The organism is Pseudomonas sp. CBS, from assembly GCF_024734645.1.
Lineage (GTDB): Bacteria > Pseudomonadota > Gammaproteobacteria > Pseudomonadales > Pseudomonadaceae > Aquipseudomonas.
In genome coordinates, this window is record NZ_CP102929.1 from 3,665,027 (window position 1) to 3,722,697 (window position 57,671).

47 protein-coding genes, 6 tRNA genes and 3 rRNA genes (2 of these 56 running past the window's edge) are annotated in these 57,671 nt (G+C 58.3%); 13 read left to right on the top strand and 43 right to left on the bottom strand.

The features are described 5' to 3' along the window. The 23 genes from rpsG to tyrS all read right to left on the bottom strand — a co-directional run. Positions 1–124: the beginning of a 30S ribosomal protein S7 gene (rpsG, locus tag NVB75_RS16790; protein ID WP_002555493.1), read on the bottom strand. Its footprint begins 347 nt before the window's first position; the window shows 124 of its 471 coding nt (coding positions 1–124); its start codon is at positions 122–124; its stop codon lies off the left edge, out of view. Between the two features lie 118 nt (positions 125–242). After that, positions 243–614 (bottom strand): 30S ribosomal protein S12, encoded by a 372-nt coding sequence (rpsL, locus tag NVB75_RS16795; protein ID WP_002555494.1) that lies wholly within the window; start codon positions 612–614, stop codon positions 243–245. Between the two features lie 216 nt (positions 615–830). Beyond that, entirely contained in the window at positions 831–5,030 is a 4,200-nt protein-coding gene (gene rpoC / locus NVB75_RS16800) for a DNA-directed RNA polymerase subunit beta' (RefSeq protein WP_003210090.1), read from the bottom strand. 64 nt (positions 5,031–5,094) lie between these two features. After that, positions 5,095–9,168 carry a DNA-directed RNA polymerase subunit beta gene (rpoB, locus tag NVB75_RS16805; RefSeq protein WP_017476319.1) on the bottom strand — a complete coding sequence of 1,358 codons (4,074 nt, stop codon included), beginning with the start codon at positions 9,166–9,168 and terminating at the stop codon, positions 5,095–5,097. Between the two features lie 220 nt (positions 9,169–9,388). Further along, positions 9,389–9,754 (bottom strand): 50S ribosomal protein L7/L12, encoded by a 366-nt coding sequence (gene rplL / locus NVB75_RS16810; RefSeq protein ID WP_003210093.1) that lies wholly within the window; start codon positions 9,752–9,754, stop codon positions 9,389–9,391. A 78-nt stretch (positions 9,755–9,832) separates the two neighbouring features. Further along, positions 9,833–10,333, bottom strand: a complete 501-nt coding sequence (gene rplJ, locus NVB75_RS16815; RefSeq protein WP_003210095.1) for a 50S ribosomal protein L10 — start codon at positions 10,331–10,333, stop codon at positions 9,833–9,835. A 198-nt stretch (positions 10,334–10,531) separates the two neighbouring features. Continuing rightward, on the bottom strand, positions 10,532–11,227 hold the full coding sequence (rplA, locus tag NVB75_RS16820; RefSeq protein WP_003176434.1) for a 50S ribosomal protein L1: 696 nt from the start codon (positions 11,225–11,227) through the stop codon (positions 10,532–10,534). Then, positions 11,227–11,658: a 50S ribosomal protein L11 gene (gene rplK / locus NVB75_RS16825; protein ID WP_003210097.1), complete on the bottom strand. Its 432-nt coding sequence runs from the start codon at positions 11,656–11,658 to the stop codon at positions 11,227–11,229. Before rplK ends, rplA begins: the two co-directional genes overlap by 1 nt. Before the next feature lie 117 nt (positions 11,659–11,775). Then, the gene (nusG, locus tag NVB75_RS16830) at positions 11,776–12,309 is read right to left on the bottom strand and encodes a transcription termination/antitermination protein NusG (protein ID WP_003176436.1); all 534 of its coding nucleotides are present in this window, start codon (positions 12,307–12,309) and stop codon (positions 11,776–11,778) included. Positions 12,310–12,318: 9 nt separating this feature from the next. Further along, positions 12,319–12,687 (bottom strand): preprotein translocase subunit SecE, encoded by a 369-nt coding sequence (gene secE, locus NVB75_RS16835; protein ID WP_003210099.1) that lies wholly within the window; start codon positions 12,685–12,687, stop codon positions 12,319–12,321. A 45-nt stretch (positions 12,688–12,732) separates the two neighbouring features. Then, positions 12,733–12,808: transfer RNA gene (locus NVB75_RS16840), tRNA-Trp, on the bottom strand. 164 nt (positions 12,809–12,972) lie between these two features. Further along, positions 12,973–13,048 (bottom strand) — tRNA-Thr (locus NVB75_RS16845). Between the two features lie 26 nt (positions 13,049–13,074). Then, positions 13,075–13,148, bottom strand: a tRNA-Gly gene (locus NVB75_RS16850). Between the two features lie 23 nt (positions 13,149–13,171). After that, a tRNA-Tyr gene (locus NVB75_RS16855) sits at positions 13,172–13,256 on the bottom strand. A gap of 143 nt (positions 13,257–13,399) precedes the next feature. Further along, a complete protein-coding gene (locus NVB75_RS16860) occupies positions 13,400–13,846 on the bottom strand; it encodes a hypothetical protein (RefSeq protein WP_258342429.1) in 447 nt (148 codons plus the stop codon). A gap of 7 nt (positions 13,847–13,853) precedes the next feature. Then, positions 13,854–14,603 carry a pantothenate kinase gene (locus tag NVB75_RS16865; RefSeq protein WP_258342431.1) on the bottom strand — a complete coding sequence of 250 codons (750 nt, stop codon included), beginning with the start codon at positions 14,601–14,603 and terminating at the stop codon, positions 13,854–13,856. Next, positions 14,593–15,552: a bifunctional biotin--[acetyl-CoA-carboxylase] ligase/biotin operon repressor BirA gene (birA, locus tag NVB75_RS16870; RefSeq protein ID WP_258342433.1), complete on the bottom strand. Its 960-nt coding sequence runs from the start codon at positions 15,550–15,552 to the stop codon at positions 14,593–14,595. Before birA ends, NVB75_RS16865 begins: the two co-directional genes overlap by 11 nt. Positions 15,553–15,721: 169 nt before the next feature. Continuing rightward, positions 15,722–15,837, bottom strand: a 5S ribosomal RNA gene (rrf, locus tag NVB75_RS16875). 171 nt (positions 15,838–16,008) lie between these two features. Then, positions 16,009–18,902, bottom strand: a 23S ribosomal RNA gene (locus NVB75_RS16880). A gap of 234 nt (positions 18,903–19,136) precedes the next feature. After that, positions 19,137–19,212, bottom strand: a tRNA-Ala gene (locus NVB75_RS16885). Positions 19,213–19,242: 30 nt separating this feature from the next. Next, positions 19,243–19,319 (bottom strand) — tRNA-Ile (locus NVB75_RS16890). An 82-nt stretch (positions 19,320–19,401) separates the two neighbouring features. Next, positions 19,402–20,938, bottom strand: a 16S ribosomal RNA gene (locus NVB75_RS16895). Together the 16S, 23S and 5S rRNA genes with 2 tRNA genes alongside form the textbook arrangement of a ribosomal RNA operon. 552 nt (positions 20,939–21,490) lie before the next feature. After that, complete coding sequence (gene tyrS / locus NVB75_RS16900; protein WP_063026809.1) at positions 21,491–22,690, bottom strand: tyrosine--tRNA ligase; 1,200 nt, start codon at positions 22,688–22,690, stop codon at positions 21,491–21,493. Between the two features lie 211 nt (positions 22,691–22,901). Here tyrS and NVB75_RS16905 point away from each other — a divergent pair, with 211 nt between their 5' ends. Next, positions 22,902–24,314 carry a peptidoglycan DD-metalloendopeptidase family protein gene (locus NVB75_RS16905; RefSeq protein WP_258342435.1) on the top strand — a complete coding sequence of 471 codons (1,413 nt, stop codon included), beginning with the start codon at positions 22,902–22,904 and terminating at the stop codon, positions 24,312–24,314. 3 nt (positions 24,315–24,317) lie between these two features. Continuing rightward, complete coding sequence (locus NVB75_RS16910; protein WP_258342436.1) at positions 24,318–25,409, top strand: anhydro-N-acetylmuramic acid kinase; 1,092 nt, start codon at positions 24,318–24,320, stop codon at positions 25,407–25,409. A gap of 68 nt (positions 25,410–25,477) precedes the next feature. Here the strand turns inward: NVB75_RS16910 and erpA are convergent, their stop codons facing one another. Together erpA and argC are read right to left on the bottom strand one after the other, a co-directional pair. Then, complete coding sequence (gene erpA, locus NVB75_RS16915) at positions 25,478–25,828, bottom strand: iron-sulfur cluster insertion protein ErpA (protein WP_003176443.1); 351 nt, start codon at positions 25,826–25,828, stop codon at positions 25,478–25,480. A gap of 162 nt (positions 25,829–25,990) precedes the next feature. After that, the gene (gene argC / locus NVB75_RS16920) at positions 25,991–27,025 is read right to left on the bottom strand and encodes an N-acetyl-gamma-glutamyl-phosphate reductase (RefSeq protein WP_027605886.1); all 1,035 of its coding nucleotides are present in this window, start codon (positions 27,023–27,025) and stop codon (positions 25,991–25,993) included. Positions 27,026–27,161: 136 nt separating this feature from the next. On the opposite strand from argC, the gene hemJ reads away from it, so the two are divergent. The 6 genes from hemJ (at position 27,162) to coq7 (ending at position 31,674) form a co-directional block, all read left to right on the top strand. Further along, positions 27,162–27,590, top strand: coding sequence for a protoporphyrinogen oxidase HemJ (gene hemJ / locus NVB75_RS16925; protein WP_258342437.1), 429 nt, complete (start codon positions 27,162–27,164; stop codon positions 27,588–27,590). A gap of 24 nt (positions 27,591–27,614) precedes the next feature. Further along, positions 27,615–28,583 carry a nitronate monooxygenase family protein gene (locus tag NVB75_RS16930; RefSeq protein ID WP_076017917.1) on the top strand — a complete coding sequence of 323 codons (969 nt, stop codon included), beginning with the start codon at positions 27,615–27,617 and terminating at the stop codon, positions 28,581–28,583. A gap of 63 nt (positions 28,584–28,646) precedes the next feature. Then, positions 28,647–29,612: a DUF805 domain-containing protein gene (locus tag NVB75_RS16935; RefSeq protein WP_017476330.1), complete on the top strand. Its 966-nt coding sequence runs from the start codon at positions 28,647–28,649 to the stop codon at positions 29,610–29,612. 62 nt (positions 29,613–29,674) lie between these two features. After that, positions 29,675–30,463, top strand: coding sequence for an SDR family oxidoreductase (locus NVB75_RS16940; protein ID WP_010167219.1), 789 nt, complete (start codon positions 29,675–29,677; stop codon positions 30,461–30,463). A gap of 46 nt (positions 30,464–30,509) precedes the next feature. Continuing rightward, positions 30,510–30,848 carry a histidine triad nucleotide-binding protein gene (locus tag NVB75_RS16945; protein ID WP_003210943.1) on the top strand — a complete coding sequence of 113 codons (339 nt, stop codon included), beginning with the start codon at positions 30,510–30,512 and terminating at the stop codon, positions 30,846–30,848. Positions 30,849–31,026: 178 nt separating this feature from the next. After that, positions 31,027–31,674 (top strand): 2-polyprenyl-3-methyl-6-methoxy-1,4-benzoquinone monooxygenase, encoded by a 648-nt coding sequence (coq7, locus tag NVB75_RS16950; RefSeq protein WP_076017915.1) that lies wholly within the window; start codon positions 31,027–31,029, stop codon positions 31,672–31,674. 65 nt (positions 31,675–31,739) lie between these two features. On the opposite strand, the gene NVB75_RS16955 is transcribed toward coq7, so the two are convergent. Further along, positions 31,740–32,162, bottom strand: coding sequence for an OsmC family protein (locus NVB75_RS16955; RefSeq protein WP_005792019.1), 423 nt, complete (start codon positions 32,160–32,162; stop codon positions 31,740–31,742). A gap of 250 nt (positions 32,163–32,412) precedes the next feature. On the opposite strand from NVB75_RS16955, the gene crp reads away from it, so the two are divergent. Further along, a complete protein-coding gene (crp, locus tag NVB75_RS16960) occupies positions 32,413–33,057 on the top strand; it encodes a cAMP-activated global transcriptional regulator CRP (protein ID WP_017476332.1) in 645 nt (214 codons plus the stop codon). Here crp and NVB75_RS16965 read toward each other — a convergent pair. Genes NVB75_RS16965 through NVB75_RS16980 form a run of 4 tightly spaced genes read right to left on the bottom strand, consistent with a single transcriptional unit; the run spans position 33,054 to position 36,237 of the window. Further along, positions 33,054–33,749, bottom strand: coding sequence for a lipoate--protein ligase family protein (locus NVB75_RS16965; RefSeq protein WP_258342440.1), 696 nt, complete (start codon positions 33,747–33,749; stop codon positions 33,054–33,056). The genes crp and NVB75_RS16965 overlap by 4 nt on opposite strands. A gap of 2 nt (positions 33,750–33,751) precedes the next feature. Next, positions 33,752–34,588: an indole-3-glycerol phosphate synthase TrpC gene (trpC, locus tag NVB75_RS16970; RefSeq protein WP_063026793.1), complete on the bottom strand. Its 837-nt coding sequence runs from the start codon at positions 34,586–34,588 to the stop codon at positions 33,752–33,754. Further along, the gene (gene trpD, locus NVB75_RS16975) at positions 34,585–35,634 is read right to left on the bottom strand and encodes an anthranilate phosphoribosyltransferase (RefSeq protein ID WP_017476335.1); all 1,050 of its coding nucleotides are present in this window, start codon (positions 35,632–35,634) and stop codon (positions 34,585–34,587) included. The genes trpC and trpD overlap by 4 nt, the downstream gene beginning before the upstream one ends. 9 nt (positions 35,635–35,643) lie before the next feature. Next, entirely contained in the window at positions 35,644–36,237 is a 594-nt protein-coding gene (locus NVB75_RS16980) for an aminodeoxychorismate/anthranilate synthase component II (protein WP_258342441.1), read from the bottom strand. A 412-nt stretch (positions 36,238–36,649) separates the two neighbouring features. Between NVB75_RS16980 and estP the strand changes: the two genes are divergently transcribed. Next, positions 36,650–38,572 (top strand): esterase EstP, encoded by a 1,923-nt coding sequence (gene estP / locus NVB75_RS16985; RefSeq protein WP_258342442.1) that lies wholly within the window; start codon positions 36,650–36,652, stop codon positions 38,570–38,572. 139 nt (positions 38,573–38,711) lie between these two features. Here estP and trpE read toward each other — a convergent pair whose 3' ends face one another. The 10 genes from trpE to NVB75_RS17035 form a co-directional block, all read right to left on the bottom strand. Further along, positions 38,712–40,193: an anthranilate synthase component I gene (trpE, locus tag NVB75_RS16990; RefSeq protein WP_093204481.1), complete on the bottom strand. Its 1,482-nt coding sequence runs from the start codon at positions 40,191–40,193 to the stop codon at positions 38,712–38,714. 68 nt (positions 40,194–40,261) lie between these two features. Continuing rightward, positions 40,262–41,080, bottom strand: coding sequence for a phosphoglycolate phosphatase (locus NVB75_RS16995; protein WP_258342445.1), 819 nt, complete (start codon positions 41,078–41,080; stop codon positions 40,262–40,264). Continuing rightward, positions 41,077–41,751: a ribulose-phosphate 3-epimerase gene (gene rpe, locus NVB75_RS17000; RefSeq protein ID WP_008434441.1), complete on the bottom strand. Its 675-nt coding sequence runs from the start codon at positions 41,749–41,751 to the stop codon at positions 41,077–41,079. Before rpe ends, NVB75_RS16995 begins: the two co-directional genes overlap by 4 nt. Before the next feature lie 83 nt (positions 41,752–41,834). Further along, positions 41,835–42,983, bottom strand: coding sequence for an iron-containing alcohol dehydrogenase (locus NVB75_RS17005; protein WP_258342448.1), 1,149 nt, complete (start codon positions 42,981–42,983; stop codon positions 41,835–41,837). Between the two features lie 202 nt (positions 42,984–43,185). Further along, positions 43,186–44,010, bottom strand: a complete 825-nt coding sequence (locus NVB75_RS17010; protein WP_010167249.1) for an ABC transporter permease — start codon at positions 44,008–44,010, stop codon at positions 43,186–43,188. Positions 44,011–44,023: 13 nt separating this feature from the next. Next, positions 44,024–45,256, bottom strand: coding sequence for an ABC transporter permease (locus NVB75_RS17015; protein WP_258342450.1), 1,233 nt, complete (start codon positions 45,254–45,256; stop codon positions 44,024–44,026). Between the two features lie 173 nt (positions 45,257–45,429). Beyond that, positions 45,430–46,470, bottom strand: coding sequence for an ABC transporter substrate-binding protein (locus NVB75_RS17020; protein WP_258342451.1), 1,041 nt, complete (start codon positions 46,468–46,470; stop codon positions 45,430–45,432). A gap of 43 nt (positions 46,471–46,513) precedes the next feature. Beyond that, positions 46,514–47,626 carry an ABC transporter ATP-binding protein gene (locus NVB75_RS17025; RefSeq protein WP_003210974.1) on the bottom strand — a complete coding sequence of 371 codons (1,113 nt, stop codon included), beginning with the start codon at positions 47,624–47,626 and terminating at the stop codon, positions 46,514–46,516. A gap of 214 nt (positions 47,627–47,840) precedes the next feature. Continuing rightward, on the bottom strand, positions 47,841–48,470 hold the full coding sequence (locus NVB75_RS17030; RefSeq protein ID WP_060541622.1) for a response regulator transcription factor: 630 nt from the start codon (positions 48,468–48,470) through the stop codon (positions 47,841–47,843). Positions 48,471–48,495: 25 nt separating this feature from the next. Further along, positions 48,496–50,883, bottom strand: coding sequence for a PAS domain S-box protein (locus NVB75_RS17035; RefSeq protein WP_258342453.1), 2,388 nt, complete (start codon positions 50,881–50,883; stop codon positions 48,496–48,498). 77 nt (positions 50,884–50,960) lie between these two features. Here NVB75_RS17035 and NVB75_RS17040 point away from each other — a divergent pair, with 77 nt between their 5' ends. Next, positions 50,961–51,935 (top strand): alpha/beta hydrolase family protein, encoded by a 975-nt coding sequence (locus NVB75_RS17040; RefSeq protein WP_258342454.1) that lies wholly within the window; start codon positions 50,961–50,963, stop codon positions 51,933–51,935. Positions 51,936–52,115: 180 nt separating this feature from the next. On the opposite strand, the gene NVB75_RS17045 is transcribed toward NVB75_RS17040, so the two are convergent. From NVB75_RS17045 to NVB75_RS17055, 3 genes are read right to left on the bottom strand one after another with little or no spacing between them, the layout of a single operon-like run. Further along, positions 52,116–52,883, bottom strand: a complete 768-nt coding sequence (locus tag NVB75_RS17045; RefSeq protein ID WP_258342455.1) for a TerB family tellurite resistance protein — start codon at positions 52,881–52,883, stop codon at positions 52,116–52,118. A gap of 1 nt (position 52,884) precedes the next feature. Continuing rightward, positions 52,885–53,559, bottom strand: coding sequence for an N-acetylmuramate alpha-1-phosphate uridylyltransferase MurU (gene murU / locus NVB75_RS17050; protein ID WP_258342456.1), 675 nt, complete (start codon positions 53,557–53,559; stop codon positions 52,885–52,887). Continuing rightward, the gene (locus NVB75_RS17055; RefSeq protein ID WP_258342457.1) at positions 53,556–54,575 is read right to left on the bottom strand and encodes an aminoglycoside phosphotransferase family protein; all 1,020 of its coding nucleotides are present in this window, start codon (positions 54,573–54,575) and stop codon (positions 53,556–53,558) included. Before NVB75_RS17055 ends, murU begins: the two co-directional genes overlap by 4 nt. 130 nt (positions 54,576–54,705) lie before the next feature. On the opposite strand from NVB75_RS17055, the gene NVB75_RS17060 reads away from it, so the two are divergent. Together NVB75_RS17060 and NVB75_RS17065 are read left to right on the top strand one after the other, a co-directional pair. Continuing rightward, positions 54,706–57,504: an LPS-assembly protein LptD gene (locus NVB75_RS17060; RefSeq protein WP_258342458.1), complete on the top strand. Its 2,799-nt coding sequence runs from the start codon at positions 54,706–54,708 to the stop codon at positions 57,502–57,504. Continuing rightward, positions 57,485–57,671, top strand: the 5' portion of a protein-coding gene (locus NVB75_RS17065; protein WP_258342459.1) for a peptidylprolyl isomerase. The gene runs 1,151 nt beyond the window's last position; 187 of the gene's 1,338 nt are visible here — the first part of the coding sequence; it begins with the start codon at positions 57,485–57,487; its stop codon lies off the right edge, out of view. Before NVB75_RS17060 ends, NVB75_RS17065 begins: the two co-directional genes overlap by 20 nt.

The window sequence follows — 57,671 nt, forward strand, 5'->3', positions numbered from 1 at the left end:
TACGCTCGGCAACGGCTTTCTTGCCGCTTTCCATCACGTGGTTCATGAACTTGGCCAGAATTTGGCTTCCGTATTTTGGATCGTCAAGCACTTCGCGCTTGGCTGCTACGCGTCTTCTTGGCATGGATAAGCCCTCAAACGGTCTTCAGGTTCGCTCGGAATTAGTGCCCTTTCGGGACGCCTCCGACCTTACTCTTATCGACTCAGAAAATAAGATGATTCAGTTTTACAAAAAGCCGCTACTACTTAGGCTTCTTGGTACCGTACTTCGAACGACCCTGGTTACGACCTTTAACGCCGGAAGTATCCAAGGAGCCGCGTACGGTGTGGTAACGAACACCTGGCAAGTCTTTTACACGACCGCCGCGGATCAGTACCACGCTGTGCTCTTGCAGGTTGTGGCCTTCACCGCCGATGTACGAGGAAACCTCGAAACCGTTGGTCAGGCGCACACGGCATACTTTACGCAGTGCCGAGTTAGGTTTTTTCGGCGTAGTGGTATACACGCGAGTGCATACGCCACGACGTTGCGGGCAGTTCTGCAGCGCAGGCACGTCGGATTTCTCGACGATACGCTTACGCGGCTGACGTACCAGCTGGTTGATAGTTGCCATCTACTAGCTCCACTGTTGTCTTGCGACGCTATTGTCTTGCAAGAAAAGCAAAATGGCAGGAACGAATTCCCGCCAAATTTAGGGGTACAAGAGTCTAAAGAGGATCTTGTCCCCAGTCAAGGCAAGGCCCCGACCTCCCCCTCCATCGAACCGGGACAAATCTGTCTCGATCCGACGAACGGGGCTGCCAGGGCCCGGTCTTATTTACCGCAGAACTCAGTTACCGCTTGAGTTCAGTGCTTCGGTCAGTGCAGCTTCCACTTCACTGGCGCTTACGCGCAGCGGCTTGTCGAGTTCACGGCGGCGCTTGCGCTCGCTGTGGTAGGCCAAGCCGGTACCGGCTGGGATCAGTCGACCCACAACCACGTTTTCTTTCAGGCCGCGCAAGTAGTCGCGCTTGCCGGTTACCGCTGCTTCGGTCAGTACGCGAGTGGTCTCCTGGAAGGAGGCCGCCGAGATGAACGACTCAGTGGACAACGACGCCTTGGTGATACCCAGCAACACACGAGTGAACTTGGAAACGAATTTCTCGTCGTTCGCCAGGCGCTCGTTCTCTACCAGTACGTGAGTCAGTTCCATCTGGTCGCCCTTGATGAAACTCGAATCGCCGGATTCAGCGATTTCAACTTTACGCAGCATCTGACGCAGGATGGTCTCGATGTGCTTATCGTTGATCTTCACGCCTTGCAGACGGTAAACGTCCTGGATCTCGTTAACGATGTACTTGGCCAGCGCACTCACACCCAGCAGACGCAGGATGTCGTGTGGATCGCTCGGGCCGTCGGAGATAACTTCGCCGCGGTTTACCTGTTCGCCTTCGAAGACGTTCAGGTGACGCCACTTCGGAATCAGCTCTTCGTACGGATCGCTACCGTCGTTCGGGGTAATGACCAGACGGCGCTTGCCTTTGGTCTCTTTACCGAACGCGATGGTGCCGCTGACTTCAGCCAGAATCGACGCTTCTTTCGGACGACGAGCTTCGAACAAGTCGGCAACACGCGGCAGACCACCGGTGATGTCACGGGTCTTCGAAGTTTCTTGCGGGATACGAGCGATAACATCACCGATCGCGATCTTCGCACCATCCGCAACACCGACCAGGGCGTTGGCTGGCAGGAAGTACTGAGCGATAACGTCAGTGCCTGGCAGCAACAGATCCTTGCCGTTGTCATCAACCATCTTCACAGCAGGACGGATATCTTTGCCTGCAGCTGGACGGTCTTTGGCGTCGAGTACTTCAATATTGGTCATACCGGTCAATTCGTCAGTCTGACGCTTGATCGTGATGCCTTCTTCCATGCCCACGTAGGTCACGGTACCTTTCATTTCGGTAACGATTGGGTGAGTGTGCGGATCCCACTTGGCCACGATTGCGCCAGCGTCGACCTTGTCACCTTCTTTAACCGAAATCACAGCACCGTACGGCAGCTTGTAACGCTCGCGCTCACGACCGTAGTCATCAGCGATTGCCAGCTCACCGGAACGGGACACAGCTACCAGGTGACCATCCACTCGCTCAACGTGCTTCAGGTTGTGCAGGCGGACGGTACCGCCATTCTTCACCTGAACGCTGTCGGCTGCGGAGGTCCGGCTTGCCGCACCACCGATGTGGAACGTACGCATGGTCAGCTGGGTACCCGGCTCACCGATGGACTGGGCAGCGATAACGCCGACCGCTTCACCGATGTTCACCTGGTGACCACGAGCCAAGTCACGGCCGTAGCACTTGGCGCAAATGCCGTAGCGGGTTTCGCAGCTGATCGGCGAGCGAACAATCACTTCGTCGATGCTGTTGAGTTCGATGAACTCGACCCACTTCTCGTCTACCAGGGTGCCGGCAGGAACAATAACTTCCTCGGTACCTGGCTTGAATACGTCACGGGCGATTACTCGACCCAATACGCGCTCACCCAACGGCTCTACAACGTCGCCGCCTTCGATGTGCGGAGTCATCAGCAGACCGTGTTCGGTACCGCAGTCAACTTCAGTCACAACCAAGTCTTGCGCAACGTCTACCAGACGACGAGTCAGGTAACCGGAGTTAGCGGTTTTCAACGCGGTATCCGCCAGACCTTTACGAGCACCGTGAGTCGAGATGAAGTACTGAAGTACGCTCAAACCTTCACGGAAGTTCGCAGTAATCGGCGTTTCGATGATGGAACCGTCCGGCTTGGCCATCAGGCCACGCATACCGGCGAGCTGACGGATCTGCGCAGCAGAACCCCGTGCGCCCGAGTCGGCCATCATGTACATCGAGTTGAACGACTCTTGATCGACTTCTACGCCATGACGGTCGATAACGCGCTCTTTCGAGAGGTTCGACATCATCGCCTTCGACACTTCGTCGTTGGCCTTGGACCAAAGGTCGATCACTTTGTTGTACTTCTCGCCCTGGGTTACCAGGCCGGAGGCGTACTGGCTTTCGATCTCTTTCACTTCATCGGTAGCAGCACCGATGATGGCAGCTTTCTCGTCCGGGATAACGAAGTCGTTAACACCGATGGAAACGCCGGAAATGGTCGAATAAGCAAAACCGGTGTACATCAACTGGTCAGCGAAGATAACGGTCTCTTTCAAACCAACCACGCGGTAGCACTGGTTGATCAGCTTGGAGATCGCCTTTTTCTTCATTGGCTGGTTGACCACGTCGTACGACAGGCCAGGCGGAACAACCTGGAACAACAGCGCACGGCCGACAGTGGTGTCGACGATACGGGTGTTCTTGACGCTGCCACCGTCACGATCGTTGATGGTTTCGTGGATGCGGACTTTAACCTTGGCGTGCAGTGCGGCTTCGCCGGCACGGAACACACGGTCAACTTCCTGCAGATCCGCGAACACACGACCTTCGCCCTTGGCGTTGATCGCTTCACGAGTCATGTAGTACAGACCCAATACAACGTCCTGCGACGGAACGATGATTGGCTCACCGTTGGCTGGCGACAGAATGTTGTTGGTCGACATCATCAACGCACGCGCTTCCAGCTGGGCTTCCAGCGTCAGCGGTACGTGCACGGCCATTTGGTCGCCGTCGAAGTCGGCGTTGTACGCAGCACAGACCAGAGGGTGCAGCTGGATAGCCTTACCTTCGATCAGTACCGGTTCAAACGCCTGGATACCCAGACGGTGAAGGGTCGGTGCACGGTTGAGGAGAACCGGGTGTTCACGGATCACTTCAGCGAGAACGTCCCAAACCTCAGGCAGTTCGCGCTCGACCATTTTCTTGGCGGCCTTGATGGTAGTCGCAAGACCACGCATTTCAAGCTTGCCGAAAATGAACGGCTTGAACAGCTCGAGAGCCATCTTCTTCGGCAGACCGCACTGGTGCAGACGCAGGGTCGGGCCTACGGTAATTACCGAACGACCGGAGTAGTCAACACGCTTACCGAGCAAGTTCTGACGGAAACGACCTTGCTTACCCTTGATCATGTCAGCCAGGGATTTCAGAGGACGCTTGTTCGAACCGGTGATAGCGCGGCCACGACGACCGTTGTCGAGCAGGGCATCGACAGCTTCTTGCAACATACGCTTTTCGTTGCGCACGATGATGTCCGGAGCGGACAGGTCGAGCAGACGCTTCAAGCGGTTGTTACGGTTGATCACGCGACGGTACAGGTCGTTGAGGTCGGAGGTCGCGAAGCGACCGCCATCCAACGGTACCAGCGGACGCAGGTCTGGCGGCAGAACCGGCAGAACGGTCAGCACCATCCACTCTGGCAAGTTGCCGGAACCCTGGAAGGCTTCCATCAACTTCAGACGCTTGGACAGTTTCTTGATCTTGGTTTCGGAGTTGGTTTGCGGAATTTCTTCACGCAGACGGCCAATCTCGTGTTCCAGGTCGATAGCGTGCAGCAGTTCGCGGACAGCTTCGGCACCCATGCGGGCATCGAAATCGTCGCCGAACTCTTCCAGCGCTTCGAAGTACTGCTCGTCGTTCAGCAGCTGACCCTTTTCAAGGGTGGTCATGCCTGGATCGATAACGACATAGCTCTCGAAGTAGAGAACGCGTTCGATATCACGCAGGGTCATGTCCATCAGCAAGCCGATACGGGACGGCAGCGATTTCAGGAACCAGATGTGGGCAACCGGCGAAGCCAGCTCGATGTGCGCCATGCGCTCACGACGAACCTTGGCCAGTGCAACTTCAACGCCGCACTTCTCGCAGATCACACCACGGTGCTTCAAGCGCTTGTACTTACCGCACAGGCACTCGTAATCCTTTACCGGGCCAAAGATCTTGGCGCAGAACAGGCCGTCACGTTCTGGTTTGAACGTACGGTAGTTAATGGTTTCCGGCTTTTTAACTTCACCGAACGACCACGAACGGATCATCTCAGGCGATGCCAATCCAATACGGATGGCGTCGAACTCTTCGACTTGACCCTGGTTTTTCAGCAAATTCAGTAGGTCTTTCAAGGCCTTTCCTCCTGGCGGAGCAGAGAGCGGGCTAAACAGCCCCGCTCTCGATTCGCGTCACGTGTTATTCGGTTTCCAGATCGATATCGATGCCGAGGGAACGAATTTCTTTGATCAACACGTTGAAAGACTCGGGCATGCCCGGCTCCATACGGTGATCGCCGTCCACGATGTTTTTGTACATCTTGGTCCGACCGTTCACATCGTCCGACTTCACTGTGAGCATTTCTTGCAGAGTGTAAGCAGCACCGTATGCTTCCAGTGCCCAGACCTCCATCTCCCCGAAACGCTGACCACCGAACTGAGCCTTACCACCCAGCGGCTGCTGGGTAACCAGGCTGTACGAACCGGTAGAACGAGCGTGCATCTTGTCGTCTACCAAGTGGTTCAGCTTCAGCATGTACATGTAGCCAACAGTAACCGGGCGCTCAAACTTGTTGCCGGTACGACCGTCGAACAGCTGCATCTGGCCGCTTTCTGGCAGGTCTGCCAGCTTCAGCATGGCCTTGATTTCGCTTTCCTTGGCACCGTCGAACACCGGGGTAGCCATTGGAACGCCGCCGCGCAGGTTCTTCGCCAGATCCAGGATTTCCTGGTCGGAGAAGGTGTCCAGCTCTTCGTTGCGACCGCCGATCTCGTTGTAGATCTCGTGCAGGAACTTGCGCAGGTCAGCAACCTTGCGCTGCTCTTCGATCATACGGTTGATCTTCTCGCCCAGACCTTTGGCCGCGAGGCCCAGGTGGGTTTCAAGGATCTGACCAACGTTCATACGCGAAGGTACGCCCAACGGGTTGAGGACGACGTCGACCGGGGTGCCATTGGCATCGTGCGGCATGTCTTCAACTGGCATGATCACGGAGACCACACCTTTGTTACCGTGACGACCGGCCATCTTGTCGCCCGGCTGGATGCGGCGACGGATTGCCAGGTAAACCTTGACGATTTTCAGCACGCCTGGAGCCAGGTCATCGCCCTGCTGCAGTTTGCGCTTCTTGTCTTCGAACTTGTCGTCCAGCAGACGGCGACGATCGACGATGTAGGCCTGGGCCTTCTCGAGCTGCTCGTTCAGAGCATCTTCAGCCATGCGCAGTTTGAACCACTGGCCGTGCTCAAGACCGTCGAGTACTTCGTCGGTGATGTCCTGACCTTTCTTCAGACCTGCGCCGCCTTCAGCCTTGTGGCCTACCAGGGCGGAACGCAGACGTTCGAAGGTCGCGCCTTCAACGATACGGAACTCTTCGTTCAGGTCCTTGCGGATCTCGTCGAGTTGGGTCTTCTCGATGGACAGTGCACGAGCATCACGCTCAACGCCGTCACGGGTGAAGACCTGTACGTCGATAACAGTGCCCTTGGTACCGGTAGGTACACGCAGGGAAGTGTCTTTAACGTCGCTGGCTTTTTCACCGAAGATGGCACGCAACAGCTTCTCTTCCGGAGTCAGTTGGGTCTCGCCTTTCGGAGTGACCTTACCTACCAGGATGTCGCCTGCGCCAACTTCAGCACCTACGTAAACGATACCGGCTTCGTCCAGCTTGTTCAGTGCAGCTTCACCCACGTTCGGGATGTCTGCAGTGATTTCCTCTGGCCCAAGCTTGGTGTCACGCGCCACACAGGTCAGTTCCTGAATGTGGATCGTGGTGAAGCGATCTTCCTGAACCACACGCTCGGACAGGCAGATGGAGTCTTCGAAGTTGTAACCGTTCCAGGCCATGAACGCGATGCGCATGTTCTGGCCCAGTGCCAGCTCACCCATATCGGTGGACGGACCGTCTGCCATGATGTCGCTGCGCTGAACCCGATCACCCTTGCTTACCAGCGGACGCTGGTTGATGCAGGTGTTCTGGTTGGAGCGGGTGTACTTGGTCAGGTTGTAGATGTCGACACCGGCTTCGCCAGTTTCAACTTCGTCATCGGCAACACGAACCACGATACGGCTGGCATCAACGGAGTCGATCACGCCACCACGACGAGCCACGACGCAAACGCCGGAGTCACGGGCTACGTTACGCTCCATGCCGGTACCTACCAGCGGCTTGTCAGCGCGCAGGGTCGGTACAGCTTGACGCTGCATGTTGGAACCCATCAACGCACGGTTGGCGTCATCGTGTTCCAGGAACGGGATCAGCGACGCTGCAACCGAAACTACCTGCTTCGGCGATACGTCCATCAAGGTGACGTCTTCCGGCGCCTTGACGGTGAACTCGTTCAAGTGACGAACAGCTACCAGCTCGTCGATCAGCATTTTCTTGTCGTTCATCGTGGCCGAAGCCTGAGCGATCACGTGATCAGCTTCTTCGATGGCGGACAGGAACACGATCTCGTCGGTGACCAGTGCGTCTTTCACCACACGGTACGGGCTCTCGAGGAAGCCGTACTGGTTGGTGCGCGCATAAGCAGCCAGGGAGTTGATCAGGCCGATGTTCGGACCTTCCGGCGTTTCAATCGGGCATACACGACCATAGTGAGTCGGGTGTACGTCACGAACTTCAAAGCCTGCACGTTCACGAGTCAGACCGCCCGGGCCCAGTGCGGAAACACGGCGCTTGTGGGTGATCTCGGAGAGCGGGTTGTTCTGGTCCATGAACTGCGAGAGCTGGCTGGAACCGAAGAACTCTTTCACCGCCGCAGCCACTGGCTTGGCGTTGATCAGGTCTTGCGGCATCAGGCCTTCGCTTTCTGCCATGGACAGACGCTCTTTGACCGCACGCTCAACACGTACCAGGCCAACGCGGAACTGGTTCTCGGCCATTTCGCCTACGCAGCGAACACGACGGTTACCCAAGTGGTCGATGTCATCGACGATGCCTTTACCGTTACGGATGTCGACCAGGGTCTTCAGTACCGCGACGATGTCTTCCTTGCACAGCACGCCCGAACCTTCGATCTCGGTACGACCGATACGACGGTTGAACTTCATCCGGCCGACCGCAGACAGGTCATAGCGCTCAGGGCTGAAGAACAGGTTGTTGAACAGGGTCTCGGCAGCGTCTTTGGTTGGTGGCTCGCCAGGACGCATCATGCGATAGATCTCGACCAGCGCTTCCAATTGGTTGCTGGTGGAGTCGATCTTCAGGGTGTCGGAGACGAACGGACCGCAGTCGATGTCGTTGGTGTACAGGGTCTCGATGCGAACAACCTGGGACTTGGCGATTTTCGCCAGGATCTCGGTGTTCAGCTCGGTGTTGCATTCAGCCAGGATTTCGCCGGTGGCCGGGTGCACGATGACCTTGGCGGTGGTGCGACCCAGGACGTAGTCCAGAGGCACTTCCAGCGTCTTGATACCGGCTTTTTCGATCTGGTTGATGTGGCGCGCGGTAATACGGCGGCCGGCTTCAACGATGACCTTGCCTTTTTCGTCCTGGATGTCCAGAACGGCAATCTCACCACGCAGGCGCTGAGGCACCAGTTCCAGGCTGAGGGTTTCGCCGCTCAGGTGGAATACGTTAGTGGTATAGAAGGCATCCAGCACTTGCTCAGTGGTATAGCCGAGCGCGCGCAGCAGTACCGAGGCCGGCAGCTTGCGACGACGGTCGATACGCACGAACACGCAGTCTTTAGGGTCGAACTCGAAGTCCAACCACGAACCGCGGTACGGAATGATCCGCGCGGAGTACAGGAGCTTGCCGGAGCTGTGCGTCTTGCCGCGGTCGTGGTCGAAGAACACGCCCGGGGAACGGTGCAGCTGGGAAACGATAACGCGCTCGGTACCGTTGATAACGAAGGTACCGTTCTCAGTCATCAGGGGGATTTCACCCATGTAGACTTCTTGCTCTTTGATGTCCTTGATCGCTTTGTTCGACGACTCTTTGTCGAAGATGATCAGACGGACTTTTACCCGCAAAGGTACGGCGTACGTAACACCGCGCAACACGCATTCTTTGACATCAAATGCCGGTTCGCCCAGGCGATAACCGACGTACTCCAGCGCAGCATTGCCGGAGTAGCTGATGATCGGGAAAACGGATTTGAAGGCCGCATGCAGGCCCACGTCGCGGAACTGATCTTTGGTCGCTCCCGCCTGCAAGAATTCACGATACGAATCCAGCTGGATAGCCAGAAGGTACGGCACATCCATGACGTCCGGCAACTTGCTAAAGTCCTTGCGGATACGTTTTTTCTCAGTATATGAGTAAGCCATCAGCGTTCCCCAGCTTGGTCACCTGCTTGTTTGGCCCCTCCCGACGGGAGCAGCCAGAAAATCTTGCAAACCCCATGGTTTGCGCCACCGCATCGGGTGGTTACAGCGCGTTAGAGGCGACGACCGAGTCGATTGCCAATAACGGAAAAAGGCCGGTGGCAAGAGCCACCAGCCATCAGCCTTCAGCTTAACGCTTGGGCTGGAGACGCAAGGTCGATGCTTACTTCAGCTCGACTTTAGCGCCTGCTTCTTCCAGCACTGCTTTAGCTTTGTCAGCTGCGTCTTTCGACACTGCTTCCAGAACCTGGGCAGGGGCGCCGTCAACTACTGCCTTGGCTTCTTTCAGGCCCAGACCGGTCAGTTCACGTACTGCCTTGATCACGTTTACTTTCTTCTCGCCAGCTTCCAGCAGCATGACGTTGAATTCGGTTTGCTCTTCAGCAGCAACAGCGGCAACAGCTGGGCCAGCCGAAGCAGCGGCAGCGGAAACACCGAATTTTTCTTCGAAAGCTTTGATCAGCTCAACAACCTGCAGAACCGACATTTCAGCTACGGCGTTGAGGATATCGTCTTGGGAGATAGACATTGCTGTAATTCCTGAATTGGGGGACGGCCTACGCGGCCATCGAAATAAACAAAAATACGCGAGAGGAAGTGCTCAGCCTTAGGCTGCTGCAGCTTCTTTTTGCTCGCGAACTGCGGCCAGAGTACGAGCCAACTTGCTGGTAGCGCCTTGAATCACGCTCATCAGCTGAGAAATAGCTTCGTTACGGGTCGGCAGTGTTGCCAGTACGTCGATTTGGTTAGCTGCGAGGAACTTGCCCTCGAACGCAGCTGCCTTGATCTCGAACTTGTCCTGACCCTTCGCGAATTCCTTGAACAAACGGGCAGCAGCGCCAGGATGTTCCTTGGAGAACGCAATCAGGGTCGGGCCGGTGAACACGTCGTTGAGGACACTGTATTCAGTGTCAGCAACAGCGCGCTTGAGCAGGGTGTTACGTACAACACGTACGTATACGCCAGCTTCACGAGCCTCTTTACGGAGTCCGGTCATAGCGCTTACTGTCACACCACGGGCATCAGCCACGACAGCGGACAGAGCAGCTTTGGCAGCCTCGTTGACTTCAGCGACGATGGCCTTCTTGTCTTCGAGATTAATTGCCACGGGTTTAACTCCTGCTTGTTACCGTTTCATCTGGCCTAGGCCGGATGTCGTTTTGGTGTCTGATTCGGTAAGGAACCGGGAGCACCATCTGCGTAGGCTTGTGGTTTAAGACTTGCGTCGCCTACGGTCTTGGATAGCCCCCGCCAGGCAGGGACCCCAATCTTTCAATTGGCGCAATTACTTGCGCCAATTTGTGTCTTATACGTCCAGCGAGCCTTGGTCGATGACCAGACCTGGGCCCATAGTGGTGCTCAGGGTAACGCGCTTGACGTAGATACCTTTCGAGGAAGCTGGCTTGATACGCTTCAGATCAGCGATCAGGGCTTCAACGTTTTCCTTCAGCTTGACGGCATCAAAGCCGACCTTGCCAACGGAGGTGTGAATGATGCCGTTTTTGTCGGTGCGATAACGAACCTGACCAGCCTTGGCGTTTTTAACCGCGGTAGCTACGTCTGGAGTTACGGTGCCGACTTTAGGGTTAGGCATCAGACCACGTGGACCGAGGATCTGACCCAACTGACCTACAACGCGCATTGCATCCGGGGAAGCAATTACGACGTCATAGTTCAGGTCGCCGCCTTTCATTTCGGCAGCCAGGTCGTCCATGCCAACGCGATCAGCGCCGGCGGCCAGAGCAGCTTCAGCTGCTGGGCCTTGGGTGAAGACAGCAACACGTACAGTCTTGCCAGTACCGTGTGGCAGCACAGTAGCGCTACGAACGACCTGGTCGGATTTACGTGGGTCAACGCCCAGGTTTACAGCAACGTCAACAGACTCGCTGAACTTGACAGTCGACAGCTCGGTCAGCAGAGCAGCAGCGTCTACAAAGTTGTAGGACTTGCCCGCTTCGATTTTGCCGGCGATAGCCTTTTGGCGCTTGGTCAGCTTAGCCATTACACACCCTCCACGTTAAGGCCCATGCTACGAGCAGAACCGGCGATGGTACGCACGGCTGCATCCATATCAGCTGCAGTCAGATCCGCGTTTTTGGTTTTCGCGATTTCTTCCAGCTGAGCACGGGTCACGGTGCCAACCTTAACGGTGTTAGGACGAGCGGAACCGCTAGTCAGACCAGCAGCTTTCTTCAACAGAACCGAAGCCGGGGTCGACTTGGTTTCGAAGGTGAAGCTACGGTCGCTGTATACAGTGATGATCACTGGAGTCGGCAGACCTGGCTCAATACCCTGAGTACGGGCGTTGAAGGCCTTGCAGAATTCCATGATGTTCACGCCGTGCTGACCCAGAGCTGGACCAACAGGTGGGCTTGGGTTGGCCTGAGCGGCCTTCACTTGCAGCTTGATGTAAGCGGTAATCTTCTTGGCCATGAGGCACTCCAATTACGGGTTCGAACGCCTCGAAAGGCTCCCCGGTTACTTGCGCGTTTATCCCAGTGACGACAAAACCCCACAGCCTAAGGCTGCGGGGTTGGGATGCTTGCTCAGCTAGACTTTTTCGACCTGGCTGAACTCTAGCTCTACCGGAGTAGAGCGACCGAAAATGAGCACTGCCACTTGGATCCGGCTCTTTTCGTAGTTAACTTCTTCGACAGTGCCGTTAAAATCTGCAAACGGACCATCTGTAACACGAACAACCTCACCCGGCTCGAACAACGTCTTCGGCTTGGGCTTGTCGCTACCGTCAGCAACGCGACGCAGAATTGCTTCTGCCTCTTTGTCGGTGATCGGAGCAGGCTTATCAGCGGTACCGCCGATGAAACCCATGACGCGAGGAGTGTCCTTGACCAAGTGCCAAGTACCCTCATTCATGTCCATTTGAACCAGCACATAGCCAGGGAAGAACTTGCGCTCGCTTTTGCGTTTCTGGCCATTACGCATTTCAACCACTTCTTCAGTGGGAACCAGAATTTCGCCGAAGCCATCTTCCATGCCTGCCAGCTTTACGCGCTCTAGCAAAGAGCGCATGACATGCTTCTCGTAACCCGAGTAAGCATGCACAACGTACCAACGCTTAGCCACGGGACACCCTTAGCCAACAATCAAGGAAACAAGCCAGCCGAGCAGGGAATCAAGCCCCCACAACAGCAACGCCATAACCAGAACAACAGCTACCACGATCAACGTGGTCTGCGTGGTTTCTTGGCGAGTCGGCCAAACGACTTTACGGATCTCGGTACGAGCTTCCTTCACCAGGACCGCAAACGACTTGCCTTTTGCAGTCTGCAGGCCAACAAAGGCAGCGACAGCAGCGAGGGCGAGCAATGCGAGGACACGGTACAGGATTGGCGACCCAGAGTAGTACTGGTTGCCAACAACGCCTACAACCACTACAGCGACTACTACAAGCCACTTGAGCAGATCGAAGCGAGAGCCTTGAGCTTCAGCCTTAGGAGTCATCTATGAAGATCCTGTGAAAAGAAAGCCAGACACACCAAGTGAATCTGGCAGGTCAGGAGGGAATCGAACCCCCAACCTACGGTTTTGGAGACCGTCGCTCTGCCAATTGAGCTACTGACCTAAAACAAAATCAGGCCGACAATTATGCCGATCTGAAAAAGACTTTACAACAACAAACCCCTTCGAACCTTGAACCACCTCAAACAAAGACAACGAGAGAGGACAGAATCAATCAGAGGTAGCTGTTAAAACAAAGGCAGATATTTTCATATCTGCCTTGTTATATGGAGCTCTTGAGCGGATTTGAACCGCTGACCTCACCCTTACCAAGGGTGTGCTCTACCAACTGAGCTACAAGAGCGAAACAACTTGCACAACCTGCAAACTTGGAGCGGGTAGCGGGAATCGAACCCGCATCATCAGCTTGGAAGGCTGAGGTTCTACCACTAAACTATACCCGCGGAGCTTGCAGCTCACGCTAAAATGGTGGAGGGGGAAGGATTCGAACCTTCGAAGTCGTAGACGTCAGATTTACAGTCTGATCCCTTTGGCCGCTCGGGAACCCCTCCTAAGCGAGCCGGCATTCTACATCATGCCAGCCTTCTGTCAACCACTTTCTCATTAAAAAATATGAGGTTAGCTGCGTTGACCTTCGCTTCACCTTGTCGACCCAAGAGGTCTTCACTGCGAAGCGGGCGCCATTCTATGCAAACTATTCGAAGGTTGCAATGCCTTCGCACGGCATTATTTTATGTTTTAACTCATTGAATTCATTAGCAAGGTTTTCAAAGGGCAGATCATCGGCCAAGCGCCTGCTTTCAGGGGCTACTCGCAACCAGTACCCCGGAGCCTCAGGCAAACTCAGAGATTGCAGTTTGACCTTTATATCCAGGCTTGTGAGGCGCTGCTCGAGGGACTGAACCTCTTTCTGATCGGACAGGCCGCCGATGTACAGGCATGTAGGCTGCACTTCAGGCGCCTTTACCTTGTCTCGCCGCACCATCGCATCAGCCGATTCACTTAACAGCCTGATATCTTGCTGAGAGCCACGATAGAGCGCCAAAGGCGTGACATCTTTAGCGCGCAGAGGGGCTTCCTGCTGATGCCAGATGTAATAGAAGACATTGAGGACCAGCAAAAGCAGAAACAGCCAACGCATAAAAACCTCAGGACAAAGGGCACGCCATCGCCAAGCCAACAAAAACCAGATCAGGGACGAGCCTCCCATGAGGCACCGCGTCAGCTACCAACTCGGCGTCGCCACCGGTAAGAAAGACAGTGAAGTCGGTCCCCCAGTAGCTTCGAGCCAATTCCAGCTGAGTCAGTACAAACCCTCTCAGCATGAGCGTACAGCCACGCTCTACCGCCTCCACTGTTGTACGCCCTGGAGACAGGGCCTCAAGGGCGCGCTCAGCAGCAATATCGTCATAGCGTATTTTTCGGGTGTGCGTTCGCAACTGGTTACGCATCAGCGGCATGCCAGGACAAATAAAGCCTCCGAGATGCTCACCGTCTGCGGCAATGAAGTCCGCCGTTGCTGCAGTACCGAAATCAAGCACCAGGCAAGCGCCCGACGCCAACTGAAAACCACCCAGCATTGCGAGCCAGCGGTCCAACCCAAGGCGCTCGAAATCTTCGTACCCGTTCCTAACCCCACCCATCTGCCTTGCCGAAGTAGCACATAGGACCTTCACGCCAAACGCCTCCACCAGGGTAGTCACCAGCTGATTCGTCTCATCCGAGGCTCGGACACTCACCAACCGACAGTCCCTTAGCGCAAGCCCCGTGAGAGCGAACAGGCTTTCGATCAACGAGGCATCCGACCCAACGACGCCCTCGGCAAAGATGCGCGCCTTATCTGACTCAAGCACCCGCCATTTGATAAAGCTGTTCCCACAGTCGAGCTCAAGAATCATCACGCAACCTCAGGCTTAGCTCACCACCGCTATATACTTTTTCGACACCATCCACGCTCAACCGTAACGCACCTTGCCCATCGATCCCCAATACCACTCCGTCAATCTGATTCACGCCAGCGATGAGCGATACCGCCCGCCCCTGCCATAAATGGCTTTGCTCCCATTCACCCTGGATCGCGGAAAAGCCGGACAACCGGTGTCGCTCAAGATAAGCCTGCAGTTGCACACCAAGACGCGCTACCAGGTAGTTACGATCGACAGCATTGCCAGTCTCCAATTGCACGGAGGTCCATTGCTGATCGACCTCATCCGCTTTTTGCATATTCACATTAATGCCGATACCGAGGACGACGTGACAAACATCAGCAGGATCCCCGACCAGCTCCAGGAGAATTCCGGCTATCTTTTTCTGCCCAACCAAAACGTCATTAGGCCACTTCAACCCAGCATTGCGAACACCCGCATCCCGCAGCGCCTGCATAACTGCAAGTCCGACTACAAGGCTTAGGCCCTCCAACTGACGCATGCCGCCGTCGATCCGTAGCACGAGGCTGTAGTACACGTTCTGAGCGAAAGGACTGACCCACTTACGCCCTCGCCTCCCCCTGCCGGCAGTTTGCTGCTCCGAAAGCACAAGAAATGGCGCAGTGCGGCCAGCCTCGATAAGCCGCAACGCTTCGGCATTAGTAGAGTCAATGGAGTCCGAGATATGAACAGTCCATGCAGGAGGGGGTATGTGCCGAGCAATTTCATCAGCACTCAACAACACCAGGGGCGTAGCCAACTGATATCCCCTGCCGCGAACTTTATGGATAGAGAGATTCAATTCCGCCTCGAGATGCTGAAGCTGTTTCCATACAGCACTGCGACTGACGCCCAAGGCAGCACCAAGCGCTTCCCCGGAGTGGAATCGACCATCTTTTAGAAGTTTCAACAACGTCAGCATGCAAGTCTCGCCTCACAATGAGGCACGCATGATAGCCATGCGTAGGGCCATTGCATAGAAAGGCAGGACTTTAGCATTCAAGACAATGACAGTCTTCGCCCGCCATACTTTCCGACCGCCCAAAACAAAACCCCTGATTGCGTTAGCAATCAGGGGTTTCGGAATTTAATCTTGACGATGACCTACTCTCACATGGGGAAACCCCACACTACCATCGGCGATGCATCGTTTCACTGCTGAGTTCGGGATGGGATCAGGTGGTTCCAATGCTCTATGGTCGTCAAGAAATTCGGGTACTGAGTCGTGACCAGATGGCCTCGCTTCAGCAAATTGGGTATGTGATAGCTTCGGTGTTTTGTGAGTATCTCGAACTTTCGGTTCGTTTCGTCTTCACACACCGCAATCTGGTGCTCTTTCGCTTTTCAGCTTGAAGCATGCAAATTGCTTGGGTGTTATATGGTCAAGCCTCACGGGCAATTAGTATTGGTTAGCTCAACGCCTCACAGCGCTTACACACCCAACCTATCAACGTCGTAGTCTTCGACGGCCCTTCAGGGAACTCAAGGTTCCAGTGAGATCTCATCTTGAGGCTAGTTTCCCGCTTAGATGCTTTCAGCGGTTATCTATTCCGAACATAGCTACCCGGCAATGCCACTGGCGTGACAACCGGAACACCAGAGGTTCGTCCACTCCGGTCCTCTCGTACTAGGAGCAGCCCCTCTCAAATCTCAAACGTCCACGGCAGATAGGGACCGAACTGTCTCACGACGTTCTAAACCCAGCTCGCGTACCACTTTAAATGGCGAACAGCCATACCCTTGGGACCGGCTTCAGCCCCAGGATGTGATGAGCCGACATCGAGGTGCCAAACACCGCCGTCGATATGAACTCTTGGGCGGTATCAGCCTGTTATCCCCGGAGTACCTTTTATCCGTTGAGCGATGGCCCTTCCATACAGAACCACCGGATCACTAAGACCTACTTTCGTACCTGCTCGACGTGTCTGTCTCGCAGTCAAGCGCGCTTTTGCCTTTATACTCTACGACCGATTTCCGACCGGTCTGAGCGCACCTTCGTACTCCTCCGTTACTCTTTAGGAGGAGACCGCCCCAGTCAAACTACCCACCATACACTGTCCTCGATCCGGATAACGGACCTGAGTTAGAACCTCAAAGTTGCCAGGGTGGTATTTCAAGGTTGGCTCCACGCGAACTGGCGTCCACGCTTCAAAGCCTCCCACCTATCCTACACAAGCAAATTCAAAGTCCAGTGCAAAGCTATAGTAAAGGTTCACGGGGTCTTTCCGTCTAGCCGCGGATACACTGCATCTTCACAGCGATTTCAATTTCACTGAGTCTCGGGTGGAGACAGCGCCGCCATCGTTACGCCATTCGTGCAGGTCGGAACTTACCCGACAAGGAATTTCGCTACCTTAGGACCGTTATAGTTACGGCCGCCGTTTACCGGGGCTTCGATCAAGAGCTTCGCGTTAGCTAACCCCATCAATTAACCTTCCGGCACCGGGCAGGCGTCACACCCTATACGTCCACTTTCGTGTTTGCAGAGTGCTGTGTTTTTAATAAACAGTCGCAGCGGCCTGGTATCTTCGACCGGCATGAGCTTACGGAGCAAGTCCTTCACCCTCACCGGCGCACCTTCTCCCGAAGTTACGGTGCCATTTTGCCTAGTTCCTTCACCCGAGTTCTCTCAAGCGCCTTGGTATTCTCTACCCAACCACCTGTGTCGGTTTGGGGTACGGTTCCTGGTTACCTGAAGCTTAGAAGCTTTTCTTGGAAGCATGGCATCAACCACTTCGTCATCTAAAAGATAACTCGTCATCAGCTCTCGGCCTTAGAATCCCGGATTTACCTAAGATTCCAGCCTACCACCTTAAACTTGGACAACCAACGCCAAGCTGGCCTAGCCTTCTCCGTCCCTCCATCGCAATAACCAGAAGTACAGGAATATTAACCTGTTTTCCATCGACTACGCTTTTCAGCCTCGCCTTAGGGACCGACTAACCCTGCGTCGATTAACGTTGCGCAGGAAACCTTGGTCTTTCGGCGTGGGTGTTTTTCACACCCATTATCGTTACTCATGTCAGCATTCGCACTTCTGATACCTCCAGCAAGCTTCTCAACTCACCTTCACAGGCTTACAGAACGCTCCTCTACCGCATCACCCGAAGGTGATACCCGTAGCTTCGGTGTATGGTTTGAGCCCCGTTACATCTTCCGCGCAGGCCGACTCGACTAGTGAGCTATTACGCTTTCTTTAAAGGGTGGCTGCTTCTAAGCCAACCTCCTAGCTGTCTAAGCCTTCCCACATCGTTTCCCACTTAACCATAACTTTGGGACCTTAGCTGACGGTCTGGGTTGTTTCCCTTTTCACGACGGACGTTAGCACCCGCCGTGTGTCTCCCATGCTCGGCACTTGTAGGTATTCGGAGTTTGCATCGGTTTGGTAAGTCGGGATGACCCCCTAGCCGAAACAGTGCTCTACCCCCTACAGTGATACATGAGGCGCTACCTAAATAGCTTTCGAGGAGAACCAGCTATCTCCGAGCTTGATTAGCCTTTCACTCCGATCCACAGGTCATCCGCTAACTTTTCAACGGTAGTCGGTTCGGTCCTCCAGTTAGTGTTACCCAACCTTCAACCTGCCCATGGATAGATCGCCCGGTTTCGGGTCTATTCCCAGCGACTAGACGCCCTATTAAGACTCGCTTTCGCTACGCCTCCCCTATTCGGTTAAGCTCGCCACTGAAAATAAGTCGCTGACCCATTATACAAAAGGTACGCAGTCACAGAACAAAGTCTGCTCCCACTGCTTGTACGCATACGGTTTCAGGATCTATTTCACTCCCCTCTCCGGGGTTCTTTTCGCCTTTCCCTCACGGTACTAGTTCACTATCGGTCAGTCAGTAGTATTTAGCCTTGGAGGATGGTCCCCCCATATTCAGACAAAGTTTCTCGTGCTCCGTCCTACTCGATTTCATGACTAAGAGATTTTCGCGTACAGGGCTATCACCCACTATGGCCGCACTTTCCAGAGCGTTCCGCTAATCTCAAAGCCACTTAAGGGCTAGTCCCCGTTCGCTCGCCACTACTAAGGGAATCTCGGTTGATTTCTTTTCCTCAGGGTACTTAGATGTTTCAGTTCCCCTGGTTCGCTCCATACACCTATGTATTCAGTGTAAGGTAACCATCTTATGATGGCTGGGTTCCCCCATTCAGACATCTCCGGATCAAAGTCTGTTTGCCGACTCCCCGAAGCTTTTCGCAGGCTACCACGTCTTTCATCGCCTCTGACTGCCAAGGCATCCACCGTATGCGCTTCTTCACTTGACCATATAACCCCAAGCAATCTGGTTATACTGTGAAGACGACATTCGCCGAAAATTCGCAATTACTTACAAATTTTACCTTAGCCTGATCCGTTACCAGTGAAAGTAACGTTCAGTCTATCTTTCTATCACATACCCAAATTTTTAAAGAACGATCTAATCAAAGACTAGAAATCAACATTCACCATCACAACGATGGAATGCTCATTTCTAAGCTTTCATAACGTAGAAGCAGTAGTGGTGGAGCCAAACGGGATCGAACCGTTGACCTCCTGCGTGCAAGGCAGGCGCTCTCCCAGCTGAGCTATGGCCCCGTATTTCTACAGGCGTTTCCCACACAAAATTGGTGGGTCTGGGCAGATTCGAACTGCCGACCTCACCCTTATCAGGGGTGCGCTCTAACCAACTGAGCTACAGACCCAATTTCGGGCTGCTTCTTATCGTCTTCTTCAATGAATCAAGCAATTCGTGTGGGAACTTATGGAGCAGCTGATGTCGTCGATTAAGGAGGTGATCCAGCCGCAGGTTCCCCTACGGCTACCTTGTTACGACTTCACCCCAGTCATGAATCACACCGTGGTAACCGTCCTCCCGAAGGTTAGACTAGCTACTTCTGGTGCAACCCACTCCCATGGTGTGACGGGCGGTGTGTACAAGGCCCGGGAACGTATTCACCGCGACATTCTGATTCGCGATTACTAGCGATTCCGACTTCACGCAGTCGAGTTGCAGACTGCGATCCGGACTACGATCGGTTTTCTGGGATTAGCTCCACCTCGCGGCTTGGCAACCCTCTGTACCGACCATTGTAGCACGTGTGTAGCCCAGGCCGTAAGGGCCATGATGACTTGACGTCATCCCCACCTTCCTCCGGTTTGTCACCGGCAGTCTCCTTAGAGTGCCCACCATTACGTGCTGGTAACTAAGGACAAGGGTTGCGCTCGTTACGGGACTTAACCCAACATCTCACGACACGAGCTGACGACAGCCATGCAGCACCTGTCTCAATGTTCCCGAAGGCACCAATCTATCTCTAGAAAGTTCATTGGATGTCAAGGCCTGGTAAGGTTCTTCGCGTTGCTTCGAATTAAACCACATGCTCCACCGCTTGTGCGGGCCCCCGTCAATTCATTTGAGTTTTAACCTTGCGGCCGTACTCCCCAGGCGGTCAACTTAATGCGTTAGCTGCGCCACTAAGAGCTCAAGGCTCCCAACGGCTAGTTGACATCGTTTACGGCGTGGACTACCAGGGTATCTAATCCTGTTTGCTCCCCACGCTTTCGCACCTCAGTGTCAGTATCAGTCCAGGTGGTCGCCTTCGCCACTGGTGTTCCTTCCTATATCTACGCATTTCACCGCTACACAGGAAATTCCACCACCCTCTACCATACTCTAGCTCGTCAGTTTTGAATGCAGTTCCCAGGTTGAGCCCGGGGATTTCACATCCAACTTAACGAACCACCTACGCGCGCTTTACGCCCAGTAATTCCGATTAACGCTTGCACCCTCTGTATTACCGCGGCTGCTGGCACAGAGTTAGCCGGTGCTTATTCTGTCGGTAACGTCAAAACAGCAAAGTATTAATTTACTGCCCTTCCTCCCAACTTAAAGTGCTTTACAATCCGAAGACCTTCTTCACACACGCGGCATGGCTGGATCAGGCTTTCGCCCATTGTCCAATATTCCCCACTGCTGCCTCCCGTAGGAGTCTGGACCGTGTCTCAGTTCCAGTGTGACTGATCATCCTCTCAGACCAGTTACGGATCGTCGCCTTGGTGAGCCATTACCCCACCAACTAGCTAATCCGACCTAGGCTCATCTGATAGCGCAAGGCCCGAAGGTCCCCTGCTTTCTCCCGTAGGACGTATGCGGTATTAGCGTCCGTTTCCGAACGTTATCCCCCACTACCAGGCAGATTCCTAGGCATTACTCACCCGTCCGCCGCTCTCAAGAGAAGCAAGCTTCTCTCTACCGCTCGACTTGCATGTGTTAGGCCTGCCGCCAGCGTTCAATCTGAGCCATGATCAAACTCTTCAGTTCAAACATCTTTGGGTTTTTAAGAAACCCTAAACTTGGCTCAGCAATCGTTGGTTACATCTTTGATTTCTCGCGGAGTAACTTGTGATGCTGATAATCTTGTTGACTATCAGTCTGACTCCACAAGCACCCACACGAATTGCTTGATTCAGTTGTTAAAGAGCGGTTGGTTAAGATCTTTCGTCTCAACCGAGGCGCGCATTCTACAGCAGCCTCTGTTGCTGTCAAGCGGTTTTTTTAAGAAGCTTTCAAAGTTTCCTTTGTAACTTCAACCACTTGCGCTTCCGATCTCTCGTTAGCGGGAGGCGAATTCTACAGCGTTACACGCTGCTGTCAACACCTCTTTTTCTCCGCTTTCGACCGAGAAGATCGAACCGTTAATAGGGCTAAACAACACCGCCTTATTAACTCCTTCTGGGCTTCGATGATCTGAAGCAGCTCGCTGTCGAAACCTACATAACTCTTTGTTTACCAAGGAGTTTTCCGTTTCGACTGCGCCGGAAGTGGGGCGAATTATAGACAGATATAAATCGCCGTCAACAGTTAATTTCAGGTTTATTCGGATTTAAGCGTAATACGCGCAAATGCCTTCTTGCCGGCCTGGCAAACGTGAGTCGCGCCCAGCTCGTATATAAAGGTGCGATCAACAACCTCACCATCTATACGCACACCGCCAGACCCCAGAAGGTCGCGCGCCACTGCCGAGTTCTTCACCAAGCCCGCCTTATTAAGGACAGCAGCAATCGGCATTGCCTCGGCAGCAGTCAATTCAACCTCAGGCAGATCATCCGGCAGCTCGCCATCCTTCATACGGTTACCCGCAGCACGGTGAGCGCTGGCAGCAGCCTCTTCGCCGTGGAAGCGCGCAACAATCTCTTCCGCCAGCTTGATCTTCACATCCCGCGGATTCGCACCAGCTTCCACTTCAGCACGCAATGCATTGATCTCATCCATCGAGCGGAAGCTCAGCAGCTCAAAGTAACGCCACATCAGCGCATCCGGAATCGAAACCAGCTTGCCGTACATCACACCCGGCGCTTCCTGGATACCAACGTAGTTACCCAAGGACTTGGACATCTTCTTGACGCCATCCAACCCCTCCAGCAAAGGCATGGTCAGAATGCACTGAGCCTCTTGCCCATACGCACGCTGCAGCTCACGCCCCATCAGCAGGTTGAACTTCTGATCGGTACCGCCCAACTCGACATCGGCACGCAACGCCACCGAGTCATACCCTTGAACCAACGGGTACAGGAACTCATGGATCGCGATCGGCTGATTGGTGGAGTAGCGCTTATCGAAGTCATCGCGCTCGAGCATGCGAGCAACGGTGTATTGGGACGTCAGACGAATGAAGTCCGCCGGCCCCATCTGATCCATCCAGGTGGAGTTGAATGCCACCTCGGTCTTGGCCGGATCGAGAATCTTGAAGACTTGGGTTTTGTAGGTCTCGGCATTATCGAGAACCTGCTCACGGGTCAGCGGCGGACGCGTAGCGCTCTTGCCGCTCGGATCGCCGATCATCCCGGTGAAGTCACCTATAAGGAAGATCACCTGATGCCCCAGCTCCTGGAACTGGCGCAGCTTATTAATAAGCACCGTATGCCCAAGGTGCAGATCCGGCGCTGTCGGATCAAAGCCGGCCTTAATACGCAGGGGCTGGCCACGCTTGAGCTTTTCGATCAGCTCAGCTTCGACCAACAGTTCTTCCGCACCACGCTTGATCAGCGCTAGCTGCTCTTCAACCGACTTCATAACAGACCCGCAAGGCTCAGATTCAAAAGGGAACCAACCATACAAGATCAGGGACTAATTACAAGTTTTGCCCTGCGCACGGACACCGTTCAGCAAGCCCAGCGTTCGCAAGCTTGCGCCACAGATGATTTGGTTATATTTTATACAGTTATTTCATCTTCATCATGTCATTCATCTTTTCCAATTCATCTTTTCAAAGTCAAAATTACTTATGACCACAGAACCGTCTAAAGCGCCGCCGCTTTACCCGAAGACCCACCTGCTCGCCGCAAGTGGGATCGCCGCCCTTCTGAGCCTGGCACTCCTGGTATTTCCTTCCAGCGATGTAGAAGCCAAACGAACGACACTGAGCCTTGACCTGGAAAGTCCGGTTGAGCAACTGACACAAGATCAAGACGCTTCCGACGCACTGCAAGCCACAAATGGCGCAGCAGAATCGCCGTTTGCCCAGATCGAAGACAGCGCTGAAGACACTAAAGAGACCGCAAAGGTCGAGCCTGCCGTAGAAGCACCCAAGAATCCGCTACACCGCGAAGTCATTGTTGCCAAGGGCGACACTCTTTCGACCCTGTTCGAAAAGGTCGGCCTCCCAGCCGCGACGGTCAACGATGTGCTGGCAAGCGACAAGCAGGCCAAGCAGTTCACCCAGCTCAAGCATGGCCAGAAGCTCGAATTCGAGTTGGCGCCCGATGGCCAACTGAACAACCTGCATAGCAATATCAGCGACCTGGAAAGCATCACGCTGACCAAAGGCGCCAAGGGCTTTGCGTTCAATCGCATCACCACCAAGCCAGTGATGCGCTCCGCCTATGTACACGGCGTGATCAACAGCTCGTTGTCGCAATCCGCCGCCCGCGCTGGCTTGTCCCACAGCATGACCATGGACATGGCCAGCGTGTTTGGCTACGACATCGACTTCGCCCAGGACATTCGCCAGGGCGACGAATTCGACGTGATCTACGAGCAAAAGGTCGCCAACGGCAAGGTTGTCGGCACCGGCAATATCCTTTCTGCGCGGTTCACCAACCGCGGCAAGACCTACACCGCCGTGCGCTACACCAACAAACAAGGCAACAGCAGCTACTACACCGCCGACGGCAACAGCATGCGCAAGGCTTTCATCCGTACTCCGGTTGACTTCGCCCGTATTAGCTCGCGTTTCTCGATGGGTCGCAAGCATCCAATTCTGAACAAAATTCGCGCTCACAAAGGCGTCGACTACGCCGCCCCACGTGGCACGCCGATCAAGGCTGCTGGTGACGGCAAGGTATTGCTGGCAGGTCGCCGTGGCGGCTACGGCAACACCGTGATCATCCAGCACGGCAACACCTACCGTACCCTGTATGGTCACATGCAAGGTTTTGCCAAAGGCATCCAGACTGGCGGCAACGTCAAGCAAGGCCAGGTGATTGGCTATATCGGCACCACCGGCCTGTCCACCGGCCCGCACCTGCACTACGAGTTCCAGGTCAACGGGGTGCACGTCGACCCACTGGGTCAAAAGCTGCCAATGGCTGATCCAATCGCCAAGGCCGAGCGCGCACGCTTCCTGCAGCAGAGCCAGCCACTCATGGCCCGCATGGACCAGGAGCGCTCCACCCTCCTGGCCTCGGCGAAACGCTAAGCCATGTCGCTCTATATAGGTGTGATGTCCGGGACCAGCCTTGATGGCCTGGACATTGCGCTGATCGAGCTGCAGCCGGCGATCAAGCTGATCGCCACCCACTACATACCCATGCCTGAGTCCCTGCGCTCCGAGCTGCTTGGCCTTTGCGCCAGCGGCCCGGACGAGATTGCCCGCTCGGCGATCGCCCAGCACAACTGGGTGACACTTGCCGCCCAAGGCATTCACGCCCTACTCGATCAGCAGAAACTCAAACCTCAGGACATTCGAGCGATCGGCAGCCACGGCCAAACCATTCGCCATGAACCCGCCCGAGGCTTTACCGTGCAGATCGGCAACCCGGCGCTGCTCACCGAATTGACCGGAATCACCGTCGTCAGTGATTTCCGCAGCCGCGATGTCGCCGCAGGTGGACAAGGCGCCCCATTGGTTCCTGCCTTCCATGAGGCGTTGTTTGGCGAGCGCACGGGCAACCGCGCCGTATTGAACGTTGGCGGCTTCAGCAACCTCAGCTTGATCGAGACTGGCAAGCCGGTCGCTGGCTTTGACTGCGGCCCGGGTAACGTCCTGCTGGATGCCTGGATTCACCAGCAACGCGGCGAGAACTTCGACCGCGATGGCCTGTGGGCTGCCAGCGGGAAAGTTGAACCCCAGCTACTCAAGGCGTTACTCAGCGATCCGTTCTTCGTGACCAAAGGGCCAAAAAGCACCGGCCGCGAAGTCTTCAACCTGGAATGGCTCGAGCATCACCTGGGACGGTTACCGCCATTCGCAGCCCAAGACGTGCAAGCCACGCTGCTTGAGCTGACCGCCCTGACCATCGTCGAATCCCTGCAAACCGCACAACCACAGACCGAAACCCTGCTGGTCTGCGGCGGCGGCGCCCACAACGCAACCTTGATGAACCGCCTCGGCGCACTGCTACCAGCCACCCAAGTCAGCAGCACCGCCACTTACGGCGTGGACCCCGACTGGGTCGAAGCCATGGCCTTCGCCTGGCTGGCGCATTGCTGCCTTGAAGGCATCGCCGCCAATCGCCCCAGCGTCACCGGCGCCCGCGGCCTTCGCGTACTCGGCGCGATCTACCCCACCTAAAAGCCCCACATAGCAAAACGCCGCTTGACCCTATCAAGGCCAAGCGGCGTTTTTACATCCGCTTTCGATCAGATCGAGAACGAAGACCCGCAACCACAAGTAGTAGTGGCATTCGGGTTCTTGATCACGAAGCGCGAACCTTCCAGACCTTCCTGATAGTCCACCTCGGCTCCTGCCAGGTACTGAAAGCTCATCGGATCGACGACCAGGCTTACGCCCTCGCGCTCAACGATGGTGTCGTCATCGGCCACGTCTTCATCGAAGGTGAAACCGTACTGAAACCCTGAACAACCGCCGCCCGTAACAAATACGCGCAGCTTCAAGCGATCATTACCCTCTTCATCGACCAGGCTCTTCACCTTGTGCGCAGCACCGTGGGTGAATTGCAAAGCCGTGGGGGTGAAGGATTCAACGCTCATGCTGATAATCTCCCGGCGTAGCGCCGCCATATGCGTGATGGCGGGCATTATCCGCTTCTCCTAGAAAAGCGGTCAACTATTGTTACGGTATATCAATCTGCGCAGCGGCCATTAAAAACACGAAAGGCCCGATCAACGGGCCTTTGCGCGACAGCAGAAAACTTACGGCAGCATGCCCGCGTGGGACAGGCCCAGCTTCTCATCCAGGCCAAACAGGATGTTCATGTTCTGCACAGCCTGGCCCGAGGCGCCCTTGACCAGGTTATCGATCACCGACAGCACCACCACCAGATCACCATCCTGTGGACGGTGCACCGCGATACGGCACACATTGGCACCACGCACGCTGCGGGTTTCCGGGTGGCTGCCCGCCGGCATCACATCGACGAACGGCTCATTGGCATAACGTTTTTCAAACAGCGCCTGCAGGTCCACCGAACGATCAACGACTGTCGCATACAGCGTGGAGTGGATCCCGCGGATCATCGGCGTCAGGTGCGGCACAAACGTCAGGCCGACATCTTTACCTGCTGCGCGACGCAGCCCCTGGCGAATTTCCGGCAAGTGACGGTGACCTTTGACCGCATAGGCTTTCATGCTTTCCGACGTCTCGGAGTACAGCGAGCCTACGGCTGCCCCACGACCCGCGCCGCTGACGCCCGACTTGCAGTCAGCAATCAGCCGCGATGCGTCCGCCAACCCGGCTTCCAGCAATGGCAGGAAACCCAGCTGCGTAGCGGTTGGATAGCAACCCGGCACCGCGATCAGGCGCGCCTGCTTGATTTGCTCACGATTGACTTCCGGCAGGCCGTACACCGCTTCCTCCAGCAACTCCGGTGCACCGTGAGGCTGGCCGTACCACTTGGCCCACTCATCGGCGTCCTGCAGGCGGAAGTCCGCCGACAAGTCGATCACCTTGGTGCCCGCCGCCAGCAACTCGCCCGCCAGGGCGTGGGCAACACCGTGGGGCGTGGCGAAGAACACCACATCACAGGCACCCAGGGTGTTGATATCCGGCACGCTGAACGCCAGGCCGTCGTAGTGGCCTCGCAGGTTCGGATACATGTCCGCCACCGCCAGGCCGGCCTCGGATCGGGAAGTGATCACCACCACCTCAGCTTGCGGATGCTGAGCCAACAGACGCAGCAATTCGACACCGGTGTAACCCGTGCCGCCGACGATACCGACCTTGACCATAAACCTGCCCTCAACGAACCCACTGGAAAGCCGTCGATAATAGGGTCCGTATCGTCCTGCGACAACCGTCAACGTGACGTGTAGACGCTTGAGCCACTACTATCTTCAGCTACCGTGAACCTGGGAATAACTAAAAATGCTTTATCTATGGGTCAAAGCCTTCCATATCGTCAGCATCGTTTGCTGGTTTGCCGCGCTGTTCTACCTTCCGCGCCTGTTCGTCTACCACGCCCAAAGCGAGGACACCGTCAGCAAGGAACGCTTCAGCGTCATGGAGCGCAAGCTCTACCGCGGCATCATGGGGCCGGCGATGATTGCCAGCCTGGTGTTCGGCGGCTGGCTGATCTACCTCAACCCGGCCATCTTTCAATCCGGCGCGTGGATCCACGCCAAGTTGACCCTGGTAGTGCTGCTCATCGGCTACCACCACATGTGCGGCGCGCAGGTAAAACGTTTTGCCCGTGGCGAAAACACCCGCGGCCATGTCTTTTATCGCTGGTTCAATGAAGTGCCAGTTCTGATATTGCTGGCTATCGTAATTTTGGTCGTAGTTAAACCGTTCTAATCTCTATTACTCGGGGTACTTCCAATGTCGCTGCCCGCTTCACTCGAACACAGTCTGCGCCTGCCTGTCGTGGCTGCGCCGATGTTTCTTATTTCCAACCCGCAACTGGTCCTGGCCTGCTGCCGTAACGGAATCGTCGGCAGTTTTCCTGCCCTCAACCAACGGGAAAGCAGCGGTTTCAAGGCATGGCTGGAAGAGATCGAAGCGGGCCTGGCGCTGCTGGACAACCCGGCGCCCTATGCGGTCAACCTGATCGTGCACAACAGCAACCCACGTGTGGAAGCTGACCTGGCGATCTGCGTCGAGCACAAAGTGCCGATCGTCATCACCAGCCTGGGCGCGGTGAAAGAATTGGTGGACGCCGTACACAGCTACGGTGGCCTGGTATTCCACGACGTCACCACCCGGCGCCATGCAGAGAAAGCCGCTGAGGCCGGCGTTGATGGCCTGATCGCCGTTGCAGCCGGCGCCGGTGGTCACGCCGGCACCTGGAGCCCATTTTCGCTGATTGCAGAAATCCGTCAGTTCTTCGACAAAACCCTGCTGCTCGCCGGTTGCCTGAACCACGGCCACGAAATCCTCGCCGCGCAACTGCTCGGCGCTGACCTGGCCTATTTCGGCACCCGCTTTATCGGCACCACCGAAAGCCACGCCCCGGATGCTTATAAAGAGATGCTGCTCACATCGCGCGCCGCCGACATCGTGCACACTCCAGCCGTCTCCGGTGTACCCGCAAGCTTCATGCGCCAGAGCCTGGAAAACGCCGGTTTCGATCTGGCCGCGCTGCAAGGCAAGGGCGAAGTCAATTTCGGCTCCAAGCTCAAGCCGCTCAACGACGAAGCCAAAGCCTGGAAGACCGTCTGGTCCGCCGGCCAGGGCGTCGGTGAAATTGATGATTTGCCCAGCGTCGATGAACTCGTGGCCCGCCTGGATGCCGAATACCGCAAGGCGCTCGAGCACGCGGCACAACTGCCGGCACGCTGGCCACGCTGACCCGCGATGTAACGCCTGCTGATCAAAGCAGGCTTCCCCCATTCAAGTGACAAGGATGCCCGCATGAGCGACAACCGTTTCAAGATTGTGTTTGATGGCGCATTGCTCCCGGGTGTCGAAAGCACCACCGCCAAGCTGAATCTCGCCGAACTGTTCAAAAGCGACGTTGAAGCGATCGAAAAACTCTTTACCGGCCGCCCGGTCGCCCTGAAACGCGACCTTTCCCGCGCCGATGCCGAGACCTATCTGCAAGCGTTGAAAAACGCCGGGGTCGATGCACGCATAGAAGAAGAGCAGCCTGTCGCCTTCAGCCTTGCCGAAACCCACGAAACGGACGCCGGCAGTTCCACTGATTACACCCGCCCCGCCGCTTCGCCTTACGCCCCGCCCCGGGCAGCCGTCGGCGAGAACCTGCCGGAGTTTTCCACCCTTAAAGTGTTCACCGTCAACGGTCGTATCGGACGCCTGCGCTTCCTGGCGTGGACACTGGTGTTGAGCGTGGTGATGCTCCTTATCTCAGGCGCGTTCTTCACTGTCGGGCTGGGCATCGCCGCGGTGTCTCCAACGATTGCCATGGTCATTGGCTTCCTGGTGGGGATTGCCCTGCTCGTGGCCGCTGTGTGGGTCAGCGTGCAGATCACCGTGCAGCGCCTGCATGACCTGGGCTGGTCCGGCTGGCTGTGGTTTCTGCACCTGGTGCCCTTCGTAGGCAGCATCTTCCCGATTCTGCTGATGGTGCTCCCGGGCAATACCGGCGCCAACCAGTACGGCGCGCCGCCACCGCGCAACTCTACCGCGGTCAAAATCCTGTCCGCCCTGTGGCTGGCATTCATTCCGCTGGTCTTTGCCGGCGCAGTGCTAGTGGGCATGAGCGGCTACCTGGACCAACTGGAAAGCGACGTAGGCGGTAGCTACGAAAGCAGCTCCATCAACTCCGATGACGACAGCGACCAGGCCACCACCGTCGATGAAGTCGACGTGCAAAGTGCTGACGACGCAGCCGAACCTGTAGACTCTACGCAACAGTGAAAAACGCCCGACGCCTGTGACGCCTCTGTCACAGGCCCGGTAGCGTTGCGATGGAGAAACGCATGACCCGTTACGCTCTGATCACCGGTGCCTCCAGCGGCATCGGCCTGGCCTTGGCCGAAGCACTGGCCCGTCGCGGCCGCAGCTTGATTCTGGTGGCCCGCCAGCGTGATCAGTTGGAAAGCATTGCAATCGAATTGACTCAGCGCTTCGGCGTCGAAGTGCTGTTCCGCGCCTGCGACCTCGGTGAACCCTTGCGGCTGTCGGGGTTCCTGCTGGAGCTCGAGGAAGGCGAGCGGCAGATCGACCTGCTGGTCAACTGCGCCGGCATCGGCACCAGCGGCCCGTTCCTGGCACAGGACTGGATGACCGAACAGGACCTGATGGAAGTCAACATCCTGGCCCTGACCCGCATGTGCCATGCACTCGGCAATGCCATGGCCCTGCACGGCGGTGGGCAGATTCTCAACGTCGCGTCGGTTGCCGCCTTCCAGCCAGGGCCGTGGATGAGCACGTACTACGCCAGCAAGGCCTACGTGCTGCACTTCTCCGAAGGCTTGCGCGAGGAACTGAAGACCTGCGGCATCAAGGTTTCCGTACTCTGCCCGGGCCCGACCCGCACCGCATTCTTCGGCACCGCACAAATGGACACCGCCAAGCTCGACCGCAGCCAACAGCTGATGAGCCCGGAAGAAGTCGCGCTCTACACCGTGCGCGCTCTGGCCAAGAACAAAGCCATCATCATTCCGGGCCGGCGTAATCGCTGGCTGGCGTTCAGCCCGCGCCTGAGCCCGCGCTGGCTGACCCGCAAAATCGCCGGCGCGATCAACAAGGCCTATTGCCCGCGCTGATCGCGTGAGTACACTCACCCTGCACTTTCACAATGGAGAAACAGCTGTGGATACTCTGTTCACCAAGATCATCAACAGAGAAATACCCGCGAAGATCATCTACGAGGATGACCAGGTCCTGGCATTCCACGACATCGCGCCAATGGCCCCGGTGCATTTCCTGGTGATCCCGAAAAAGCCGATCCGCACCCTTAACGACCTCACCGAGGAAGACAAGGCACTGGCCGGGCATATCCTGTTCACCGCCCAGCGCCTGGCGGTGGAGCAAGGCTGCGAAAAGGGCTTCCGTGTGGTGATGAACTGCAATGAAGACGGCGGGCAGACCGTTTATCACATCCATATGCACGTGCTGGGTCAGCGCCAGATGAACTGGCCGCCGGGCTGAGCACTCCCTGTGGCGAGGGAGCTTGCTCCCGCTGGGCTGCGTAGCAGCCCCAAAAACGAGAGCGCTGCGCACTCCAGCGGGAGCAAGCTCCCTCGCCACACAAGCAATTTGACCCAGCGCAAACGCTTCCCCCTCTCTTGCGGTAAACTGGCCGCCGAGATTCTTCCCGGAGGTCAGCATGACTACCCAACGTCACTACTCGCCGATTGATCGCCTGTTGCTGCAAGCCGACACGGCCATGCGCACGCTGTTGCCATTCAGTGGCCAACCGCACCGTCCGTCGCCCGCCATCGTGCAGCCCGAAGCACAGATGAGCGAGACCGACACCCGCCACGTCGCCGGCCTGATGCGCATCAACCATACCGGTGAAGTCTGTGCCCAGGCGTTGTACCAAGGCCAGGCCCTGACCGCCAAGCTGCCGCAAGTGCGCGCCGCCATGGAACACGCTGCCGAAGAAGAAATCGACCACCTGGCCTGGTGCGAGCAACGCATCCGCCAGTTGAACAGCCATCCAAGCGTGCTGAATCCGCTGTTCTACGGCTTATCGTTTGGTATCGGCGCGGTAGCGGGCTTGATCAGCGACAAAGTCAGCCTGGGTTTTGTAGCGGCCACCGAGCATCAGGTGTGCAAGCACCTCAATGAACACCTTGAGCAACTGCCGGCTGAGGACGAAAAGTCCCGGGCGATTCTTGAGCAGATGCGCATTGATGAAGAACATCACGCCGAAAGCGCGCTGGACGCGGGCGGCTTCCGCTTCCCGGCGCCGGTGAAGTTTGGCATGAGCCTGTTGGCCAAGGTCATGACCAAGAGCACTTACCGCATCTGACAGTCCCGCATAACGCAAAAAGGGCGCTTTTTAAGCGCCCTTTCTTTTTGCCTGCCAATCAACGATCAGCCAAGCTCAATGATCTCGTAGTCATGAGTGATGGCAACACCCGCAGCGCCCAACATGATCGAGGCCGAGCAATACTTCTCAGCCGACAGCTCGATGGCACGCTTGACCTGGGCTTCTTTCAGCGCCCGGCCCTTGACGACAAAGTGCATGTGGATCTTGGTAAACACCTTCGGGTCTTCGGTCGCACGCTCAGCTTCCAGGAACGCTTCGCAGCTTTCCACGGCCTGGCGGGACTTCTTCAAGATGCTGACCACATCGAAATTGCTGCAACCGCCTACACCAAGCAGGAGCATTTCCATCGGGCGTACGCCCAGGTTGCGGCCACCGGCCTCAGGCGGACCGTCCATGACCACAACATGGCCACTGCCCGACTCACCGAGGAACATGGCTTCGCCCGCCCATTGGATGCGTGCCTTCATCGCCCAGACTCCACTGCTAAAAAAGGGTCGCCAGCTTAGCACAGGGCTTTGGGACCTCAGCGTTTCCCATGAAAGTGATCAACAGCAGCGATTACGGGGTAAATTCCCTAATGGAGCCGGAATGTGTCTGTTAAGCTGGCGCCAAATCAATGGCGCATTGCCATCCATTGGGTGACATAACTCAACCGTTGATCGCGCTGACCAAAAAAACAAGCTCAACAACACCGTGCAGTCTTTTCGGGATACAACCATGGTTGCGATTACTCCCACACCCAAGATCAAGAACCTCGACAAACTGCTGATGCATTGTCAGCGCCGGCGTCATCCGGCCAAGCACAACATCATCTGCGCGGGCGAGCGTTCAGAAACCCTGTTCTTCATTATCAAAGGCTCAGTCACCATCCTGATCGAGGATGACGATGGCCGCGAAATGATCATCGCCTACCTCAATACCGGAGATTTCTTCGGCGAGCTCGGACTTTTCGAGCAAGCGGGCAAGGAACAGGAGCGCAGCGCCTGGGTGCGGGCCAAGGTCGAATGCGAAGTCGCCGAGATCAGCTATGCCAAGTTTCGCGAATTGGCCCAGCAGGACCCCGACATTCTGTACGCCTTGAGCGGCCAGATCGCCCAGCGCCTGAGAGACACCACGCGCAAAGTCGGCGACCTGGCATTTTTCGACGTCACCGGCCGGGTTGCCCGCTGCCTGCTGGAACTGTGCAAGCAGCCGGATGCCATGACCCATCCCGACGGGATGCAGATCAAGATCACCCGCCAGGAAATAGGGCGGATCGTCGGTTGCTCGAGGGAAATGGTTGGCCGGGTGCTGAAGGACCTGGAAGAACGCAACCTGGTGCATGTCAAAGGCAAGACCATGGTGGTCTTCGGTACCCGTTAAACCGTGAGGAAGCTCGCAAGCATCTGGCGGTATAACGTGTCGAGCCGGGCAATCGCGTCTGGCGCAGCAAAGGCTTCGTGCAGCGCGATGTGGCTTTCGGCGCGCACCCGTTGTTCCAGGCCACACGCTTCATTGAAGCGATTGACCGCGGCGATCAACTCGACGCGATCATCATCCAGCAACAACGCACCATGCACCAACCCCACCGGGCGCCCGCCACTCTGGCGCCAGCGCTGGGCAGTGCCGACCATTTTGCGGCCATCCAGATTGACGTTGTAGCGACCGTCGCAAAAGGCCCCGTCAATCTCGCCCACCGAGGCATTGCCACCCAGCTCGATAAGCAGGTCGCAAATCGGCTGGCACAAACGCTGGTAGCCGGTTTCGATGCGACCTTGGTCACCTTCACTGCGCGGTGGCGCGTAGACCAGCGCGATATTGACCGTGGCTGCCGATTGCGGAACCGGCTCCCCGCCCGTTTCCCGCAGCAGCACCGGCCAACCGGCGTCTGCCGACACCTGGCTGGCGGTCTCGAATGCCGGAAGGCGGCTCAACCGACGAGGCATCACCAACGCTTGATCGCTGGGCTGCCAGAACAACAGGCCGAACGGTTGCTCACCCGCGCAGACAGCGGCGAGCAAACCCTGCTCGGCCTTAAGGCCTGCCTCGACCGTCATCGCCACCGGCTGGGTCATCATCAATCCAGGGTCGAACCGCTGACGGCGACGCCACGCTCCGGGAAGAACAGGCGCTGCAATTCAGCTCCCGGGTTCTCGGCACGCATGAAGGTTTCGCCGACGAGGAACGAGTACACGCCGCTGATTTCCATCAGTTCGACATCGGCACGATTGACGATGCCACTTTCGGTAATCACCAACCGGTCACGCGGGATACGCGGCAACAGGTCGAGGGTGTTTTCCAGGCTGACTTCAAACGTGTGCAGGTTGCGGTTGTTGACGCCCACCAACGGTGTGTCGAGGGTTTTCAACGCGCGTTCCAGTTCATCACCGTCGTGCACTTCCACCAGCACATCGAGGCCAACACTTTTGGCCACAGCCGCCAGTTCGGCCATCTTCACGTCATCCAGTGCGGAGACGATCAACAGCACGCAATCGGCGCCCAAGGCACGGGCTTCGACGATCTGGTAGGGGTCGACCATGAAGTCCTTGCGGATCACCGGCAGCGAGCACGCGGCACGTGCTTGCTGCAAGTACAGGTCGGAACCCTGGAAGAAGTCGATATCAGTCAACACCGAGAGGCACGTCGCGCCGCCCTTTTCATAGCTCTTGGCAATGTCTTCAGGGATGAAGATCTCGCGGATCACGCCCTTGCTCGGCGAAGCCTTCTTGATTTCAGCGATAACGGCCGGCTGCTTTTCCTTGGCCTGCTTGATCAGCGCATTGGCAAACCCGCGCGGTGCATCAGCGGTTTTCGCCAGGCCTTCCAGCTCAGCCAGGCTGACCCGGGCGCGGCGCTCAGCGACTTCTTCTGCCTTGCGAGCCAGGATTTTCTCCAGAACGGTCGGAACACTCATCCTTCATTCTCCACTTTGAACACCGCAGTAAACGCACCCAGTTCTTCGAGCTTTTCGCGCGCCAGCCCGGTATGCAATGCATCATGAGCGAGGGCAACACCCTCTTTAAGACTGTAGGCGTGATCCGCGGCATACAGCGCCGCACCGGCATTGAGCACAATCATTTCTGCGGCTTTCTGGCCGTTTTCGGTCTTGCGACGCCCCAGGGCATCGCGAATCAATTCAAGGGAGGCCGCCGGGCTTTCCACCGCCAGGCCGTGCAGGCTCTGGCTTTTCATGCCGAGGTCTTCAGGTTCGACCCAATATTCGGTGACCTGGTCGTCCTTCAGCTCCGCCACGAAGGTCGGTGCGGCCAGGCTGAACTCGTCCAGGCCGTCCTTGGAGTGCACCACCAGCACATGCTTGCTGCCCAGGCGCTGCAAGACTTCGGCCAATGGCCGGCACAGCGCCTGGCTGAACACGCCCACCACCTGATGCTTCACACCGGCCGGATTCGTAAGCGGGCCGAGCATGTTGAACAGGGTGCGCAGGCCCAAGTCCTTGCGCGGACCGGCGGCATGCTTCATCGCGCCGTGATGGGACTGGGCAAACATGAAGCCGATGCCGACGTTATCGATGCAACGCGCCACTTGTACCGGGGTCAGGTTCAGGTAGATACCTGCGGCCTCCAGCAAATCGGCACTGCCGCTTTTACCCGACACCGCGCGGTTACCGTGTTTGGCCACGGTGCAGCCGGCGGCCGCCACTACAAAGGAAGAAGCCGTCGACACGTTGAAAATGTTCGCACCGTCGCCGCCGGTGCCGACCACGTCGACCACGCCGTCGAGGGTCTTGAGTTCGACCTTGTCGGCCAGCTCACGCATGACCGACACGGCGCCGACGATTTCGTCGATGCTCTCGCTCTTCATGCGCATGGCCATCATGAACGCGCCGATCTGCGCATCGGTGCATTGACCGGTCATGATCTCGCGCATCACATCGCTCATTTCAGCGGTGCTCAGGTCCAGATGGCCGACGATACGGCTCAGGGCAGTCTTGATATCCATGAAAAGTCCTTAGCGCGTGCCGCCGCTCTGCTTGAGAAAGTTAGCGAACAGCTCGTAGCCCTGCTCGGTCAAAATCGATTCCGGGTGAAATTGCACCCCTTCGACGTTCAGTGTCTTGTGACGCAGGCCCATGATCTCGTCGACGGAGCCGTCTTCCAGTTGGGTCCAGGCCGTCAGCTCAAGGCATTCGGGCAGGGTTTCACGCTTGACCACCAGCGAGTGGTAGCGGGTGACCGTCACCGGCAGGTTCAAACCGTGGAATACGCCCTGGTCCTTGTGGAACACCGGGCTGGTCTTGCCGTGCATCACCTGGCGGGCGCGAACTACGTCGCCGCCGAACGCCTGGCCGATGGACTGATGGCCCAGGCACACGCCCAGGATCGGCAGCTTGCCGGCGAAATATTGGATGGCTTCGAGGGAGATGCCGGCTTCGGTCGGCGTGCACGGGCCTGGGGAAACAACGATGCGTTCAGGGTTCAACGCGGCGATTTGCGCCACGCTCAATTCGTCGTTGCGCACTACCTTGACCTCGGCGCCGAGCTCGCCCAGGTACTGCACAACGTTGTAGGTAAAGGAGTCGTAGTTATCAATCATCAGCAACATGTGGGTTAAAACCTCTTGAATTCACTGACTTCTAATGACGGCCTTCCAAGGGAGTGACCCGCTGCCAGACGCACTTTCCGGTTGCCGGGGTTGGCCGGCAAGGGGCGTCGAACAAAGGGTGAAGAAGGCAAATCGGTACAGGTCCGGCGGGGCCGGTAGAGAAAAGTTAGGCGCGCCAACGCCAACGGGCGTGTGCCTTGACTACTCGCATCAAGAGTTTGCTGATGATCAACACGGGGAGGGTCTCATTCATACGTCCAAGCACAGTAACGTAGCCTCGCCAGCGGTGCAATATGGCGCCGCAAATACGGGGCGAAGTGCCCGACCGATAATTGGCGTCAATTTTTTCAGAACCCTTGAAAGGTCGCTACAGTCACAGTGCTGATAAAAAAACAAAAGCATGGACGGACTCATGACCAAGACCCCTTATTTCGCTCCACTCGTCGGCTGCCTGCTAAGCCTGGCTTGCTCCCAAGCGTTCGCCGCGCCGTCGCCCTACTCGACCATGATCGTATTCGGCGACAGCCTGGCCGATGCCGGGACATTCGCCGACCCTGGGGCACCCGGCTCAACCTATCGCTTCACCAACCGCACCGGCCCGCAGTACTTCGACGGCAGCGGCGAAAGCACTTCGCTGATTTCCTCGACATTATTGGGCGGCAAGCTGGGAGTGGCAGCAGGCGACCTGAACGCATCCACCTCGCCGCAGCGCGCCGCTCAAGGCCAGGCAGACGGTAACAACTGGGCCGTCGGCGGCTACACCACCCAGCAGATCTACGATGCCATCACCGGTAACTCCACCGTCACCGATAGCGACACCGGGCAGGTGTTGCGTACCCGCCCCGGATACCTGGCATCCACGGGCGGCCGAGCCGACCCCAACGCGTTGTACTTTCTCTCCGGCGGCGGGAATGACTTCCTCGACGGCCTGGTCCTCAGCCCCGGCCAAGCCTCGGCCGCAGCCGGTCGCCTGGCCGACAGCGCCCAGGCCCTGCAACAGGCTGGCGCCCGATATGTCATGGTGTGGATGCTGCCGGACCTGGGCCTGACACCTGCCGTCAATGGCACGCCGCTCCAAGGGACGGTCAGCGCGTTGGCCGGCGTATTCAACCAGACCCTGGTGCAGCGCCTGTCGCAAATCGATGCGCAGATCATCCCGCTGAACATTCCGTTGCTGCTCAAGGAAACCTTCGCCGATCCCGGGCGCTTTGGCTTTGCCACCAACCAGAACCTCAACCAGACCTGCTTCAGCGGCACCACCTGCCGGAACCCCGTGTATGGCGTCGGCGGTACCAACCCGGACCCAACCAAGCTGATTTACAACGACACCGTCCACCCGACCGAGGCCGGCCAGGTCTTGATCGCCGACTACGCGTATTCGCTGCTGGCTGCCCCTTGGGAAATCACCCTGCTTCCGGAAATGGCCCAAGGTACCTTGCGCGCCCATCAGGATTCATTGCGCAACCAATGGCAAGCCGACTCGGGTAGCTGGCAGGCCGTAGGCCAGTGGCGGGCGATTGTCGACGCTGGCGGCCAGCACCTGGACTTCGATGATCAAAACAGCTCGGCCAGCGGTGACGGCAGCGGCTACAACCTGAACATCGGTGGCAGCTACAGGCTCAATGACGAATGGCGCGTGGGTGTGGCGGCAGGCTTCTACCGCCAGAGTCTTGAGGCCGGCGCCAGCGATTCGGACTACAAGCTCAATAGCTACCTGGGCACCGCGTTCGCCCAGTATCAAGAGGACCACTGGTGGGCCGACGCCGCACTGACCGGCGGCAAGCTGGACTTCGACAACCTCAAGCGCAAGTTCGCCCTGGGCATCAGCGAAGGCACCGAGAAAGGCGACACTGACGGCTGGCTATGGGCCTTGAGCGCACGCGTGGGGTATGACATCGCCGAGCCGAACAGCGAATGGCACTTCTCGCCCTTCATCAGCGCCGATTATTCGCGGGTCGAGGTGAATGGTTATTCGGAGAAAGATGCCCGTTCCACCGCGCTGACCTTTGATGACCAACAGCGCGACTCCAAGCGCCTGGGAATCGGATTACAAGCCAACTACCGCTTCACTGCGCAAACCCTGGTGTTTGGTGAAGTGGCCCACGAACACGAGTTTGAAAACGATACGCAGCGAGTGGGGATGTCCCTCAACAGCGTGCCGGGGATTGATTTCAAACTGGACGGCTACACGCCACGCAGCAATTCGGATCGCTTGAACCTGGGGATTAGCCACAAGGTGACCAAGGACCTGGCGCTGAACGCGGCCTATAACGTGAGGAAGGATGACAACTTTACCCAGCAAGGGGTGAGTGTCGGGGTGAGTCTGAATTTCTGACTCGGACTTGAAGATTGCACAAAAACAAATGTGGGAGCGGGCTTGCTCGCGAATGCAGTGGGTCAGTCAATACATCAGGTGACTGTCACACCGCCTTCGCGAGCAAGCCCGCTCCCACATTTTTGATCTACGTCTGACTTCAGTCCTGCGGGGTCTGCTCAGCCAACGCCACCGCACGGAACATCGCCCGGCGCTTGTTCAGTGTTTCTTCCCACTCCAGCGCCGGCACCGAGTCGGCCACGATCCCGCCGCCTGCCTGCACGTGCAGTTCGCCGTCCTTGATCACCGCCGTACGGATCGCGATCGCAGTGTCCATATTGCCGTTCCAGGCGAAATACCCCACCGCGCCGCCATACACACCCCGCTTGACCGGCTCCAGCTCGTCGATGATTTCCATCGCACGAATCTTCGGCGCACCCGATAAGGTGCCCGCCGGCAGGATCGCCCGCAGTGCATCCATCGCGGTCAATCCGGCCTTCAGCTCGCCGGTGACGTTGGACACGATGTGCATCACGTTGGAATAACGCTCGATCACCATCTTCTCGGTGAGCTTCACCGAACCGATTTCCGAAACACGCCCGGTGTCGTTGCGGCCCAGGTCGATCAGCATCAAGTGCTCGGCGATTTCCTTGTCGTCGCTCAGCAGGTCCTGCTCCAGCGCCAGGTCCGCCTCCTCGGTCGCACCGCGAGGGCGCGTGCCGGCAATCGGGCGCACGGTGATCAGGTTGTCTTCCACACGCACCAGCACTTCCGGCGAACTGCCAACCACATGGAAGTCGCCAAAGTTGAAGAAGTACATGTACGGCGTCGGGTTGAAGCAGCGCAGCGCCCGGTACAAATCGATGGGCGCGGCCTTGAAGTCGATGGACATGCGTTGCGACGGCACCACCTGCATGCAATCACCGGCAAGGATATATTCCTTGATGGTATCGACGGCACGCTCGTAGTCAGCCTGGGTAAAGCTGGAGCGGAACACCGGGTCGGCCGCCGGTGGACGGCTAAGGTCCAGGCCACGGCGCGGAGTAATCGGCTGACGCAGCTTTTCCAGCAGCGCTTCGAGGCTGGCCTGGCCTTGCTCGAACGCATCGGCCTGGGAAGGGTCGGCCAACACAATCGCGTGCATCTTGCCCGCGAGGTTATCGAACACCACCACCGCGTCGGAAACCATCAGCAGAATGTCCGGCACGCCCAACGGATCGGGGTTCGGAGATTTGCCCAGGCGTTTTTCCACGTAGCGCACGCAGTCGTAGCCGAAGTAACCCACCAGGCCGCCGTTGAAGCGCGGCAGGCCGGCGATGGTCGGCACGTTGTAGCGCGCCTTGAACGCCTCGACGAAGGCCAGCGGATCTTCCACGTCGTGGCTTTCAATCTCGACGCCGTCCAGGGTGATGCTCACATGGTGATCATGGACACGCAGCACCGTACGGCACGGCAGGCCGATGATCGAATAACGGCCCCATTTCTCGCCACCCTGCACCGACTCCAGCAGATAGGAGTTGGGCTCGTCGGCCAGCTTCAGGTAGATCGACAATGGCGTGTCGAAGTCGGCCAGGGTTTCGCAGGCCATGGGGATACGGTTGTAGCCGGCAGCGGCCAAACGCAGGAATTCTTCGCGGATCATGAGGTGCCTCGTGGCTTGAGGGTCTAACGGTCAGGTGTGCAAACGTGCCGCAGCGCGGCCAGGATCAGTCAGGCGCGCCAACGCCAGCGGGCCAGGGCCTTGATGACTTTCATCCAGAGTTTGCGAGTGACCACCACGATGGGATTTCCAGAAGGGGATGGAACAGCGTCGGGCAACGTTATCTCAGCGCCCGTTCCCAAGCAACCGGGGATTAACAGGCGCAGGTCATCAATCACCAGCGCCGGGGATTCTTCGGCAATCGGCCGGCCATGGTTATAGCCGTAACTCAAGGCCACGCACTTGACCCCCGCCGCTTTCGCCGCCAGCACATCACTGCGCGAATCGCCGACAAACAGCGATTGGGAGGCCGGGATATTGGCCATTTTCATCACGAAAAACAGTGCCGCCGGGTCGGGTTTCTTCTGCGGCAAGGTATCGCCACCGATGATCCAGCGGAAATACCGACCGATCTTCATCTGGTCCAACAGCGGCGCGACGAAGCGCTCCGGCTTGTTGGTGATCAGGGCCATTTCCACGCCCTGCTTGTGCAGCCATTTCAGGGTGTCGCGCACGCCGGGATAAACCTCGGTCAATTCGTGGCCGTTTTCATAGGCCACGTTGAACAACTCAAGCGCATGCTCGGCTTCCACCTCATCGACACCCTCGGCCTCGATGTTGTTGGCCAGAGCCCGGCGCACCAGCATCTGCACGCCGTTGCCAACCCACTCGCGCACCGACTCGATGCCCGCCGGCTTGCGACCGAGCTTGAGCAGCATGTCGTCCACCGCGGCCGCCAGGTCCGGCACCGAATCGATCAACGTACCGTCCAGATCGAACATCACCAGCCGTGGCAGTTTGCCGGGGAACAGCTGCTCAAAGCCGCTCATGGACGCGCCAGCGCCAGTTCTGCACGCATCTTGGCGATCACTTCCTGATAGTCCGGGGCATTGAAGATCGCCGAGCCGGCCACAAAGGTGTCGGCACCCGCTGCGGCGATTTCGCGGATGTTGTTGACGTTGACGCCACCGTCGATCTCCAGGCGGATATCACGGCCCGAGGCATCGATCAGCGCCCGCGCTTCACGCAGCTTGTTGAGGGTGCCGGGGATGAACTTCTGCCCGCCGAAGCCTGGGTTGACGCTCATCAACAGGACCATGTCGACCTTGTCCATCACGTACTCAAGCACGCTCAGCGGAGTGGCCGGGTTGAACACCAGGCCCGCCTTGCAACCGCCCTCGCGGATCAGTTGCAGGGTGCGGTCCACGTGCAGCGTGGCTTCCGGGTGGAAGGTGATGTAGGTCGCACCGGCTTCGATGAAGTCGCCGACGATGCGGTCCACCGGGCTGACCATCAAGTGCGCGTCGATGGGCGCGGTCACGCCGTATTTACGCAGGGCGGCGCAGACCATCGGACCAATGGTCAGGTTCGGCACATAGTGGTTGTCCATGACATCGAAGTGAACGAAGTCGGCACCGGCGGCCAACACGTTGTCCACTTCCTCACCCAGGCGGGCGAAGTCGGCGGAGAGAATCGATGGAGCAATGACGAAGGGCTGCATGACGCACCTTTTTGAGCTAAATCACGATGGCGCGCATTGTATACCTCATGCTTTGCCGCGCGCACCGTGACCTCGCTCAATGGTTAGAACGCAGCCCGGTAGATTTTCTCGATATCAGCGGCGCTGAGCTTGCGCGGATTGTTGCGCATCAGGCGTTCGATCCCCGCAGCCTCTATGGCCATGGCCGGGATCGCGTCTTCGGGCACCCCAAAGCTGCGCAGGCCGGACGGGATCTCCACTGCGGCACACAGTCGCGTCATCGCCTCGACGGCCTGGTCCGCCGCATCCACGGCGCTCAGCCCCGTGACATTCACGCCCATGGCCTGGGCAATCTCCTGCATGCGCTCCACACACGCCAGCTTGTTCCAGTGCATCACGTAGGGCAGCAGCAAGGCATTGCTCACGCCGTGGGCGATGTTGAAGCGCCCGCCCAGTGGATAGGCCAACGCGTGCACCGCGCCCACGCCGGCATTCCCGAACGCCATCCCGGCCATCAGGCTGGCGGTGGCCATGTCGTCACGGGCTTGCAGGTTGAGCGGATTGGCGTAGGCCTTGGGCAACGCCTTGGCGATCAGCTTGATCGCACCGATGGCCAACGCATCGGTGATCGGCGAGGCATTCAGCGACAGATAGGACTCGATGGCATGCACCAACGCATCCACGCCACTGGCGGCAGTCACGCTGCGGGGGCAGGTGAGGGTCATTTGCGGGCTGATCAGGGCTACGTCCGGCAGCAGGAAATCGCTGACGATGCCTTTTTTCAGTTGCGCGACCTTGTCCGACAGAATCGCCACGTTGGTCACTTCAGAACCGGTGCCGGCGGTGGTGGGAATCGCGATCAACGGCGGGCCTTTGCGGGGCACCTGGTCGACGCCGAACAGGTCGGCCAGGGCGCCGTGATAACCGGCGTAGGCCGCCACGCTCTTGGCGATGTCGATGGCACTGCCGCCACCGACGCCGATCAGGCCGTCATGCCCGCCTTCACGGTAGACACGCATGCAGTCCTCGACGATGGCGATTTCCGGGTCGGGCAGCACCCGGTCGAAAATTTCATAGGTCCGTTCGCCCAGGTGCGCCAGCGCCAGCGCTACGGTGCCGGACTTGACCAGTGCCGCATCGGTGACAATCAGCGGGTTGTCGATATCCAGCCGCGTCAGCTCGGCGGCCAGTTGCTCGATGGCACCTGGGCCGGTGAGCAATTTGTGGGCGATCTTGAATGAGGAAGTACTCATGTGCGCGGCCTCTTATCAGTTATGGGCTGGCACAAGAGTAGCTGACTTAGGCTGGTTGTCTTGCATTCAGCGACTGAATAGACACAGAACCAATGTGGGAGCGGGCTTGCTCGCGAAGTAAGTAGGCCAGTCGATATCTCTGCTGACTGACACATCGCCTTCGCGAGCAAGCCCGCTCCCACATTTTGATCCCTGTTGGGCTTTAGACTTGGGCGGTGCGCAGTTTCTCGCTGCGCCCGCGCAGCCATTCCAGGGTCAGCAACAGCACCACCGAGAACGCAATCAACAAGGTCGCCGCTGCGGCAATGGTAGGGCTGAGGTTTTCGCGGATGCCGCTGAACATCTGGCGGGGCAAGGTTGCCTGCTCGGGCCCGGCGAGGAACAGCGTCACCACCACTTCATCAAACGAGGTGGCAAAGGCAAACAGCGCCCCGGAAATCACCCCCGGCGCAATCAGCGGTAAGGTCACCCGGCGAAACGCCGTCAGCGGTGATGCCCCCAGGCTGGCCGCCGCCCGCACCAGGTTATGGTTGAACCCTTGCAAGGTCGCCGACACCGTGATGATCACAAACGGCACGCCCAGCACCGCGTGCACCACGATCAGCGAAAAGAAGCTGTTGCCCAGGCCCAGCGGTGCGAAGAACAGGTAACTGGCCACGCCGATAATCACCACCGGCACCACCATCGGCGAAATCACCAGGGCCATCACCAGCGCCTTGCCCGGGAAATTCCCCCGCGTCAGGCCAATCGCCGCCAGGGTGCCGAACACCATCGCCAGCACCGTGGCCGCCGGGGCGACGATGATGCTGTTCTTCAAGGCGCGCATCCATTCCGCCGAGCCGAAGAAGTCCTGGTACCAGTGCAGCGAGAAGCCTTGCAGCGGGTAGACCAGGAAACTTCCGCTGTTGAACGACAGCGGGATGATCACCAGCACCGGCAAGATCAGGAACAACAGGATCAGGCCGCAGAGAATCCGCAAGCTGTAGAACCAGACCCGTTCCACGGGCGACATATAAGGGCTCAGCATCGCAACGGTCTCCTTAGCTCAGGCGCAGGCGGCTGGCGCCCACCAGCCAGTTGTAGATCAGGTACAGCACCACGGTAGCCAGCAGCAGCAAGCCGCCCAAGGCCGTGGCCATGCCCCAGTTGATGCTGGTGTTGGTGTAGAAGGCCACGAAGTAGCTGACCATCTGGTCGTTCGGGCTGCCCAGCAACGCCGGGGTGATGTAGTAGCCGATCGCCAAAATGAACACCAACAGGCAGCCGGCGCCTACGCCTGCATAAGTCTGCGGGAAGTACACGCGCCAGAAGCTGGCGAATGGGTGACAACCCAGGGAAATCGCCGCCCGCATGTAAGTCGGCGAGATGCCTTTCATCACGCTGTAGATCGGCAGAATCATGAACGGCAGCAGGATGTGCACCATGGAGATGTAGACGCCGAGCCGGTTGAACACCAGTTCCATCGGTTTATCGATCAGGCCCATGCCCATCAGCGCGCTGTTGATCAAGCCGCCGGACTGCAGCAACACGATCCAGGCCGCCACGCGCACCAGCACCGAGGTCCAGAACGGCAGCAGCACCAGGATCATCAGCAGGTTGCTTTGCCGCGCCGGCAAGTTGGCCAGCAGGTAAGCCAGTGGATAGGCCAATAGCAGGCAGCACACGGTAATGACCAGACCCATCCAGAACGTACGGGCGAAGATATCGAGGTAGATCGCCTGGTCTGGAGTGGCCGGGGCGATTTCGCCGAGGTCGTCGATGCGATGATCGACGGCGGCCAGCAGGTAGTAAGGCGTCAGGCTGCTGGTGTTGCGCCGGATCGCCTGCCAGTACGCCGGGTCGCCCCAGCGTTCGTCGAGGTTTTCCAGCGCTTCTTTATAAGAGGCAGGCGCTTCGGTGAACGGCAGCGCCCGCGCGGTTTTCGTCAGCAGGCTGCGATAGCCCGCCAGTTCCATGTTCAAGCGTTTTGAGAGGTCGCCCAGGGTCGAGTTTTTCCGGGCTTCGCCCAGGTCCTCGCTGATGGCCTGGTACACCGGCTCGCCCGGTAGGCCACGACCGTCCCAAGCGGTTACCGCTACCACCGTGCGCGGCAGGCCGCCCACCACTTCCGGGTTGCCGACGCTTTTGTAGAGCAGCGCCACAATCGGCACCAGGAACACCAGCAGCAGAAACACCACCAGCGGCGCGATCAAGGCCTGGGCCTTCCAGCGGTTGAGCCGCTCGGCACGCGCCAGGCGCTGTTTCAGGGTGGGGCTGGGAATGGCGAGGGCCATGGCGAACTCCGGGTTCTTAAACATGAATGCAAAACATTGGTGTGGCGCTTGTCCTGTGGCGAGGGAGCTTGCTCCCGCTGGGCTGCGAAGCGGCCCCGAAAGATGGGACTGCTGCGCAGTCCAGCGGGAGCAAGCTCCCTCGCCACAAGCTGGGTGTCACATTGGCAACCGAGTTACTTGGCAGCCCAGGAATTGAAGCGCTGCTCCAATTGCTCACCGTTATCCGCCCAGAAGCTCACGTCGATCTGCACCTGATTGGCGATGTTTTCCGGGGTAGTCGGCATATCCTTCAGGATGTCCTTCGCCAGCAACGGTACGGCTTGCGTATTGGCCGGACCGTAGGCGATGTTTTCCGAGTAGGTCTTCTGCTGCTGCGGCTGTACCGAGAAGGCGATGAATTTCTTCGCCGCCTCAGCACGGTCCTTGGCCAGGCCTTTCGGAATGGCCCAGGCGTCGAAGTCGTAGATCCCGCCGTTCCACACCACTTTCAGGTTGCTTTCTTTCTGCACGGCGGCGATCCGGCCGTTGTAGGCGGAACTCATCACGACGTCGCCAGAAGCGAGGTACTGCGGCGGTTGGGCGCCCGCTTCCCACCACTGGATATACGGCTTGAGTTCATCGAGTTTCTTGAACGCGCGGTCCTGGCCATCTTTGCCGGCCAGCACTTTGTACACATCCTTCGGCGCCACACCGTCAGCCATCAAGGCGAATTCCAGAGTGTACTTGGCGCCCTTGCGCAGGCCGCGCTTGCCCGGGAATTTCTTGGTGTCCCAGAAATCTGCCCAGCCGCCTGGTGGAGCTTTGAGTTTGTCGGCGTTGTAGGCCAGCACGGTGGACCACACGAAGAAACCCACGCCGCAGGGCTGGATCGCGCCCTTCACGTAGTCGCCCGGGTTGCCGAACAGCTTCGGGTCCAGGGGTTCGAACATGTCTTCGTCACAACCACGGGACAGTTCCGGCGACTCTACTTCCACCAGGTCCCAGGACACGCTCTTGGTGTCGACCATGGCCTTGACCTTGGCCATTTCACCGTTGTACTCGCCGGCGACGATCTTGCCGTTGCCCGCGCTTTCCCACGGTGCGTAGAAGGCCTTGACCTGTGCCGCCTTGTTCGCGCCACCGAAGGACACGACCGTCAAATCAGGGCCCGCCATGGCCTGTGTCGCGCCCATCAGGCTCAAAGCCAGGGCTGAATATTTCAGGGATCTCAACATTGTTGTTCTCTCCACGTGCGAGGTTGGTGAAGCAAGGGGGCGATCAATTCGCCTCTAGAAGTGGGTCGAGTGCGCGAACGTGCTCGACTTGCCAGCCAATCGGTACCACGTCGCCAACCGCCAGGGCTGTGTCCAGCTCGGCGATCGGTTGTTTCACAAAAAAATCGGTCTTGCCGCAGACTTCCAGGCGCACCCGCACGTGGTCCCCCAGGTAGATGAATTCCGCCACGCGCCCGGAGAAGCGGTTGACGCAGCTTTCGCTGGAGCCATTCAGGCTGACGCGCTCCGGGCGTACCGACAGGGTCACCGGACCGCCGACCTGGCCAACGTTCACCGCCAGCGCCTCGACCTTTTCGCCACGCGCCAGCTCGACCACGCAGCGGTCGCCGGTGTGGCTGTGCAGGCGGCCATTGAGACGGTTGTTCTCGCCGATGAAGTTAGCAACGAACGTGTTTTTCGGTTCTTCATACAAGGTGCGCGGGGCAGCGATCTGCTGGATCTCGCCCTGGTGGAACACCGCCACCCGGTCGGACATGGTCAGCGCTTCGCCCTGGTCGTGGGTCACGTACACCACGGTCACGCCGAGGCGCTGGTGCAGGTGCTTGATCTCCATCTGCATGTGCTCGCGCAGCTGCTTGTCGAGGGCGCCGAGGGGTTCGTCCATCAGCACCAGTTGTGGCTCGAACACCAGCGCCCGGGCCAGGGCCACCCGCTGTTGCTGGCCGCCGGAGAGTTGCGCCGGGTAGCGCTGGGCGAAGGCATCGAGCTGGACCATGCTCAGCACACGCTTGACCCGCTCGCTGATGTCGGTCTTGCTCAGGCCGCGTACAGAGAGCGGAAATGCCAGGTTCTCGGAGACGGTCATGTGGGGGAACAGCGCGTAGTTCTGGAACACCATGCCGATGTCACGCTTGTGGGGCGGCACGTTGTTGATGGAGCGGCCGGCCAGCTGGATCTCGCCGGCGGTGGGGGTTTCGAAGCCGGCGAGCATCATCAGGCTGGTGGTCTTGCCCGAACCGGACGGCCCGAGCAGGGTCAGGAACTCGCCCTTGCGAATCTCCAGGTTGAGGTCTTTGACGATCAGGTTCTCGCCGTCGTAGCTCTTTTGCACGCCACGAAAGCTGACCAGCACATCATTTGAATCCACCTCGCTCATACCCGCACCTTTTTGTTTTGGACTGCCATGGACCCAGCGTAGTCCAGCCGCCAGCCCGCGGAAATCGGGGGGCCGGAGAGATTGGCATCAGCAGGATGGAAGGTTTGGGGTAGGGATCGCCCTACACGGATGGCGGGCGTAGAACAGTGCGACAGCTACAGGTGGCAGGAATGGGTTTTCTAGCGGCACAGGGTGGTCGCAAATAGATAGGCGGTTATAGAAGCTTGTGCTCCATGGCGTACTTCACCAGGTCCGCCAGAGAGGTGATGTTGAGCTTTTGCATCAAGCGCGCCTTGTGGGTGCTGATGGTTTTGCTGCTCAACGCCAACTGCTGGGCGATGTCATTGACGTTGGCGCCCTGGGCCAGGCGCTCGAATACCGAGAATTCGCGCTCCGACAACAATGAATGCAACGGGCGCGAATCGGTCAGGCCGACTTCGAAGACCATGCGGTCTGCCAGGTCCGGGTCGATGTACCGTCCGCCCGCCGCGACCTTGCGGATCGCCGTCAGCAGCAGCGCCGGGTCACTGTCCTTGGTGGCGTAGCCGGCGGCACCGACCTTCAGCGCACGAGCGGCCATTTGCGCTTCGTCGTGCATCGATAGCACCAGGATCGCCGGAGGATTGTTCAGCGCACGAATCCGCGGAATGGCTTCCAGGCCGTTGACGCCAGGCATCGAGATGTCCAGCAAGACCACCTCGCAGGGCACGTGGCGCAGGGTCTCCAGCAACTGCTCGCCATTGCTCGCCTCGCCCACCACCAGCAGGTCCTTGGCCAGGCCGATCAGTTGCTTGATGCCTTCGCGAACGATGGTGTGGTCTTCAGCTACCAGTACACGGATCACTGTGGATGTCCTCTTCTTTTGGTTATCAATCCAGCGGCACCGTCACGCTCAGGGTGGTGCCTTCGCCCAACTCACTGTCCAGGCTCAGTTGCCCGCCCATGATCAACACCCGCTCGCGCATGCCCACCAGGCCAAACGACACTGGTCGACCGGGAGCCTGGACGAAACCAATGCCATCGTCGCTGATGGTCAGCCGCAAGTGCGCGCCCTCCACCACCAGCGTCAGTTCGACAGTATGCGCCTGGGCATGGCGCATCACATTGGTCAGTGCCTCCTGCAGGATGCGGAACAGGCCGATAGCCTTGGCGTCGCTCAGTACCGGCAGGTTATCCGGCACCTGCACCAGGCACGGAATCTGCGTACGGGCTTCGAAACGCCGGGCCTGCCATTCGATCGCCGAAGCAATCCCGGCATCGAGAATCGGCGGACGCAAGGCGGTGGCCACATCGCGTACCAGTTGGAACAGTTGGGCGATCAGGCGCTTCATGCTGTTCAGGCGCTCATGCAGGCCGGGATCCAGTTGCGCGTAGGTCAGCTCGCACATCGAGGTTTCCAGCTTGAGCACGGTGAGCATCTGCCCCAGTTCGTCGTGCACTTCTCGGGCGATGCGGGCCTTCTCTTCCTCGCGCACGGTTTCCAGGTGCGCCGACAATTCCCGCAGTTGCGCGCGGGAGGCGTCCAGCTCCAACTCGATGCGTTTGCTCTCGCTGATGTCCCAGACAATTCCGTCCCAGACCACGGCGCCGTCTTCCAGGCGCCGGGTCACAGCCTTGATATCGGCCCAGCGCTGCTCGCCCAGGCGAGTCAGGATGCGGCCCTGCCAGGCCCAGTTGCTCTCGGTCTCGATGGCCTGGTCCTGGGTGCGGTGATAACTGGCGCGGTCATCGGGATGCACCAGGCTGCGAATGCCCATGGCCGGATGGCTGAGCACTTCCGGCGCGTAACCCACCAGGCCCTCGCTGCCCTGGCTGATGTAGGCGAACTCGATCGCCTCGCTGCGCGGCAAGCGTTCCAGGCGAAACACCAGCCCCGGCACATTGGCGGCGATCCCTTGCAGCCGCGCTTCACTTTCCTGCAAGGCCGCGAGGGCCCGGCGACGCTCGGTGACGTCGTTGAGGTAGACCACCAGGTATTCGCCGTCGGCAAAGCGCAGGAAACTCAGGGACACATCGGCTGGCAATACGCTGCCATCGGCGCGCAGGCAATTGGTCGCAAAACTCTGCGGCCCGTCTTCGCTGGCCCGGGCGCGCTTCCACAGGTTGAGCCAACGGTCCATGGTCAGCGTCGGGTCGAATTCGATCAGCGGTCGCTCGATCAGGGCGCCGGGAACGTAGCCGAGCATGGTTTCCGCTGCCTGGTTGGCGTAGCGCACATGGCTGTCCCAATTGACCCAGAGGATGCCGACGGTGCTTTGGTCGATGGAGAACTGGGTCAGGCGCAACGCTTCGGCACCGGCGGCACGGGCGGCGCTTTCTTCACGGGCGGCCAGCAGGCTGTGTTCCAGGCCGCGTTGCTGGCGGCGCTGCCAGAACACTACGGCCAGGCTGGCGAGTAAGAAAAGGCCGAGAAGCAAGGTGAGGTTTTGCCAGAAGCCGGGGGACTCGGTCACACGAGGGTATTTGGGCTGCAGCCAGCGTGTGTGCAACTGGTCCAGATCGCGGGCGGGAATCGAACGCAAGGCGCTTTGCATGATGTCAGCCAGCTCTGGCCAGTCGCGGCGCGTCGCCACCCGCAACAATTGCGGCAGGCCGATATCGCCCACCACGGCGAGGCCGGCGAATTCGGTTTCCCCAGACAACCGGCTCAATTGCGCCTCATCCACCACCGCATACCGCGCCTGCTGGCTTACCAGTAATTGCAGGGCCTGGCGCTCCATGGGCACGCCTTGCAGGTTGAGGCTCGGGTAGGTGCTGCGCAGGTAATCCGCCACGGCGCTGGGCATGCGCACGGCGACGCGGGATTGGTCGTCGAGTTTTTCCAGGTCGACAGCGGTGCTGCCATCGCGAACCCCGACGATGTGCTGGGGCACCCGCATATACGGGTCGGAGAATAACCACAGGCGCAGGCCGGCCGGGGTTTGCAGCAGGCCGGGGGCGAGGTCGACCTCGCCGTCACGCACCGCCGCCTCCAGTTGCTCCTGATTGGGAAAGTTACGCCAGGTCAGCTCGATGTTCAGCGCCTTGGCCAGCCACTGCATCAATTCGACGTTGGCTCCGGACAGCCGCTGCAAGCGCCGATCGTATTGGGCATAAGGCGCCTGCAATACCAGGCCGACCCGCAGGTCCGGATGTTGGTCGAGCCATTCACGCTGGCCGGCATCAAGCTGCGCCTGATGAGCGGCAGGCGCAGGCACGGCGCCCGCGATCAAGGGAAAGCATATACAGCCGATAACCAGCAGGTAGCGAAAACCCATGATCCACGTCTCATATCACTGACAAATACTGACCAACCCATTAGGCTGCCGGAATCACTTCTGGCCGGAAATCAACGATGCCACTTTCCCACCGCTCGGCACTGCCAGCATTGTGCCTGTCGCTGCTGTTTACCAGCGCCTTTTGTGTCGAGGCTGCTGACACTCCCGCTCCCGCTCCGGAAAAACCGGTGGTACGCCAGCCCTTGCCCGAGCGCAGCCAGGAAGAAGCCAACGCCCTGGAGCGACAAATCCCGCAGCAGGAACAGCAACAGCTGCAGGCGGGAAGCGATTCTTTCCTGGCCCTGTGGAAGCCGGCCAACACCGGCGAGCCTGAAGGCGTGGTGATTATCGTCCCGGGCAATGGCGAAAGTGCTGACTGGCCTCAAGCAATCGGGCCGTTGCGCAAGAAATTGCCGGACGCTGCCTGGGGCACCCTGAGCTTGTCACTGCCGGACCTGACCCTGGACACGCTGCCACCCCGGGTCATCGAATCGCCCAAGGCGGCCGTGGACACCAGCAGCAAAGACGCGAGCACCGTCGCCAAACCCGTGGAGCAAGCCGCCAGCGCCGAAGCTGAAGGCACCGACCCGGCCGTGGTTCCGGGCAACGATGAACAAGACAAGACCGATGCCACGCGAATCTTCGCGCGCATTGACGCCGCCCTCGCCTTCGCCCAGACCCAGAATGCCCGCAGCATTGTGCTGCTCGGCCACGGCACCGGCGCCTGGTGGGCCGCACGCTACCTGAGTGAAAAACAACCGGCGCAGGTGCAGAAATTTGTCATGGTGGCCGGACAAACCCCGGTGGGCCGTGCCCCGGACCTGGAACAACTGGCACCGAAACTGAAGGTGGCCACGGCAGACTTTTTCTACCAGGACAACGCCCTGGTACGCAAAGCGGCCCAGGAACGTTCCCAGGCCAGCAAGCGTTTGAAGAATGACAGCTACAAGCAGGTGTCGTTGAAGGCCTTCCCCGATAACAGCCAGGCCGGACAAGAGCAACTGTACCGCCGGATTCGCGGCTGGCTGAGCCCGCAAAAACCGGGGGACTGATCGTAAATCTCAAAAACACTGAAGAGCAAAATGTGGGAGCGGGCTTGCTCGCGAATGCGGTGGATCAGTAACAGATACAGTGACTGACTCACCGCATTCGCGAGCAAGTCGAATCGTCGCACCGCCGCTCCCACAGTTGATCCGGTTTACACCATAAAAAAGCAGCGCCTGATGATTCTGCTAGCGAAAGTCTCGTCTTTCGCGAATCAGCGCATAGGCGTTGTGCAGCTCGCGGGTACGTTCGGTCGCCTCCCGCACCTGGGCTGGACTGGCGCCACTGCCAGCAATTTTGTCCGGGTGGTGCCGGCTCAGCAGGCGCCGGTAAGCGCGCTTGATCACCGAAGGTTCGGTGGTCGAGGTCACCCCCAGAATCCGCAGCGCCTCCTGATAGGCCCCGCCACGATTGGCCAACGGTTTGCGCTCTGGCTCGTAGTCAGCCGCCAAAGCCCGGATCTGCTGCACGGTCCAACCCAGCCATTTGCCCCATTGCTCAATCAACTCGCGCTCGGCGGGACTGGCCTTGCCGTCCGCCCAGGCCATGCGCCAACAGGCACGCAGCACGCCTTCCGCCGCATGAGGCTGAGCCTTGAGCACGCTCAAATAACTGCGCACCCGGTCCGAGCCGGACTTGCCCCGGTTAAAGGCGGCAATCGCCCTGCGCTGGGCTGGCTCAGACATATCCAGCGAGCGCATTTCCTGGCGCGCCTGCTGGATATGCCCGTCCACCACCCGGCCGTTACTCTTGGCCAGGCGACCGAGCAACACGAACAGCAGTTCGTCATTGCGCAACGCCGGCCGGCCGCCAAGGCGCTCGCGTAACTGAGCCCAGCTTTGCAGCTCCAGGCGCCGGTCCAGCGCCTGGCCCAGCAGTGCGCCCAACATGGCCCCCGGAATGCTGGCAATGGCAAAGCCTGCCCCGGCTCCGATCAGAGTCCCTGGCCACAACATCCTAGTGCCCCGCTGTCAGCAGGGTTTCGACTTGCGCCAGGCGCTCCAGTGTCCCGACATCGATCCAGCGTCCGTTCATGTGTTCCCCCGTCACCAACCCTTTCGCCATGGCGTCACGCAACAGCGGCGCCAGTTTGAAAGCACCCGCACTGCAACCCGCGAACAGCTCGGGATGGAGTACGGAAATGCCACTGAAGGTCAGGTTATCGGCACCAGGAGCGGCCTCATGAAGTGCACCGTCCTTTATGTAGAAGTCACCGCCGGACGGGTGATGGGGCGGATTGTCGACCATTACCAGGTGGGCCAGGCCATTCAACGGCTGTTTCAGGCTGGCAAAGTCGTAATCGGTCCAGATGTCGCCATTGACCACCAGGAACGGTTCGTCCCCCAGCAGCGGCAAGGCCTTGAAAATCCCGCCGCCGGTTTCCAGCGGCTCGCCTTCGGCCGAGTACTGGATACGTACGCCGTACTGCGCGCCGTCTCCCAGGTAGCCTTCGATCTGCTGGCCGAGCCACGCATGGTTGATGACGATATCGGTGAAGCCCGCTTTCGCCAGCGCCTCGAGGTGATACTCGATCAGGCGCTTGCCACCGGCCTGGATCAGCGGCTTGGGCGTGTGCAGGGTGAGCGGGCGCATCCGCTCACCTTTGCCGGCGGCCAGGATCATGGCCTTCATACCACCGCCTCGGCGCGCAGGCTCGCCAGCAACTCACCGAGGTCGCTCAACTCTGGCCGGTCCGCGAGCACCGCCTCTATATAAGCAAAGAAGCGCGGCACGTCGGCCAGGTAGCGTGGTTTGCCATCGCGATGGCAGATGCGCGCGAAGATGCCGATCACCTTCAGATGACGCTGCACGCCCATCAGGTCGCTGGCTCGCAGAAACTCTTCAAAGTCCGACTGCACCGGAATACCCAGCGCGCCGGCGCGCTGCCAATAACCGCGCTGCCATTCCCGTACGCGGGCTTTCGGCCAACTGAGGAACGCATCCTTGAACAGGCACGTGATGTCGTAGGTCACCGGGCCGTAGACCGCGTCCTGGAAATCCAGCACGCCGGGGTTCGGCTCGCTGATCATCAGGTTGCGCGGCATGTAGTCGCGGTGCACCAGTACCTTGGGCTGGGCCAGGGCGCTGTCGATCAGGTGTTCACTGACGCGCTGCCACAGGGCAAGTTGCCGCGCGTCAAACTCGATGCCCAACTCCCGGCGAACGTACCATTCAGGAAACAATTCCAGCTCCCGACGTAACAGCGCGACGTCATAGCTGGGCAATGGCGCCTCCATCGGCAATTGCTGGAAAGCCAGCAATGCATCGATGGCATCGGCGAACAATTGATCAGCATTTTGCTCGTCAATCACGTCCAGATAGGTTTTTTTCCCCAGGTCGTTAAGCAAAAGAAAGCCGCGAATCAGATCTTGCGCATAAATTTTCGGAACATTTATTCCCGATTGACCGAGAAAATGAGCGATATCGACGAAAGGTTTGCAGTTTTCCTGGGGGGGTGGAGCGTCCATTACGACAAAACTGCGACCTCCTCCGTCCCATCGGAAGTAACGCCTGAAACTCGCGTCACTGCTGGCCGCAGTCAACGTGGCCGGGGGTACGACACCCCAGCCCTGGGCGGTAAAAAGGCTGGGCAATTGCTCATCAAGCCAGACTTTCAGCTGTTGCAAACGTAGATCTTGGTCGGGCATTACAAGGGTCTCCGACGGCGCTAGCCGTCAAGCGGGTCATGCTTTATTATCACGCATCTTTTTCAGACCATCGAGAGGCGTGCGGCCCACACCGCGGGCAGATGGCACGCAGGAAGCCCGGACTAATAAGATGGCATTGAAATCCCCCGCGTTTCGTAGAAAATTTCCGTTGCTGGTAACCGGCAGTCTGCTGGCCATGCAACCTTTCGCCACCTCATTCGTGGTCGCCGCGGAACAGTATGACTGCTCAGTCTCTGCTTCGGGTGCCTGGGATTGTGCGCCGAAGACGGCCGCAGCCCCGCTGCCACCGCGCCCGGTGCATGACGGCAGTGCCGTCAGCTCCGCCAATGGCACGCCGCAAGGCGAGTCCGGCGGCAGTGCCGAGGCCGTGCCGCAGACCACATTGGTCACCGAAGCCAAGGGCCGCGGCCTGCGTTCGCGCAGCGCCGACTACAGCCATCTGGACTGGGTCCCTCGCGAGAAGCTCACCGCCGCGCAACTGGCCGAAACCGGCCCGTACTGCTCCGGCGCGTACATCGAGCCGATTCGTCCTGGCATGAACGACAAGACGAACAAGAGCGACGCACCGACTTTCATCGGCGCCAAGGTCTCTCGTTACGAGCAGGAACAGCAAGTTGCCTCCCTGGCCGGTGACGTCGTCATGCGCCAGGGCAGCATGCAGGTCGAGGCCGACGAGGCCAACCTCTACCAGGCCGAGAACCGTGGCGAGCTGAACGGCAACGTCCGTCTGCGCGACAACGGCGCCCTGCTGGTGGGCGACCACGCTGAAGTCCAACTGGACACCGGCGCCGCCAAGGTCGACAACGCCGAATACGTGATGCACAAATCGCGCATCCGCGGCAACGCGCTCTACGCCAAGCGTGCCGAGAACGCGATCATCCGTCTCAAGGACGGTACGTACACCACCTGTGAGCCGAACAGCAACGCCTGGCAGCTCAAGGGCAACAACATCACGCTCAACCCGGCCACCGGTTTCGGTACGGCGACCAACGTGACGTTGCGGGTCAAGGACATTCCGATCCTTTACACCCCGTACATCTACTTCCCGATCGACAACCGTCGTCAATCCGGCTTCCTGCCGCCGAGCTTCAGCACCGGCAGCGAGACTGGCTTCACGTTGGTTACGCCGTACTACTTCAACCTGGCGCCGAACTACGATGCCACGTTGTACCCGCAATACATGACCAAGCGCGGCCTGTTGATGGAAGGCGAATTCCGCTACCTCACCAAGTCCAGCGAAGGGCAGTTTGGCGGCGCGTACCTGAACGACGATAGCGACGAGCGAAGCAAGCAGACCGACTACGAAAAAACCCGCTACATGCTCAACTGGCAGCATAAGGGCGGGTTGGACACGCGCGTACTGACCAAGGTCGACTACACCAATATCAGCGATCCATATTACTTCCAGGATTTGAAGTCCTATCAGGAAGGGATCAAGACCCAGGACTACGTGAACCAGCAAGGTTCCGTGACCTATCGTGGCGATACCTACCAGGCGGCGCTGAACCTGCAAGCCTACCAACTGGCTACGATTTCGCAGATCACCCCGTATAACCGGCTGCCGCAGCTCACCTTTAACGGTACGTTGCCATACCATCCAGGTGGGTTGAATTTCGCCTACGAGACCGAAGCGGTAAGGTTTGATCGGGATCTTGAGAGCGGAACGTTCAAGGACGAGAACGGCGACACGTCCGCACGCCTGGACACACTGGTCGCCGGCCTCACGCGCGCCAACGGTACCCGTTTGACTGCTGCGCCAAATGTCTCGCTCCCTCTGGAGTGGAGCTATGGGTTCCTTACTCCGAAACTCAAGTACGTGTACACCAAATACGATCTTGATCTGGATAGCCAGGGCAAGGACGATCTGGTCACAAACCGTATGGGTGCTTCTGCTCTGGGCGAAACATTCAAGAGCTCTCAAAGCCGCGCAGTTCCGATTGCAAGCATCGACAGCGGTCTTTATTTCGACCGCAACACGGACTGGTTTGGAAAACCCTACCGCCAGACACTCGAACCGCGTCTTTTTTATCTCTATGTTCCCGAAAAAGACCAAACCGATATTCCAGTCTTTGACACTGCGGAAACAGCGTTCAGCTACGCGTCGCTGTTTCGCGACAACCGCTTTGTCGGTGGAGACCGTATCGGTGATGAAAACAAGCTGTCGCTGGGTGTAACCAGCCGTTGGATCGAAGAAAACGGATTTGAACGCCAACGTGTGTCCATCGGCCAGGCCATCTACTTCAAAGACCGCGAAGTGCAACTGCCAGGCATCGATGCTACTACCCGCGATGATGCGCACGAAAATGTTTCACCAATCGCACTGGACTACTCGTTCCGCTTCAACCGTGATTGGCGCGCCACTGCGGACTACAACTGGGATCCAACAACCCATAGCCCACGCTCCGGCAGTGCGATGTTCCACTACCAGCCGGAAGACAACCCGAACAAGGTTATCAACGTCGGCTATCGCTATCGTAACGACCAGGTGGTCTACAACCAACTGACCGGCAAATGGCAATTTGGCGGAGACTTCGGTACCGAAGGCCAACCAGGCTTCGTGAAGGATTACTACAAAATCCAGCAACACGACTTCTCGATGATGTGGCCGATCATTCCTCAGTGGAACCTGATCACCCGCTGGCAGTATGACTATGCCCGCAACCGTACCCTGGAAGCCTTCGGTGGTTTCGAGTACGACAACTGCTGCTGGAAACTGCGCGTCATCAACCGTTACTGGGTTTCCAACGACGAATACAGCCAGATCGCCCCGCTGAACGAAAAGGGTGACCACGGGCTCTTCTTCCAGATCGTCCTTAAAGGACTCGGCGGCCTGACCGGCGCCAAGGTAGAGAGCTTCCTCGACAAAGGCATTGAAGGTTATCGTGAACGTGAAGACCAAGCTTTCTGATTGTCTGCGCCCGCTGATGCTGGGCGCGCTGTTCCTGGGTACTGCCGCAGCCCACGCTGCGGTTCAACCGCTGGACAAGGTAGTGGCCATCGTCGATAACGACGTGATCATGCAGAGCCAACTGGACCAACGGGTCAAGGAAGTTCAGCAAACCATCGCCAAGCGCG

Bases quoted from the DNA above. Each gene is read 5' to 3' on its own strand.
- rpsL (WP_002555494.1), bottom strand. From the start codon at position 614: ATGGCAACTATCAACCAGCTGGTACGTCAGCCGCGTAAGCGTATCGTC.
- rpoB (WP_017476319.1), bottom strand. From the start codon at position 9,168: ATGGCTTACTCATATACTGAGAAAAAACGTATCCGCAAGGACTTTAGC.
- rplL (WP_003210093.1), bottom strand. From the start codon at position 9,754: ATGTCTATCTCCCAAGACGATATCCTCAACGCCGTAGCTGAAATGTCG.
- rplA (WP_003176434.1), bottom strand. From the start codon at position 11,227: ATGGCTAAGCTGACCAAGCGCCAAAAGGCTATCGCCGGCAAAATCGAA.
- rplK (WP_003210097.1), bottom strand. From the start codon at position 11,658: ATGGCCAAGAAGATTACCGCTTACATCAAGCTGCAAGTGAAGGCCGCT.
- secE (WP_003210099.1), bottom strand. From the start codon at position 12,687: ATGACTCCTAAGGCTGAAGCTCAAGGCTCTCGCTTCGATCTGCTCAAG.
- NVB75_RS16860 (WP_258342429.1), bottom strand. From the start codon at position 13,846: ATGCGTTGGCTGTTTCTGCTTTTGCTGGTCCTCAATGTCTTCTATTAC.
- NVB75_RS16865 (WP_258342431.1), bottom strand. From the start codon at position 14,603: ATGATTCTTGAGCTCGACTGTGGGAACAGCTTTATCAAATGGCGGGTG.
- birA (WP_258342433.1), bottom strand. From the start codon at position 15,552: ATGCTGACGTTGTTGAAACTTCTAAAAGATGGTCGATTCCACTCCGGG.
- tyrS (WP_063026809.1), bottom strand. From the start codon at position 22,690: ATGAAGTCGGTTGAAGAGCAGCTAGCGCTGATCAAGCGTGGTGCGGAA.
- NVB75_RS16905 (WP_258342435.1), top strand. From the start codon at position 22,902: ATGACCACAGAACCGTCTAAAGCGCCGCCGCTTTACCCGAAGACCCAC.
- NVB75_RS16910 (WP_258342436.1), top strand. From the start codon at position 24,318: ATGTCGCTCTATATAGGTGTGATGTCCGGGACCAGCCTTGATGGCCTG.
- erpA (WP_003176443.1), bottom strand. From the start codon at position 25,828: ATGAGCGTTGAATCCTTCACCCCCACGGCTTTGCAATTCACCCACGGT.
- argC (WP_027605886.1), bottom strand. From the start codon at position 27,025: ATGGTCAAGGTCGGTATCGTCGGCGGCACGGGTTACACCGGTGTCGAA.
- hemJ (WP_258342437.1), top strand. From the start codon at position 27,162: ATGCTTTATCTATGGGTCAAAGCCTTCCATATCGTCAGCATCGTTTGC.
- NVB75_RS16930 (WP_076017917.1), top strand. From the start codon at position 27,615: ATGTCGCTGCCCGCTTCACTCGAACACAGTCTGCGCCTGCCTGTCGTG.
- NVB75_RS16935 (WP_017476330.1), top strand. From the start codon at position 28,647: ATGAGCGACAACCGTTTCAAGATTGTGTTTGATGGCGCATTGCTCCCG.
- NVB75_RS16940 (WP_010167219.1), top strand. From the start codon at position 29,675: ATGACCCGTTACGCTCTGATCACCGGTGCCTCCAGCGGCATCGGCCTG.
- coq7 (WP_076017915.1), top strand. From the start codon at position 31,027: ATGACTACCCAACGTCACTACTCGCCGATTGATCGCCTGTTGCTGCAA.
- NVB75_RS16955 (WP_005792019.1), bottom strand. From the start codon at position 32,162: ATGAAGGCACGCATCCAATGGGCGGGCGAAGCCATGTTCCTCGGTGAG.
- crp (WP_017476332.1), top strand. From the start codon at position 32,413: ATGGTTGCGATTACTCCCACACCCAAGATCAAGAACCTCGACAAACTG.
- NVB75_RS16965 (WP_258342440.1), bottom strand. From the start codon at position 33,749: ATGACCCAGCCGGTGGCGATGACGGTCGAGGCAGGCCTTAAGGCCGAG.
- trpC (WP_063026793.1), bottom strand. From the start codon at position 34,588: ATGAGTGTTCCGACCGTTCTGGAGAAAATCCTGGCTCGCAAGGCAGAA.
- trpD (WP_017476335.1), bottom strand. From the start codon at position 35,634: ATGGATATCAAGACTGCCCTGAGCCGTATCGTCGGCCATCTGGACCTG.
- NVB75_RS16980 (WP_258342441.1), bottom strand. From the start codon at position 36,237: ATGTTGCTGATGATTGATAACTACGACTCCTTTACCTACAACGTTGTG.
- estP (WP_258342442.1), top strand. From the start codon at position 36,650: ATGACCAAGACCCCTTATTTCGCTCCACTCGTCGGCTGCCTGCTAAGC.
- trpE (WP_093204481.1), bottom strand. From the start codon at position 40,193: ATGATCCGCGAAGAATTCCTGCGTTTGGCCGCTGCCGGCTACAACCGT.
- NVB75_RS16995 (WP_258342445.1), bottom strand. From the start codon at position 41,080: ATGAGCGGCTTTGAGCAGCTGTTCCCCGGCAAACTGCCACGGCTGGTG.
- rpe (WP_008434441.1), bottom strand. From the start codon at position 41,751: ATGCAGCCCTTCGTCATTGCTCCATCGATTCTCTCCGCCGACTTCGCC.
- NVB75_RS17005 (WP_258342448.1), bottom strand. From the start codon at position 42,983: ATGAGTACTTCCTCATTCAAGATCGCCCACAAATTGCTCACCGGCCCA.
- NVB75_RS17010 (WP_010167249.1), bottom strand. From the start codon at position 44,010: ATGCTGAGCCCTTATATGTCGCCCGTGGAACGGGTCTGGTTCTACAGC.
- NVB75_RS17015 (WP_258342450.1), bottom strand. From the start codon at position 45,256: ATGGCCCTCGCCATTCCCAGCCCCACCCTGAAACAGCGCCTGGCGCGT.
- NVB75_RS17020 (WP_258342451.1), bottom strand. From the start codon at position 46,470: ATGTTGAGATCCCTGAAATATTCAGCCCTGGCTTTGAGCCTGATGGGC.
- NVB75_RS17025 (WP_003210974.1), bottom strand. From the start codon at position 47,626: ATGAGCGAGGTGGATTCAAATGATGTGCTGGTCAGCTTTCGTGGCGTG.
- NVB75_RS17035 (WP_258342453.1), bottom strand. From the start codon at position 50,883: ATGGGTTTTCGCTACCTGCTGGTTATCGGCTGTATATGCTTTCCCTTG.
- NVB75_RS17040 (WP_258342454.1), top strand. From the start codon at position 50,961: ATGCCACTTTCCCACCGCTCGGCACTGCCAGCATTGTGCCTGTCGCTG.
- NVB75_RS17045 (WP_258342455.1), bottom strand. From the start codon at position 52,883: ATGTTGTGGCCAGGGACTCTGATCGGAGCCGGGGCAGGCTTTGCCATT.
- murU (WP_258342456.1), bottom strand. From the start codon at position 53,559: ATGAAGGCCATGATCCTGGCCGCCGGCAAAGGTGAGCGGATGCGCCCG.
- NVB75_RS17055 (WP_258342457.1), bottom strand. From the start codon at position 54,575: ATGCCCGACCAAGATCTACGTTTGCAACAGCTGAAAGTCTGGCTTGAT.
- NVB75_RS17060 (WP_258342458.1), top strand. From the start codon at position 54,706: ATGGCATTGAAATCCCCCGCGTTTCGTAGAAAATTTCCGTTGCTGGTA.